Annotated in this window: 56 protein-coding genes (1 of these 56 cut by a window edge); 32 read left to right on the plus strand and 24 right to left on the minus strand. The window is 62.8% G+C overall.

What is annotated here, in order from left to right; genetic code table 11:
* Positions 1-760: 760 nt before the first annotated feature.
* Genes H1B27_RS31660 through H1B27_RS31685 form a run of 6 tightly spaced genes read right to left on the minus strand, consistent with a single transcriptional unit; the run spans position 761 to position 5888 of the window.
* The gene (locus H1B27_RS31660) at positions 761-1603 is read right to left on the minus strand and encodes a VOC family protein (RefSeq protein ID WP_197968737.1); all 843 of its coding nucleotides are present in this window, start codon (positions 1601-1603) and stop codon (positions 761-763) included.
* 25 nt (positions 1604-1628) lie between these two features.
* Positions 1629-2525, minus strand: coding sequence for a VOC family protein (locus H1B27_RS31665; protein WP_197968738.1), 897 nt, complete (start codon positions 2523-2525; stop codon positions 1629-1631).
* Complete coding sequence (locus H1B27_RS31670) at positions 2522-3265, minus strand: TetR/AcrR family transcriptional regulator (protein WP_197968739.1); 744 nt, start codon at positions 3263-3265, stop codon at positions 2522-2524. Before H1B27_RS31670 ends, H1B27_RS31665 begins: the two co-directional genes overlap by 4 nt.
* Positions 3266-3321: 56 nt before the next feature.
* A complete protein-coding gene (locus H1B27_RS31675) occupies positions 3322-4083 on the minus strand; it encodes an SDR family NAD(P)-dependent oxidoreductase (RefSeq protein ID WP_197968740.1) in 762 nt (253 codons plus the stop codon).
* 15 nt (positions 4084-4098) lie between these two features.
* Positions 4099-4584 (minus strand): aromatic-ring-hydroxylating dioxygenase subunit beta, encoded by a 486-nt coding sequence (locus tag H1B27_RS31680; protein ID WP_061879133.1) that lies wholly within the window; start codon positions 4582-4584, stop codon positions 4099-4101.
* An 11-nt stretch (positions 4585-4595) separates the two neighbouring features.
* Positions 4596-5888: an aromatic ring-hydroxylating oxygenase subunit alpha gene (locus H1B27_RS31685; RefSeq protein ID WP_197968741.1), complete on the minus strand. Its 1293-nt coding sequence runs from the start codon at positions 5886-5888 to the stop codon at positions 4596-4598.
* Positions 5889-6061: 173 nt separating this feature from the next.
* Here H1B27_RS31685 and H1B27_RS31690 point away from each other — a divergent pair, with 173 nt between their 5' ends.
* The 4 genes from H1B27_RS31690 to H1B27_RS31705 all read left to right on the plus strand — a co-directional run bounded on the left by H1B27_RS31690 (position 6062) and on the right by H1B27_RS31705 (position 9666).
* Positions 6062-7099 carry an amidohydrolase family protein gene (locus H1B27_RS31690; protein WP_197968742.1) on the plus strand — a complete coding sequence of 346 codons (1038 nt, stop codon included), beginning with the start codon at positions 6062-6064 and terminating at the stop codon, positions 7097-7099.
* Between the two features lie 73 nt (positions 7100-7172).
* Positions 7173-7574, plus strand: a complete 402-nt coding sequence (locus H1B27_RS31695; protein ID WP_197968743.1) for a hypothetical protein — start codon at positions 7173-7175, stop codon at positions 7572-7574.
* Positions 7575-7640: 66 nt separating this feature from the next.
* Positions 7641-8858, plus strand: coding sequence for an ABC transporter substrate-binding protein (locus H1B27_RS31700; protein WP_197968744.1), 1218 nt, complete (start codon positions 7641-7643; stop codon positions 8856-8858).
* 28 nt (positions 8859-8886) lie between these two features.
* On the plus strand, positions 8887-9666 hold the full coding sequence (locus H1B27_RS31705; protein ID WP_197968745.1) for an SDR family NAD(P)-dependent oxidoreductase: 780 nt from the start codon (positions 8887-8889) through the stop codon (positions 9664-9666).
* 408 nt (positions 9667-10074) lie between these two features.
* On the opposite strand, the gene H1B27_RS31710 is transcribed toward H1B27_RS31705, so the two are convergent.
* Positions 10075-10941, minus strand: a complete 867-nt coding sequence (locus tag H1B27_RS31710; protein ID WP_197968746.1) for a MaoC/PaaZ C-terminal domain-containing protein — start codon at positions 10939-10941, stop codon at positions 10075-10077.
* 338 nt (positions 10942-11279) lie between these two features.
* Here H1B27_RS31710 and H1B27_RS31715 point away from each other — a divergent pair, with 338 nt between their 5' ends.
* The 5 genes from H1B27_RS31715 to H1B27_RS31735 are packed head-to-tail and all read left to right on the plus strand — an operon-like array spanning position 11280 to position 15824.
* Positions 11280-12137: a branched-chain amino acid ABC transporter permease gene (locus tag H1B27_RS31715; RefSeq protein ID WP_061879125.1), complete on the plus strand. Its 858-nt coding sequence runs from the start codon at positions 11280-11282 to the stop codon at positions 12135-12137.
* 41 nt (positions 12138-12178) lie between these two features.
* Entirely contained in the window at positions 12179-13183 is a 1005-nt protein-coding gene (locus tag H1B27_RS31720) for a branched-chain amino acid ABC transporter permease (RefSeq protein ID WP_197968747.1), read from the plus strand.
* 2 nt (positions 13184-13185) lie between these two features.
* Complete coding sequence (locus H1B27_RS31725) at positions 13186-13884, plus strand: ABC transporter ATP-binding protein (RefSeq protein WP_197968787.1); 699 nt, start codon at positions 13186-13188, stop codon at positions 13882-13884.
* The gene (locus tag H1B27_RS31730; RefSeq protein WP_197968748.1) at positions 13881-14576 is read left to right on the plus strand and encodes an ABC transporter ATP-binding protein; all 696 of its coding nucleotides are present in this window, start codon (positions 13881-13883) and stop codon (positions 14574-14576) included. Before H1B27_RS31725 ends, H1B27_RS31730 begins: the two co-directional genes overlap by 4 nt.
* 36 nt (positions 14577-14612) lie before the next feature.
* On the plus strand, positions 14613-15824 hold the full coding sequence (locus H1B27_RS31735) for an ABC transporter substrate-binding protein (RefSeq protein ID WP_197968749.1): 1212 nt from the start codon (positions 14613-14615) through the stop codon (positions 15822-15824).
* 50 nt (positions 15825-15874) lie between these two features.
* Here the strand turns inward: H1B27_RS31735 and H1B27_RS31740 are convergent, their stop codons facing one another.
* Positions 15875-16894 carry a zinc-binding dehydrogenase gene (locus H1B27_RS31740; protein ID WP_197968750.1) on the minus strand — a complete coding sequence of 340 codons (1020 nt, stop codon included), beginning with the start codon at positions 16892-16894 and terminating at the stop codon, positions 15875-15877.
* Between the two features lie 209 nt (positions 16895-17103).
* Here H1B27_RS31740 and H1B27_RS31745 point away from each other — a divergent pair, with 209 nt between their 5' ends.
* From H1B27_RS31745 to H1B27_RS31790, 10 genes are all read left to right on the plus strand, one after another.
* Positions 17104-18756, plus strand: coding sequence for an AMP-binding protein (locus H1B27_RS31745; protein WP_197968751.1), 1653 nt, complete (start codon positions 17104-17106; stop codon positions 18754-18756).
* Entirely contained in the window at positions 18753-19514 is a 762-nt protein-coding gene (locus tag H1B27_RS31750; protein WP_197968752.1) for an SDR family NAD(P)-dependent oxidoreductase, read from the plus strand. Before H1B27_RS31745 ends, H1B27_RS31750 begins: the two co-directional genes overlap by 4 nt.
* A 10-nt stretch (positions 19515-19524) precedes the next feature.
* A complete protein-coding gene (locus H1B27_RS31755; protein ID WP_197968753.1) occupies positions 19525-20319 on the plus strand; it encodes an SDR family NAD(P)-dependent oxidoreductase in 795 nt (264 codons plus the stop codon).
* A 22-nt stretch (positions 20320-20341) separates the two neighbouring features.
* Complete coding sequence (locus H1B27_RS31760; protein WP_197968754.1) at positions 20342-21586, plus strand: acyl-CoA dehydrogenase family protein; 1245 nt, start codon at positions 20342-20344, stop codon at positions 21584-21586.
* Between the two features lie 5 nt (positions 21587-21591).
* Positions 21592-22641, plus strand: coding sequence for a phosphotransferase family protein (locus H1B27_RS31765; protein WP_197968755.1), 1050 nt, complete (start codon positions 21592-21594; stop codon positions 22639-22641).
* A gap of 10 nt (positions 22642-22651) precedes the next feature.
* Complete coding sequence (locus H1B27_RS31770) at positions 22652-23314, plus strand: nitroreductase (protein ID WP_197968756.1); 663 nt, start codon at positions 22652-22654, stop codon at positions 23312-23314.
* Positions 23289-24542 (plus strand): 3-hydroxyacyl-CoA dehydrogenase, encoded by a 1254-nt coding sequence (locus H1B27_RS31775; protein ID WP_197968757.1) that lies wholly within the window; start codon positions 23289-23291, stop codon positions 24540-24542. The genes H1B27_RS31770 and H1B27_RS31775 overlap by 26 nt, the downstream gene beginning before the upstream one ends.
* The gene (locus H1B27_RS31780) at positions 24539-25690 is read left to right on the plus strand and encodes a CaiB/BaiF CoA transferase family protein (RefSeq protein WP_311977307.1); all 1152 of its coding nucleotides are present in this window, start codon (positions 24539-24541) and stop codon (positions 25688-25690) included. The genes H1B27_RS31775 and H1B27_RS31780 overlap by 4 nt, the downstream gene beginning before the upstream one ends.
* Positions 25691-25825: 135 nt before the next feature.
* Entirely contained in the window at positions 25826-26422 is a 597-nt protein-coding gene (locus tag H1B27_RS31785) for a histidine phosphatase family protein (RefSeq protein ID WP_197968758.1), read from the plus strand.
* A 135-nt stretch (positions 26423-26557) separates the two neighbouring features.
* Positions 26558-27478 (plus strand): Bug family tripartite tricarboxylate transporter substrate binding protein, encoded by a 921-nt coding sequence (locus tag H1B27_RS31790; protein WP_197968759.1) that lies wholly within the window; start codon positions 26558-26560, stop codon positions 27476-27478.
* Between the two features lie 29 nt (positions 27479-27507).
* On the opposite strand, the gene H1B27_RS31795 is transcribed toward H1B27_RS31790, so the two are convergent.
* Positions 27508-28362: a MaoC/PaaZ C-terminal domain-containing protein gene (locus tag H1B27_RS31795; protein ID WP_197968760.1), complete on the minus strand. Its 855-nt coding sequence runs from the start codon at positions 28360-28362 to the stop codon at positions 27508-27510.
* Between the two features lie 225 nt (positions 28363-28587).
* Here H1B27_RS31795 and H1B27_RS31800 point away from each other — a divergent pair, with 225 nt between their 5' ends.
* On the plus strand, positions 28588-29769 hold the full coding sequence (locus H1B27_RS31800) for an ABC transporter substrate-binding protein (RefSeq protein ID WP_197968789.1): 1182 nt from the start codon (positions 28588-28590) through the stop codon (positions 29767-29769).
* Between the two features lie 23 nt (positions 29770-29792).
* Here the strand turns inward: H1B27_RS31800 and H1B27_RS31805 are convergent, their stop codons facing one another.
* From H1B27_RS31805 to H1B27_RS31820, 4 genes are all read right to left on the minus strand, one after another.
* Entirely contained in the window at positions 29793-30185 is a 393-nt protein-coding gene (locus H1B27_RS31805; protein WP_376709012.1) for a MarR family winged helix-turn-helix transcriptional regulator, read from the minus strand.
* Between the two features lie 262 nt (positions 30186-30447).
* Positions 30448-31590, minus strand: coding sequence for an acyl-CoA dehydrogenase family protein (locus H1B27_RS31810; protein WP_197968762.1), 1143 nt, complete (start codon positions 31588-31590; stop codon positions 30448-30450).
* Between the two features lie 25 nt (positions 31591-31615).
* Positions 31616-32701 carry an acyl-CoA dehydrogenase family protein gene (locus H1B27_RS31815; RefSeq protein WP_197968763.1) on the minus strand — a complete coding sequence of 362 codons (1086 nt, stop codon included), beginning with the start codon at positions 32699-32701 and terminating at the stop codon, positions 31616-31618.
* A 10-nt stretch (positions 32702-32711) separates the two neighbouring features.
* On the minus strand, positions 32712-33326 hold the full coding sequence (locus tag H1B27_RS31820) for a histidine phosphatase family protein (protein WP_197968764.1): 615 nt from the start codon (positions 33324-33326) through the stop codon (positions 32712-32714).
* 290 nt (positions 33327-33616) lie between these two features.
* Here H1B27_RS31820 and H1B27_RS31825 point away from each other — a divergent pair, with 290 nt between their 5' ends.
* Together H1B27_RS31825 and H1B27_RS31830 are read left to right on the plus strand one after the other, a co-directional pair.
* The gene (locus H1B27_RS31825) at positions 33617-34807 is read left to right on the plus strand and encodes a CaiB/BaiF CoA transferase family protein (RefSeq protein ID WP_197968765.1); all 1191 of its coding nucleotides are present in this window, start codon (positions 33617-33619) and stop codon (positions 34805-34807) included.
* Positions 34808-34844: 37 nt separating this feature from the next.
* Positions 34845-35663 (plus strand): enoyl-CoA hydratase/isomerase family protein, encoded by an 819-nt coding sequence (locus H1B27_RS31830; RefSeq protein WP_197968766.1) that lies wholly within the window; start codon positions 34845-34847, stop codon positions 35661-35663.
* A gap of 75 nt (positions 35664-35738) precedes the next feature.
* Here the strand turns inward: H1B27_RS31830 and H1B27_RS31835 are convergent, their stop codons facing one another.
* From H1B27_RS31835 to H1B27_RS31870, 8 genes are all read right to left on the minus strand, one after another.
* Positions 35739-37046: an enoyl-CoA hydratase-related protein gene (locus H1B27_RS31835; protein WP_197968767.1), complete on the minus strand. Its 1308-nt coding sequence runs from the start codon at positions 37044-37046 to the stop codon at positions 35739-35741.
* A gap of 46 nt (positions 37047-37092) precedes the next feature.
* Positions 37093-38022 carry a 3,5-dioxohexanoate:acetyl-CoA acetone transferase gene (kce, locus tag H1B27_RS31840; protein WP_197968768.1) on the minus strand — a complete coding sequence of 310 codons (930 nt, stop codon included), beginning with the start codon at positions 38020-38022 and terminating at the stop codon, positions 37093-37095.
* A gap of 17 nt (positions 38023-38039) precedes the next feature.
* The gene (locus H1B27_RS41115) at positions 38040-39281 is read right to left on the minus strand and encodes an acetyl-CoA hydrolase/transferase family protein (protein WP_197968769.1); all 1242 of its coding nucleotides are present in this window, start codon (positions 39279-39281) and stop codon (positions 38040-38042) included.
* Positions 39282-39298: 17 nt separating this feature from the next.
* The gene (locus tag H1B27_RS31850; protein WP_197968770.1) at positions 39299-40093 is read right to left on the minus strand and encodes an enoyl-CoA hydratase-related protein; all 795 of its coding nucleotides are present in this window, start codon (positions 40091-40093) and stop codon (positions 39299-39301) included.
* 74 nt (positions 40094-40167) lie between these two features.
* A complete protein-coding gene (locus H1B27_RS31855; RefSeq protein ID WP_197968771.1) occupies positions 40168-40929 on the minus strand; it encodes an SDR family oxidoreductase in 762 nt (253 codons plus the stop codon).
* Positions 40930-40945: 16 nt separating this feature from the next.
* Entirely contained in the window at positions 40946-41434 is a 489-nt protein-coding gene (locus tag H1B27_RS31860) for a MarR family winged helix-turn-helix transcriptional regulator (RefSeq protein WP_197968772.1), read from the minus strand.
* 60 nt (positions 41435-41494) lie between these two features.
* On the minus strand, positions 41495-42667 hold the full coding sequence (locus H1B27_RS31865; RefSeq protein ID WP_061879097.1) for an acyl-CoA dehydrogenase family protein: 1173 nt from the start codon (positions 42665-42667) through the stop codon (positions 41495-41497).
* A gap of 30 nt (positions 42668-42697) precedes the next feature.
* On the minus strand, positions 42698-43588 hold the full coding sequence (locus H1B27_RS31870; RefSeq protein WP_197968773.1) for an SDR family oxidoreductase: 891 nt from the start codon (positions 43586-43588) through the stop codon (positions 42698-42700).
* A 288-nt stretch (positions 43589-43876) separates the two neighbouring features.
* Here H1B27_RS31870 and H1B27_RS31875 point away from each other — a divergent pair, with 288 nt between their 5' ends.
* The 7 genes from H1B27_RS31875 to H1B27_RS31905 are packed head-to-tail and all read left to right on the plus strand — an operon-like array spanning position 43877 to position 50793.
* Positions 43877-45148 carry a 3-oxoacyl-[acyl-carrier-protein] synthase III C-terminal domain-containing protein gene (locus H1B27_RS31875; RefSeq protein WP_197968774.1) on the plus strand — a complete coding sequence of 424 codons (1272 nt, stop codon included), beginning with the start codon at positions 43877-43879 and terminating at the stop codon, positions 45146-45148.
* A gap of 2 nt (positions 45149-45150) precedes the next feature.
* Positions 45151-46350, plus strand: coding sequence for an acetyl-CoA acetyltransferase (locus H1B27_RS31880; RefSeq protein ID WP_197968775.1), 1200 nt, complete (start codon positions 45151-45153; stop codon positions 46348-46350).
* Positions 46351-46362: 12 nt separating this feature from the next.
* Positions 46363-46818, plus strand: a complete 456-nt coding sequence (locus H1B27_RS31885; RefSeq protein WP_197968776.1) for a MaoC family dehydratase — start codon at positions 46363-46365, stop codon at positions 46816-46818.
* Between the two features lie 2 nt (positions 46819-46820).
* Positions 46821-47678, plus strand: a complete 858-nt coding sequence (locus H1B27_RS31890) for an HpcH/HpaI aldolase/citrate lyase family protein (RefSeq protein WP_210343568.1) — start codon at positions 46821-46823, stop codon at positions 47676-47678.
* A gap of 29 nt (positions 47679-47707) precedes the next feature.
* The gene (locus tag H1B27_RS31895; protein ID WP_197968778.1) at positions 47708-48886 is read left to right on the plus strand and encodes an acyl-CoA dehydrogenase family protein; all 1179 of its coding nucleotides are present in this window, start codon (positions 47708-47710) and stop codon (positions 48884-48886) included.
* Between the two features lie 10 nt (positions 48887-48896).
* On the plus strand, positions 48897-49808 hold the full coding sequence (locus tag H1B27_RS31900) for an SDR family NAD(P)-dependent oxidoreductase (RefSeq protein ID WP_197968779.1): 912 nt from the start codon (positions 48897-48899) through the stop codon (positions 49806-49808).
* Positions 49809-49842: 34 nt separating this feature from the next.
* Complete coding sequence (locus tag H1B27_RS31905) at positions 49843-50793, plus strand: NAD(P)H-dependent flavin oxidoreductase (RefSeq protein ID WP_311977315.1); 951 nt, start codon at positions 49843-49845, stop codon at positions 50791-50793.
* A 97-nt stretch (positions 50794-50890) separates the two neighbouring features.
* Here H1B27_RS31905 and H1B27_RS31910 read toward each other — a convergent pair whose 3' ends face one another.
* From H1B27_RS31910 to H1B27_RS31920, 3 genes are read right to left on the minus strand one after another with little or no spacing between them, the layout of a single operon-like run.
* Positions 50891-52006, minus strand: a complete 1116-nt coding sequence (locus tag H1B27_RS31910; protein ID WP_197968780.1) for an Rv3169 family protein — start codon at positions 52004-52006, stop codon at positions 50891-50893.
* A gap of 14 nt (positions 52007-52020) precedes the next feature.
* Entirely contained in the window at positions 52021-52506 is a 486-nt protein-coding gene (locus H1B27_RS31915) for a hypothetical protein (protein WP_197968781.1), read from the minus strand.
* Positions 52503-53603: a phosphotransferase family protein gene (locus H1B27_RS31920; protein WP_197968782.1), complete on the minus strand. Its 1101-nt coding sequence runs from the start codon at positions 53601-53603 to the stop codon at positions 52503-52505. The genes H1B27_RS31915 and H1B27_RS31920 overlap by 4 nt, the downstream gene beginning before the upstream one ends.
* Before the next feature lie 237 nt (positions 53604-53840).
* On the opposite strand from H1B27_RS31920, the gene H1B27_RS31925 reads away from it, so the two are divergent.
* The 3 genes from H1B27_RS31925 to H1B27_RS31935 all read left to right on the plus strand — a co-directional run.
* Positions 53841-54629 carry an enoyl-CoA hydratase/isomerase family protein gene (locus tag H1B27_RS31925; RefSeq protein WP_197968783.1) on the plus strand — a complete coding sequence of 263 codons (789 nt, stop codon included), beginning with the start codon at positions 53841-53843 and terminating at the stop codon, positions 54627-54629.
* A 48-nt stretch (positions 54630-54677) separates the two neighbouring features.
* A complete protein-coding gene (locus H1B27_RS31930) occupies positions 54678-55835 on the plus strand; it encodes an acyl-CoA dehydrogenase family protein (protein WP_197968784.1) in 1158 nt (385 codons plus the stop codon).
* Between the two features lie 63 nt (positions 55836-55898).
* Positions 55899-56278 carry the 5' end (the start) of an NADP-dependent oxidoreductase gene (locus H1B27_RS31935; RefSeq protein WP_197968785.1) on the plus strand. It continues 643 nt past the right edge of the window, so only the first 380 of its 1023 coding nucleotides appear in the window; it begins with the start codon at positions 55899-55901; its stop codon lies off the right edge, out of view.

The raw sequence follows: 56278 nt of genomic DNA on the forward strand, positions 1-56278 counted from the left end.
GTCGATCCAGTCCCAATCGACCTTGCCGGCAAGCTGAACCAGCTCGTGCTTCATATTGATGATCTGGTCCAGCCTGGCCCGGAACAGATCGCCCGATTCCGTCGTCCTGTGCTTCTTCGGTCGCATCGCCACCTCCGATGCGACGACGGAATCATGACTGGCGATTCGACGGAATCCTGAAAATGAAATTGCAAGGTTCCGATGCCCCAAGCATCAAAACCCTGCAATCGCAAAACAGCCCACAAAGACAAATGCGATTCTAGCTCAATCGCTTAGCCGCTCTTCACGGACGACTAGCTATCCTTCTTCCGCTGAGTGACTAGATATCGCAGCAGCCGCTGCATGCCGAGACCGGCAAGTACGGGGAGCGCCACGAAATCTGGCAGCAGACAAAGTGCGCAGAGCCACGGGTTCACTTGCTTGCGCGGTCGGACGTCAGGCCATTGACGATGAGCGGTGATGAAACAATTTGATCGTCGGTGAGCAACTTCGGTACGTCCCGTACTCGTGGTTCAGGGCTGAGCATAACTTTAACTTACCACGGGTCTTTCTAACAGCGGTTCACGTCTTCACGATCCAATGCTCGGATGGCCTTCAGAGACGATCAACCAAAATGCTGACGGTGACTGCTGTTGGCCCATCGCTGCCCAGCGGAATGCTCCGTGGGGCGTCGGCTCTCGGGTGCAGAGCGGAAACTGATTTCAGCGGTCTGGACCGCCGATTTAGCGAGGACAAACGGAGGACACGGCGGCGCGTCCACTCACCAGTTGCGCTTGGAACCCCACATGCAGAGGCTCGACGGCTCGAAACCGAACTGGCGCGGCCGGTGAGTGTCCTCGTCTTCGATCTCGTCTACGCCGATCGAATATTCGAACACCATGCCATCCGGGCCACGGAAATAGAGGAAGCGCGCGCCTGATGTCGGATGACGGCCGGGCCCGAACACGATCGGCACACGCTTCTCCGACAGATGATAGTAGGAGCGCAGCACGTCGTCATTGCTCTCGACCTGATGATTGACGTGGTGCACGCCCGCTTTCGGTCCCGGTGCCAGGGCGATGGTGTGATGGATGGCGTTGACCCGCATAAGCGCGACGTCGCCGATGCGGTCACTGACGCGTGCGTTGCAAACTTGGGTCCAGAACCGCTCGTCCCGCGCGGGATCGCTCGTGAACAGGCCGACATGGCTGAAGCCGGTGATGCCGGCGTCGCGGGATCCGAAATAGCGCTTGCCGCTGCGTTCCGGCCGTACCACCAGCTCGATGTGGTTGCCGCTCGGGTCCTTGAAGCCGATGAATGCCTTGACCTTGCGCGACGCGCATTCGCCCGCCGTTCCCGCATGCACGGGGTGACCCAACTGGTCCAGCGTCGCCGCCGCCGCATCGAGCTGGGCCTCGTCATCGACTTCGAACCCGACGGTCTGCTCGGCCGGATCGCCCTCGAAATAGCACAGCGTATGAGCACGGTCGTCCGAGCGAAGGTAGAGCGCCTTCCCCGATTGTTCACCGACCTGCAGGCCAAGACACTTGGTCGCGAAACTTTCGGCGTCCTCGAGGTTCGACGTCCCGAAGCGGACGTATGAGAGATCCTTGAGCTCGATCATGTGTTTTTCCTCGGTGGACGTCAGCTCAACCGGCTTGCGCCGGCCGCAATTCCGCGATGTCGATGCACCGGCTGCCCCATTCGCAGAGCGAGGACGCTTCAGGCGTAAACTGCCGCGGACGATGATCGGGCTGCAAATCCCCGAGGCCGTAGCCATAGCAGAAAATGTAGCCTTCCGGCCCGGCAAACCGGACGAACATCTGCCGCGAGGCCGGCTCGCGTCCCGGGCCGTGCACGATCCTGATCTGCCGCTCCTCGACGAAGTAGTTGTTTCGCATAAGGGCATCCATGCTCTCGACCGCGTAGCAGACGTAGACGAGCCCGGCTCGGTCCGATGGGTAGAGCGCCACGCGATGATGCATTTGATCGATCCCGAGGTAGGCGATCTCGCCGACCCTGTCGGTAATCCTGGCACCGAGAATGGCGGTCCACAAATCAAGATCGTCCTGCATCGCGCGGCTGCGCAGACCGACCCCCTGCAAACCCGTGACGCCGGCGTCGCGGCTCGGAAAATAGCGGCGGCCGCTCAGAGCGGGCCGCAGCACCAGATCAATCTCGTTGCCGCTGGCGTCCTCGACAATCAGTGCGCGGCGGACGAAGCGCTGGGCGCACTCATCCTTCGATGCCTCGCGCGCGGACAAGCCGCGGCTCGCCAGCGCCTGCGCGATGCGGTCGAGCTCGCGATCGTCCGCGATCTCGATGCCGATGCTCGGCTTCTCGGCGCCGCCGGCCAGACAAAGCGTGTAGTAGCGCTGGTCGGAGCGATAGAGGAAGGGCTCCAGATCGCTCCTGACGTGCTGCAGACCGAGAATCTCGGTGGCGAAGGCCGCCGCCGGCTCCGGGGCCTGCATCGCGAGCCGGACGTAGCAGAGCTGGATCGCGGGGCCGCGTGGTGATGCAGGCGGCTGCTTCGTCGCCGTCATTTCTGTTTCCCCGATCGCTTGGACTTCAAGGCCGCGATGTGCTGGCCGACGATCATGCGCCAGGCGCCCATCAGTCGCGTGAACTGCTCGGGATCGTTCTCGATCAGCGTTCGCACCGCAAATCCGCGGACCACGCTCAACGTCAGCGCGAGAATGTCGCTGGCCGACTGTTTGGGCAGACCCGATGCAATCAGCGTATCCAGCCAGGCGGCCTCGATCGAGAAGCGGATCTGGCGCGTGAACTGCGAGGTCTCGTGCCTGAGCCGGCGCGTGCTCTCGTCGCTCATGGCGAGCGCGAGCCCAATGAAGAAGTGATCCCCGAAGAAATAGTCCTTGGCGTCGTCCATGATATCGCCGATCAGATCGCCGCTGCTGCGGGCCAACCGGGCGCGGCGCGTGCTCTGCGCGAAGGTCATTTCATTGACGTAGGCCATGAGCTCCACCACGAGGGCGTGCTTGCTCGGGAAATGGTGGAGCAGGGCCCCGCGGGAGACCCCGGCCAGCTTGGCGACTTCGATGGTCCGCAAGCCGCCGAATCCATCCTTCCGGATCAGCTTTGCTGCGGCCTCGAGCAGGAGCTTGCGCGTGGTCTCGCTGCGCTCAGCCTGGGTCCGACGTGGGGCATAGGTCGGTTCGGCCGAGCTGTCGCGGCGCGAGCGGAGCTTCTGGCGCGGGGCGGGCGCCTTCAGTATTCGGGCGCCGGACTGGTCGGCCGGTTTGGGATCCTTGGTATTCGACATGGGCACTCTCTTCGGGATCGGAGACGTCTTCGCCAGCGAGCCGGCGACCACTTCCGTCACAGCATCGTGCTGCCGCCATTCACGCTGATAACTTGGCCGGTGACGAACGACGCCTCCTTCGAGGCGAGGTAGCATACCATCGACGCGATCTCGTCCATATCGCCGGCCCGGCCCATCGGGACGACATCGACAAATCGTTGCAGCGCCTGCGCCGACATCAGCGTGGCCTTCTGCACTTGCGGCGTATTGACGATGCAGGGTGCGACTACGTTGAAGGTGATGCCGTCCTTGGCGAACTCGCGGGCGAGGCCCGTCGCGATAGCATGCACGCCTCCCTTGGCGGCATTGTAGGCGGCGTGGTCCCACAGGCCGTTGCGGACCGAGTCGGCGCCGATATTGACCACCCGGCCATACCCCTTCTCCTTCATGACGGGAACGGCGTGCCACGTGCACCACACCGTCGTCCACAGATTGCGGTCGATGGTCGTGCGTAGGGTGTCCGGCGTATGTTCGAGGAAAGGCTTGATGATGCCGCCGCCGGCATTGTTCACGAGCACGTCAAGCGTTCCATGGGTGTCAACTGCCGTGCGGATGAGGGCGCCGGCGATCTCCTCCTTCGAGAGGTCGCCGGCCTTGATCGTCGGCTTCTCATGCCCGCTTGACGCGATATCCCGCGCCACTGTGTCGAGCTGCTTGTCGTCGACGTCCGACAGGACAAGGCGAGCGCCGCCTTCGGCAAAATGCCTGGCTATGACGGCGCCAATTCCGCTGGCGGCGCCGGTGACGACGACCACCTGGTTGGTAAAACGAGCGTTCATCCACTGTCCGTCAGGTCAGAGCACGATGCTGATGCGGCCTGAGGGGCGCAGCCCCTCGCTGCCGAGCAGGCAGCGCTTCTCCCGGATCTTGAGGCCCTCGCCATCGGTCGCAAGCTTGTAGTTGCTGGTCCCGAAATAAAGATCAGTGGTGCCGTCCTTGGTTCGCAGCGTCTGGAACACGCAGCTCACGTCGATCTCGCGCTCGGTCCGGCCACGGATGCGGACATTGCCGACGATCCGGCTTGTCCTTGAATGCGGGAATTCGGCGTGAGCGGTTCGCTTCATCAGCCGCTTGACCCGCTCGCCAAGCCGGACGCGGTCGTCGGCGATATAGAACAGGCTGGTGTCCGGCGATGCGTCGGGCGCGAGGTCGGTGCAGGGCACCTCGTATTTGGCGTCCTCCGTGAACAGCGTCAGCCATTCAGGCAGTCGCCATTGATCGAGCAGGTCGGCTTCGGCGAACAGAAAGTCCTCGACGTCCGAACGGTTGACCGCGTTCATGCTCCGCCTCCTCAAGCCGCAACGTCTTTGATGTTCGGGACCGGCCCCGGAAACATCAGGCGATTCCACTGCGTCCAGAACGCGCGCATCTGCAGCTCGTCGTTGTGCGATGGGTTCTCCTTGCCCATGCCCTTCGAGATGTCGTTCCACAGCGCTTCTTTCGAGTTCTTGAAACCGCGCTGGCAATGCTCGAGGGCTTCAGCGTCGTCCGGCGTCGCGAAACCGCCGGGTCCCAGGAATTCGAGGAAATTGTTGAGGCGGTATTTGCGCGCCCATGTGGTCTCGTCGTTCGGCGCGAGCGCCCAAGCGTTGATCACCATGTAGTCTGGGGCCATCGGGAAATAGGTCCTCACCGTGAGGGCCATGATGTCGTTGACGACGAGGTTGGGGAAAATGAACAGGTTGCGGTTTTTCAGGGCGATGCGGTCGGCGCGGTCCTTGCCGTGCTGCGCCACCAGCTTGTCGTACAGCCGGGCAATTTCGGCCTTGCCGGGCTCGCCCCATCCGGGGATCCATTGTGCGACGGGACGGCCCCACGGCGCGCCATATTCCAGCACCGCATGTCCGCCGCCGAGATCGTATCCAAAGCCGCCGCCGGTGCCCGAGCTCATATTGTCAGTGGTGTTCATCAGGATGTCGAAATAGCTCGCATGCGTCGTGACCGCGTGGTAGCCGTCGATACTGTTCTCGGTCAGCAGCTTCCAGTTGGCGCGGATCGAGTATTCCTGGCTGCCGGCCACGATCGACATGCCCGCGTCGGTCTGACCGCAGATGACGTCGAGATACTCCTTGGCGTTGCCGAGATATTGCTCGAGCGACACGATATTCGGGTCGAAGGACACGAAGTTGAAGTCGCGATAGCTCTCGTAGCGCGGCACCGGCTGCATGTTCGAGGTGCTGCGAGACTTGAAGTCGTCGGGATAGGATTCCTCGCCCGGCTGGCCCCGCAACTTGCCGTCAGCGCTGAAAGTCCAGCCATGGTAGAAGCACTGGAACGACTTGGCGTTGCCCTTCCGCTCGCGGCAGACCTGGGCGCCGCGATGCGGGCAGGTGTTCATCAGGGCGCGAAGCCGGCCCTTCACGTCGCGCGTGAACAGGATGTTGCGGCCCGCCACGGTGCGGGTGATGAAGTCGCCTGGCTTCGGCAATTCCGAGGAGTGGCCGAGATAAAGCCAGCATCGGTCGAAGATCCTCGCCTTCTCCGCCTCGAATATGTCGTGATCGACGAAATTGCGGCGGGCGACCTTGAAGATTCTCTGGGCGGGATCCACTAGCAAGGCCGGCTCGGCACTGTTCGCATCCATGGCGTTTCCCTTCGATGTCAGGGGGCCACCCTGGAGGTGGTCCCCGACGCTTTAAACGCGTCTTGACTCAAGATTAGAAACAATCAATCCTGTTTGTAAAGTAAAAACACGATCGCTCTGAGCGCGGGCAGCCGCGGACCCATCGGTGCGGCGAAGCAGCAGGGAGAAACGCGGTGGGCGCCGTGATCGATGTTCACACCCACGTCGTGCCTTCGCGACTTCTGGCGGATTCCGCCCGCGACGCGCGCTGGCCGAGCATTCAATTCACCGGCGGCGACCAGGCCGCTGTGATGATCGCCGGCAAGGTCTTCCGCAAAATCGATGCGCGCTCCTGGGACGTCGAGCGGCGGCTGTCGGACATGGCCGACGAAGGCATCGACATGCAGGTGCTCTCGCCGATGCCGGAGTTGCTGTCGCATTGGCTGCCGCCGCAAGACGCGGAATACCTCGCCGACATCATGAACGCGCAGATCGCCGGAATGATCTCGCGCGAACCGCGCAATTTCGCCGGCATCGGAATGGTCTGTGCGCAGGACGTTCCACGCGCCGTTCGCCAGCTTACCACGCTCAAGGCGCTAGGGTTTGCCGGTTTCGAAATCGGAACGCACATCGACGGCGTCGCGTTGGGAAGTAAAGCGCTGTTGCCACTCTATGAGGCCGCGGAAGCGATGGATCTCACCATCTTCGTCCATCCGCTGCATCCCGTCGGCGTCGAGAGGATAGGGGCCGGTCCGGAGTTCGGTGCGGTGGCGATATTCCCGCTCGAAACCGCGCTTGCCTCGGTGTCTTTGCTGGCGGCAGGCATTCTAGAGCGGTTTCCACGCCTGAGGGTCTTGCTCAGTCACGGCGGCGGGGCGCTGTCCTGGATACTGCCGCGCCTCGATGTCGGCTGGTCGCTGGGTCTCAAGGGCCAGATGCAGCAGGCGCCCTCGAAGATCGCCAGAAGATTCTGGTACGACACCATTCTCTACGACGCCGCGTCTTTGTCGTTCCTGGCCGAAACCGTCGGAAGCGATCGCATCGTTGTCGGGTCCGATTACCCGTTCACAATCATGCAGCGACAGCCCGGCGCGTTCGCCCATCGCGTGCTGGACCCGGCCGCCCTGACGGAAAATGCCTTCGGCGTTCTCGGCAAGGTCTACGACGTGAAGGGATTTTCGGGCGAGGCCGACGCAGAGACCGGATCACTACGGGCACACTCCCATGACTGAATGCAGATCGCTCCCTCAGATGTGTCTGCTCGGCCCGGTGCCGCCCCGGACGCCGGGCCGGAGCGATGCCCAAGTGCCGTCGGATCTAAGCCGGGGCGCGAGCCGGTACGGCCGGATCCCCTTCGTCTATTTCTATCATGAGGACGTGCAGGACGATGCAGCGTTCGGCCTGCTGGACATCGAGATCGCGATCCAGCGCCGCGCGCCCGGGTCGTTCCAATTCGAGATCTATTGCATCGGCGACGGCTATCAGAGTGGGCAAGGATCGAGCGATCCGCAGCCGCTCGCGATCGAATTCCGCGCCGGCGATCGCACCCTCGCCAGGATCGAATGGTCGTATCCGGCCGTTCTCAACGGCCACATGGACGCGCTCAGCTTTTCGACGGCCGTCGAGATGAGCGACGCGGACTTTGAAGAGATCGATAATGTGGTGCTTCCGTCCGTCCGTGCCGAGGTGACAATATTCCTCGAATAGCACGGTCGGGCTGATGACAAAAACAAAAGAGAGCGCGTCGAGGGGTCGCAACATTGTGGGGAGAACATGACGTTCCAGTTCACACGCCGTCGCGCGCTCGCGCTCACCGGGTCCGCCATTGCCGCGCCGTTCCTGTGGCGGCAGGCGCGAGCCGCCTACGACGAGGGCGTTACCGACACCGAGATCAAGCTTGGAACGACGGCGGCGTATAGCGGGCCGGTTTCGGCGATCGCCTCTTATGGCGAGGCGCAAGTGGCCTATTTCAAGATGATCAATGATCGCGGCGGCATCAACGGCCGCAAGATCAATTTGATCTCGCTCGACAACGCATTCTCTCCGCCGAAGACGATCGAGCAAACGCGAAGACTGGTCGAGTCTGACGGCGTCTTCGCGATTGCGGGAGCTTTGGGCACACCGACCAACGCTGCCGTTCAGAAGTACCTCAATTCCAAGAAGGTCCCGAACCTGTTCCTCACCTCGGGATCGGAGCGGTTCAATGACCCCGCGAACTTCCCGTGGATCGTTCCGCTGTACCCCTCTTATGTCGCACAGGGGATGATCTACGGGCGCTTTCTGCTGGAAAACAAACCGAACGCGAAGATCGGCGTGCTGTTCGAGAACGACGACCTCGGTCGGGATTATCTGCGCGGCTTGAAGCAGGGCCTCGGCAGCAAAGCTCAGACGATGATCGTTGCTGAGAAATCCCACGAAGTCACCGATCCCACCATAGACAGCGCCGTCATCTCGATCCAGGCGGCCGGTGCGGATACGTTCATCCAGTTCACCAACCAACGTTATGCCGCGCAGGGAATCCGCAAGGTGGCGGTCTCCAACTGGAAGCCGCTTCAGATCATCGCCTCCAACGCAGCCAGCATCGCGCAGACGCTGGTGCCCGTCGGTCTCGAGAATTGCAAAGGTATCTATTCCGCGCGCTGGGAGAAGGCGCCCAGTGACGCGGCCTTCGCAAACGATGCAGGAGTCGAAGACTTCAAGAAATTCGTCGGCGAATACATGCCCAAATACAATCTGGAAGATCTCAATGCGGTCCCCGGTTACAATTGCGCCTGTGCGATCGCCGAGGTGCTGAAGCGTTGCGGCGATGAGCTGACGCGAGAGAATCTCTTGAAGCAAGCGACCTCGCTGAAGGATCTTTCGCTGCCTTTGCTTCTGAACGGAATCAAGCTCTCGAACTCGTCGACGGACTACGCCGCCTTTCACGCCATGGAACTGATCCAGTTCGACGGCGAGAAATTCGTCGGTCAGGGCGATGTCATCCAGATCTAGATCAACCTGCAAAAGTGGCGAGCTGACAATGGACCTCGGAATTCGTGGACGCACCGCGCTGGTCTGCGCGGCGAGTAAGGGGTTGGGACGGGCTTGTGCCGAGGCGCTTGCCGCCGAGGGGGTCAACTTGGTGCTGACGGCGCGGCGCTCTGACCTGCTTGAGCAAGTCGCGGCCTCCATCCGTCAGAAGTTTTCCGTGACGGTAGCCGCCGCCTCCGGTGACATCACCACGGAGGCCGGACGCGCGGCGGCACTGTCGGCGTGCCCCAGGCCGGATATCCTCGTCAACAATGCCGGCGGCCCGCCGGTGGGCGACTGGCACAGCTTCGAGCGGGAGCAATGGCTGGCGGCGGCCGACAGCAACATGGTCGCGGCGATCATGATGATCCGTGCCGTGATCGACGGGATGGCCGAACGTAAGTTCGGCAGGATCATCAACATCACCTCGGCCATGGTAAAGCAGCCGCACGCAGCTCTGAGTCTATCCGTCGCGGCGCGGATCGGGCTGACCGGGTTCACCAAGGCGATCGCAGCCCAGTACGTCGGCGCGAATGTGACGATCAATAGTCTCCTGCCCGAGCAGTTCGAAACCGACCGGCTCCGCTCCAACATCCAGAAGCTGACCGCAAAGAGCGGCCGGACCCTGGACGAAGAGGTCGCCGCGTCCGCCGCCAGCAGCCCGGCGAAGCGCATGGGGCGTGTCGAAGAGTTTGGCGCCGTCTGTGCATTCTATTGCAGCGCCCATGCAGGCTACCTGACTGGCCAGAACGTCATGCTGGACGGTGGGCGTTATCCCGCCGTTTTCTAGAATCGCGCTGAGCACGACGCCGGACGTTCACGCGCCGCACGAATCCCTGCCGCTTGCGAAGTTCAAAGGAAAGTCCTGGAAATTGCTGGACGGGACGGGAATGTCGGCCAGCGCGAGTGGATCGATGGCCGAGACGCGGGTTGCGCCGATCCAGACGGCGTGCCCTCCATCGCTCATTGGCCTCGCTGCCGGTCATCTGGCGCGCGATCGTCACGAAGCGGTCGACGACCAGATTGTGCGGTTCGCTCCGCCAGACCAGGGAAAACGGAACGGTCAGCGCTGGCGACGCGATGGGGCGAGCGGCAACGCCGTTCGGAACGAGGCCCGCCAAGGATACCGGCCATCACGAGCAAGCCCCAGCCATGCCAAACTTGGCGGATAGCCTGGCCATATCCTGGCGAAGGCTCGTTACCCATCAGAAATTTCGCAGCGGCCGCGGTCGAGCACGAGGGTTTGCCGCTCGACCGCCCATGCGCGAAAGCGTATCCCCTCGGGTCTCCTGAACAGCTCAACCCGAATGGTGTCGCCGGGGAATGCCGGCGAGACGAAACGCACGGCCATCGTTCGCAGGCGGTGAGGCGCGTGCGGCAGGACGAGCTTGAGGATCGCGCGGCAGGCGATGCCCAGCGTGTTGAGGCCGTGGGCGATGGGACGGTCGAAGCCGGCGCTGCGCGCGAGTTTGGGATCGGCGTGAATCGGCATGTAGTCGTGGCTGGCGAGCCGGTACAGGAGCGCGGCCTGTCCCAACGTGGAATAGTCGAGCGCGTGATCCGGAGGATCCCGAGAGGAAAATGCGGACAAGGGGGCCGGTACGTCTCCGAAATTGCCGCAGCCACCGTCGTCCCGCAAGAAATTGGCGGCCGTCAGGCTCGCCAATGGCGTTTCGGTCGCGGCGTCCTCGATCTGCGTATCGAAATATAGCACCGCGCCACGGCCGGCACCCTTGTCGGCCACCGCTCTCACCCGATGCGAGGCCCTTATCGTTGCGCCAAGGGGAAGAGAGCGATGAAGTTCGAACCGTTGCTCGCCCTGGAGTACGCGGGGCCAGCTGATCTCCATTGCCGGTTCGGCGATCCAGAGGGGCGGCCAACCGAGGGTGACGCACATGCTCGGCACAGGTCGTTGATCGCGGCCTTCGTAGATGTAAGGCAGTTCCTCTTCGTCCGTCGGGTCCATTCCCATTCCCAGGCTCAGCGCATAAAGCGCGGCGGACCGCCAGTCGTAGGTTTGGAAGATAGGCGGGAAATGGCGCGCCTTGACGTTCTCGAGGTTCATCCTGTCGTCCTCTGCAAGGCTGGTGAAGCTAGGTGAGATTATTGGTTTATATGCGTACCGATTTGTCCTCCCCAGACTGTATTGTACTGCGACAAATCCTCAATGCATCGCAAAAACCGCCAAGAATGCGACAAAACATCGTTTGCGCGGAACGCCGAGATATAATAAAGAAGTGTACCAGTTTTGGGGCGACCCCTTCAGCTGGGAAATATAACGACGGTGCCGGTCCGTTTCGACAAGGCGCAAAGGGAGGCCAAATTGCAAGAGGAAGAACGCGCGCCTTCGGCGCGGTCATTGAGCATGTGCGACGGTGCCGCCCAGCGTTCTGAGGCTTCACTTTGATCGCGCTTCTCATCGCCAATTCCTTGGCGCTCGCCTCTCTCCTGATCATGCTCGCGAGCGGTCTGGCATTGATCTATGGGTTGCGTGACGTCATCAACTTCGGACATGGCGCGCTCTATATGTTGGGTGCGTACCTTGGCTACACTGTCGCCAAGGTGACGGGGTTCTGGCTCGCGCTGCTGATCGTTCCGATCCTGCTGGCCCTCGTCGGGATCGTTCTCGAATTTCTGGTATTGCGGCCGCTCAAGAGCCGTTCACACATCGAAGTCGCGCTCGTGACGCTCGGTCTCGGTATCATTCTCGGTCAGATCATTATCTTCATCTATGGCGGCGAGGCGCGCAGCATTGATGCGCCGGCGATCCTGTCGGGATCAGTCACAGTGTTGGGCCTGTCCTATCCCGTGTACCGCGTGTTCCTGATTCTAATGGGGCTAGGGTCCTGCGTGTCGCTGGCTGTTTGGCTGAGATTCACGTCGTCGGGTCTGTTTGTCCGGGCCGTCAGCCAGGATCCTGGCGTCGCTCGCATGATGGGGATCAATTCCGATCAGCTGAGCTTGCTCGTCACCAGCCTCAGTGCGGCCTTCGCTGGAATCGCCGGCGTGTTGGCCGGTCCGTATCTGTCGATCGATCCGGGCATGGACATCGTCATGATCGTCGATTGCCTCATCATCGTGGTGATTGGCGGCACCGGCAGCATCGCGGGAGCGATCATTGCCGCTCTGCTGTTCGGCTTCGTCCAGGTTGCGGGCTCGGTATTTCTGCCGAATGTGGCAGCGCTGGTGCCCTATGTGCTGCTCATGATCGTGCTGCTGATCGCGCCCGGCGGGATCGGTCGGGGAAGGGTGTTGAATTGACCAGCGGAACCCCTGTTCAGAAGAATCTGCGTGAGGTCACGATGTTGGGGCACGCGAGTTCGTCCTTTCGTGTGCCAGCTGCGATCGTTGCAGGCGCGATCCTGTTCGGCCTGGGAGGCGTGTTGCCGGGATATCTCGCGAGCGATTTCACGCTCAAGCTGGCCAATGAAGGCCTGCTTTTGGGCTTGCTCGCATTGAGTGTCGCCTTCCTGATGAGCGAGGCCGGTCTCGTAGCGCTCGGTGCGGCCAGCATTTACGGCGGCAGCGGATATCTGTTCGCGATCGCGATGAGCGAATGGGGCATGAGCCCGGGCGCTGCGATCGTCTTCGCTTTTCTAGCGGTGGTCGCATATGGGGCTGTGCTTGGCGCATTGATCGTCCGCACCAATCCGCTCGCCTTCATGATGTTGACGCTGGCTGCCGGCGAAATGATCAGGCATGTCGTGATGCTGGAAGCCGTGCACGATTATACCGGCGGCGCCGACGGCCTCGTCGTCAGCTTCAAGGGGGCGATTCTGGGCATGCAAGCGGCCGACTTCGCCAATCCGCAGCATTTCTGGCCGATCGGCTGGACCGCAGTGTGGTTGATAGGAGTGACGCTCTGGAGCGTCTCGCGGTCGAGGCTCGGCGCGACGCTGCGCGCGGTCCGTCAGAACGAGGAGCGCATGCGCTTCTCCGGGTTCAACACCTATGTCCCGCGAGTCGTTGCCTACATCCTGGTCAACGCCGTCGCTGCGGTTTCCGGCCTGCTTCACGTCCTGAACGCCGGCTTCGTGTCGCCGGAAAGCCTTGGTCTCGGGGTGAGCACGAATGCGCTGGTCGCCGCGCTCATGGGCGGCACCGCCGGCTCGGTCGGGCCCTTGGCCGGCGGCTTGATCTTTGCGTTCGCGCAGGATGAGTTCGGAGCGCGGGGCGCGACGCAGTTGCTGACCGGTGCAGCGATCGTGCTCTTCATCGTGGTGTTTCCGCGCGGAGTCGTCGGCGGTCTCGTTGCGGCCGTGCGACGCGTCTTGCCGGGCATCGATCGTCCGCGAGGGAAGACCTGAACATGCTGAAGATCGAGGGACTATCGGTCAACTATGGCTCGCTTCGAGCGCTTGCAGACGTCGATCTCGACGTGCATGACCAAGGCGTCCTGCATGGGATCATCGGCCCGAACGGAGCGGGCAAGTCCACCTTGCTCGACGCCGCCTGCGGCCGGCGGCGTCCCACCGCCGGCTTGGTTCGCTATCGGGGAGAGGACATTACAAAGCGGTCGGTGGCCTGGCGGCGACGCAATGGCATGTCGCGCTCGTTCCAGCGCACGAGCATCTTTCCCGACCTGACCGTCCGAGAGCAGCTCGAGCTGGTCGCCGCGCATCTCGGTGACGACCGGCTGGACGACATCATCCGCCTCATGGATCTAGGGTCCTATCTCGATCAGCAGGCCGGCCGGATCGCATACGGCGTGCAGCGCAGGGTCGACGTCGCCTTGGCGCTCCTCGGTCGGCCCAACATCCTTCTCATGGACGAGCCGGGCGCGGGCTTGTCGGCGGTCGAAACCTTACGGCTGTTCGAGCATCTTCGCGAGCTCGTCAGCGAACAGAAGATTGTCGCCGTGGTCGTCGAGCATGATGTGGAAGCCGTGTTTGCCTGCTGTGGCATGGTCACGGTGCTCGACCTCGGACGGCATTTGGCCACCGGGACGCCCGCCGAGATCCGCAAGGATAGCCGAGTGATCGCTGCATATCTCGGGAGCGCGGCATGAGCCTGCTCCGGATCGAAGCGTTGTTCGCCGGCTACGGTGCATCGACGGTGCTGCACGGTGCCGACCTGACGATCGAAGCCGGGGAGTCGGTGGCGGTTGTGGGCCGCAACGGCGCCGGAAAATCCACTCTGTTGCTCTCCCTGTTTCGGGAAACGAACGTCACCGGCGGCGCGATCTGGGTCGGCGACACTCGCATCGAGCGCATGCCAGGGTATACGGCCGCCAAGCTGGGCATCTCGATCGCGCCCCAGGGACGCCGGCTCCTGCCGAATCTGACCGTCAGGGAAAATCTGCTTCTCGGCAAGGCGACTGGACGGGCCGGGCCATGGGATCTGCGCAGCATTTTCAAGCTGTTTCCGGTTCTGGAGGAACGGGCCGGTCAGATGGGAACGATGCTCAGCGGCGGTCAGCAGCAGATGCTGGCGATCGGCCGTGCATTGATGGCCAACCCGAACCTGCTTCTGCTCGACGAGCCATCGGAGGGGCTTTCACCGGTGCTCGTCGACGGCTTGGTCGATACCTTGATCGACATCCGCAAGGCCGGCACGGGCGTTCTTGTGGTCGAACAGCATTTGAGTCTCGTGAAACGGGCAGCCGAGCGCTTCGTGATCCTCTCCAAGGGAGAGGTTGTTGGCGCGGGACCGATCGAGCTGATCGGCGCCGCCGAAAACCAGGCGCTCATGGCCTTGTAAGGCGAGCAATCAATCGTCAAAAGAGGAGGGAAACATATGGGAAGTTTCGGTCAATCTGTCCTGCGGTTTATCCAACTGGCGACGCTCGGTGCCACCTTGGGTCTGGTCGCCGGGGCGGCATCGGCGCAAGAGTCCGTGAAGGTCGGCGTCCTCTTGATCGACAGCGGTCCACTAGCTGGCCTTAAGGAAAGCCAGACCAACGCCGTCAACCTCGCGATCGAGCATGTCAACGCGGCGGGCGGCGTCATGGGAAAGAAGCTCGAGGCTGATTTCATCACCTATCCCGGCACGCCCGATACAGCGGTCGACGGCGCGACGAGAGCGATCCAGAAGAACGGAGCCGTTTTCATCACCGGCATGGACACCTCGGCCGTTTCGCCGGCGCTTGCTGCCAAGCTGCCGGCGCTGAAAGCATTGATGCTGGAGGTGTTCGCCCAGGCGGATGGCCTCACGGGGAAGGGCTGCTCGACGAACCTGTTCCGCGTCAATGTGAGCGACTCCATCATCATGGGAGCGGTCAAGGACTTCCTGAAGACGCAGGGCGTCAAGAAATGGGACATTCTTGCGGTTGACTACGCAGCCGGACGCGACGCCGCGGACAAGTTCAAGACGCTGGTCGCCGGCCTCGGCGGTTCGGTCGGAAAAGTCCTGTTCGCGCCGTCCGGAACGGCCGACTTCGGCGCGAAGATCTCGGAGTTGGGCAACGATCCAGCGGAAGGGCTCTTCGTCACCATATTCGGAAGCGATGCGATCAACCTTGCGAAGCAGCAGCAACAGTTCGGCCTGTTCAAGAAGTACAAGATGGTGCTCGGCAACTCGTTCGTGATTCCGCAGGTGCTTCCTGCGATGGGTGAATCCGTGCTGGGCGTCTATCAGCCGCTCGGCTTCGTGCCGGGTTTTCCCGGCGCGAAGGCAGAAGCGTTCGTCAAGGCCTGGAAGGAGAAGTACAACGGCCAATTGCCTCCCTATACCGCTGCCGACCAATACGCTGCGATCGAGCTGATGGCTGCCTCCCTCAACAAGGCGAAGTCAACCGATGTCAATGCCTTGCGCTCCGCGCTCGAAGGCCTGAAGGCCACGACAGTTCTGGGTGATGTCGAAATCCGGGCAGGAGACCATCAAACCATACGTCCGATGGCCATCAATCAGATCGTCGCCGGTTCGGACGGCAAGCCTACCTATGAGATCAAGAAGATCGAGGCGGGCTCCGATATCATCCCGGCGGTCGATCCCGCCTGCAAGATGTGAAAGGCAACGGAAAGCCCGCGGTGTGCAGCCGCGGGCTTTCACCAATGGTTTCAAGTCTGGAGCGCGATCTTTCCAAACTGAGAACCGGCCGCAAGGCGAGCACAGGCGGAACGGATGTCAGCCATCTTGAACGTCTCATCGGCGGCAGGCTTGATCAGGCCGCGGTTGAAGACGTCGAGCAGCTGACGAAACTCGCCGACGCTGCCGCCCGTCGAGCCATACACCTCAAGCTGCCGAATGAAGAGGCGCTGCAGATCCGCGGAGGGATTTGAGCCGCTCGTCGCTCCGCAGGTAACGATCCTGCCTCCCCGCCGAAGCGACTTCAGAGACTCGCCCCAGCTCGACTTCCCGACGGAATCGATGACCATATCAACGCCGCCGCCGCTGAGTTCCAGGATGGAGCTGGAAACCGGATCCCTGGTGTAGTTGACCCCGCCCGATGCACCCAGGGAGATCGCGCGTGCGATTTTCGCGTCGCTCGACGACGTCACGTAGACGCGAGCCCCCACGAGAAGGGCGAGTTGAAGGCAGGCGACCGCGACCCCTCCGCCGATGCCGACAATGAGAACGCTTTCGCCTGGCTGCAGCGCGCGCTTGCCGAAGATCATGCGCCATGCCGTCAAATGGCCAACCATCAACGACCCGGCCGAAGTGAGGTCCGCTTCGTCCGGGAGTTCAAAAAAGCACCGGTTGGGCATGGCAACATACTCGGCGAAACCGCCATGACGATGCTCTCCCATCAATCGGGCGCTGACGCAGAGCGGCTGGTCGCCGGCCTCGCAGTACCGGCATTTGCCGCAGAAGGCGACGGAGTAGAGGATCGCCTTTGCGCCCCTGCGCAATCCGCTGCCGGGCTCGGTCTCGACGATTTCGCCTGCGGCCTCTACGCCGAGGACCTGCGGGAGCGTATGCGTAATGCCAGCGCCGTTGTCCCGCATATAGAGATCTACGCGGTTCAGCGACGACGCGGCAATCCTCAGGACGGACTCGCCTGGCTTGGGAGTAGGGTCGGGAAAGTCGCGCCAACTCAGGCCGTCTGCTCCGCGTTGATCTAGAACTGCTGCCTTCATTCGCGTCTTCCCTGTCCCGTGTTCGAAATCTTCTTTCGCATTAGGATGCTGGTGTACCAGAAATGAAAGCAGGAAAGTGACTGGATCGCAATAATGACGATCACCGCGCGGAAAAATCGCACTTGCGGCCCGGAGAAAAAATAGTAAACTAGCACATCAAATAAACCGCATAGTCGCGGGGGCCTCAGTTTGGCTTAGGGGAGGATAGCATGGGGTTCGATGCAGCGAAGCACGCGCAGTCGATGCGATCGCAGGGCTTCTGGATTGACAAGAATTTCGACGAGTTTCTCCAGGCCAGCGTGACCTCGACGCCGGACAAGCTTGCGCTGCTGGCTTACCGGGCGGATCGTCCCAATGAGCCGGTCCGGCTTTCTTATCATGAGTTGGCGGACCGGATCGCGCGCGCGGCGGCTTCGCTGAAGCGGCTTGGGATTGGACGGGGCGACGTGGTCTCCGTGCAACTGCCAAACTGGTGGGAGTCCGCCGTCATCGCGCTGGCTGCGTTTCGGGTCGGCGCTGTCGTCAACCCCCTGATGCCGATCTTTCGCGAGCATGAACTCAACTACATGCTGGGATTTGCCGAGACCAAGCTGCTGGTCGTCCCCAAGTCGTTCCGGGGCTTCGATCATGAGGAAATGGCGCAGGCCCTGAAGGCGGCGCAGCCGAAGCTCGAGCATGTGATCGTCGTCGACGGGATGGGAGCCAATAGCTTCCGTCAAGCGCTACTCGCATCGGATGACCGCCTCGAAGCGCCTCCTCCAGGTGAAGTCGGCGCGCTTCCGCCCGATCAGATGGCGGTCCTGATGTTCACGTCGGGAACGACAGGATCTCCCAAAGGCGTGATGCACTGCTTGAACACGCTCCTGGCATGCAACATCGCCCTCGCGGGACGTTTTGGTCTTGGCAGCGACGATACCATGCTCGTGTGCTCGCCCCTCGGGCACATGACGGGTTTTGCGGCGGGGATGTTGCTTGGTCTGAAGATCGGTGCGTCCGTGATCTTCCAGGATGTCTGGGAACCGTCACGCGGTGTGTCGATCATGTCGGAGAACGGCGTTACCTATTCGGCGGGTGCCGCTACGTTCCTGGCCGACATGTGTGAGGCGGTCGCGGCAGGGGCGCCAAAACCGGAGAAGCTACGCAAATTCCTTTGTGCCGGCGCGCCCATTCCTCCTGCCTTGATCGATCGCGTCTATCGCGAGCTCAATCTGAAGGTCTGTTCGCTCTGGGGGATGACGGAATCACTGTCGAGCACGCTGACAGAGCCGGAGCGCGCACTCGAGAAATCCTCCAAGACCGATGGTCGTCCCTTGGATGGTGTCGAGGTGAAAGTCCTGCGGCCGGATGGCTCCCCCGCTCCGGTCGGAGAGACGGGGGCGCTCAAGGTCCGCGGTGCCCAGATGTGCCTCGGCTACTACAAGCGCGAGGATCTCAATCCCTTCGATGCGGAAGGCTGGTTCGACACCGGTGATTTGGCTTTCATGGACGAGGAAGGCTACATCCGCATCAACGGCCGCTCCAAGGATATCATTATCCGTGGTGGCGAGAACGTGCCAGTCCTCGAAATCGAGAACCTTTTGTTCAAACATCCATCGGTTTTATCTGCCTCGATCGTCGGATATCCGGACGAGCGGCTGGGAGAAAAGGCCTGTGCGTTCGTGGTCCTGCGGCCGGGGCAGACGCTCGATCTTCCCGGTCTTCAGACCTACATGGCCGCAAACAAGGTCGCGAAACAGTACTGGCCCGAGCGGATCATTTTCATCGACGATCTGCCGCGCACGCCCGCCGGCAAGGTTCAGAAGTTCCTGCTGAAGGAGAAGGCGAAGGAGGTCGTCAGCGATGCTCAGAAGGCGAGCGCATGAGCGGGCGCTTCTCGGGCCGCGTCTGCGTCGTGACCGGGGCGGCACGGGGCATCGGGTTGGCCATTACCGAGCGCCTTGGAAGCGAGGGAGCGCACCTCGCCTGCGTCGATGTCAGCGCGCACAGGTTGGGACCCGCGGTCGAGGAGCTGCAGGCCAAGGGCTTCCAAGCCCGGGCCTACACGGCCGATGTCGGAAAGCGCACCGAGGTTCATTCCGCGTTCGAGGCGATCCAGCGGGATTTTGCATCGCCGATTGCGTCGCTGATCAACAACGCTGTATTCGCCAGGTTTCAGCCGCTCGATCAAATCGATGCCGAGACGGCCGAGAAAATGCTCGGGGTCGGCCTGCTTGGCCTGATCTGGACCACGCAGGCAGCTGTCCCACAAATGGTGCAGCGGGGCGGAGGATCGATCGTCAATCTGAGCTCGATCGCAGCCGAACATCCGACCAAGGATGCCATCGCCTATGCCGCGGTGAAAGCCGGGGTGGTCGGGCTGACGCGAGCGTCGGCTGTCGAGCTCTGCGCGCACAACATCCGCGTCAATGCGATCGCGCCCGGAATGATCGGGACCCCTGCCTCGATCGCTCAATACGACGACACCACGATCGCCAAGAGGCGTGTCGAGATGCCGATGGGCCGCTTCGGCGAGCCGGAGGAGATCGCGGCTCTGGCCGCTTTTCTCGCCAGCGACGAGGCGAGTTACGTCCAGGGAGCGTCGGTCACGGCCGACGGCGGATGGACTGTTCCCAGCAGATAGGAGCGCCACGATGAAGCGGCTGGAGGGCAAACGTGCGGTGGTCACCGGGGGCGGCAGCGGTATCGGGCGCGCCAGCGCCATTCGCTTCGCGCACGAGGGCGCCTCGGTTCTGGTCGTCGGGCGGGCCAACAATGCGGAAGAGACCGCGGCCTTCATCAATGCAAATGGCGGAAAGGCAGCGGCGATGATCACGGACGCTTCGGTCGAGGCGAATGTCGAAGCCATCGTGTCGCGGTGCGTTTCTGATCTCGGCGGACTTGAGGTCTTCTTCGCCAACATCGGCGTGACCGGAACAAACACGCCGCTGCTCGAGCAGACCACGGAGGAATGGAGCGAAGTCTACCGGATCAACACGATCAGTTGTTTCCTGGCGATCAAGTACGCGGGCAGGCACATGGCGGCGCAGGGCTATGGATCGATCATCCTGACGTCGTCGGCGGCCTCTCTGCGGGCAAATGCCGGCGCGATCTCCTACAGCGCAAGCAAGGCGGCCGTGAACAATCTCGCGCAGACCGCCGCCAACGCCCTTGCCGGGACGGGCGTGCGCGTGAATGCCGTACTGCCCGGACTCGTGGAGACCAAACTGACCAGCAAGGTCTTCGAAGATGCGCGGTCGCGCGGCATCGAGGGCAAGCTCGGCCACGTCACGCCGCTGAAGCGCCCCGGGCGCGCGGAGGAGATCGCGGCCGCGGCCGCATTCCTGGCGAGCGACGACTCATCCTATGTCGACGGCCAGTTGCTGTCGGTCGACGGCGGCGTCAGCAGCACACATCCATACGGGCGGATAGCACTCCCGAACAAATAACAAAAAGGAAGGAAGCAGAGCCGTGGATTTCGAATTGCCGCAGGAGATTACCGACAAGCTCGCGGAGCTTGATGCGTTCATCGAGGCCGAGATCAAGCCGCTTGAGCGCGAGAACATGCAGTTCTTCGACCATCGCCGCGAGAATGCGCGGACCGATTGGGACCACGATGGCCGCCCCCGCGCCGAGTGGCGCGCGCTGATCAGCGAGATGGAACGCAGAGCGGACAAGGCAGGGCATCTGCGCTACGGGCTGCCCAAATCCTGCGGCGGTCAGGCCGCTTCCAACCTGGCGATCGCCGCCATTCGCGAGCACCTCGCGGCGCGCGGGCTCGGACTGCACAACGATCTGCAGGACGAATCCTCGATCGTAGGCAACTTTCCGATCATCCCCGCGCTCGCCGATTACGGCAGCGAGGAGCAGAAGACCTATATCGAAGGGATCATCACCGGCAAGAAGCATCTGTCCTTCGGCCTAACCGAGCCCGGACACGGCAGCGACGCGACCTGGCTGGAAACCAATGCTGTGAAAGACGGTGCGCACTGGGTCATCAACGGGCGCAAGCGGTGGAATAGCCAAGTTGCAAGAGCCCACGCCAATCTGATCTTCGCGCGAACGTCGGGAAAGCCGGGCGATGCCAAGGGTATCACCGCGTTCGTCGTCCCGACCGACGCGCCTGGCCACAATGTCCTCTACAATCATTGGACGTTCAATATGCCGAGCGATCACGCGGAGACCGAGCTGAAGGACGTACGCGTGCCCGACAGCGCCATCCTTCACAAGGAGGGCGAAGGGCTCGTCGTCGCTCAGCGCTTCGTGCACGAGAACAGGATTCGTCAGGCAGCCGCCAGCGCCGGCGCTGCGCGCTACTGCATCCAGGAAACAGTCAAATACGCCAACAAGAGAGAAGCCTTCGGTGAGCCCCTCGCCAAGAAGCAGGCGATTCAATTCCCGCTCGTTGAGCTGTGGGCGGAATACCAGATGCTGCGGAACTTCATCTTCCGCACGGCCTGGCAAATGGACAGGCAGAATCCGCTGCAGATTAGCGACATGGTTTCGATCTGCAATTTCCGCGCAAATCGCCTGTGCTGCGAGGCGGCGGACCGTGCCATGCAGGTCCATGGCGGCATGGGGTACAGCCGGGCCCTGCCGTTCGAGCACATCTACCGTCACCATCGTCGCTACCGGATCACGGAGGGGACCGAAGAGGTTCAGATGCGGCGCGTGGCCCAATACTTATTCGGCTTCAGCGGCAAGCGCGCGAGCTGACCGGCATGAGCGGCACAGCGGCAGATCGCAATGTCGATTTCGATATCGCTCGCCTGGAGGATTACCTGAAGTCCTGGCTCGGCGGCGCCGCTCGCACGAAAGTCGAGCGGACGAGCGGCGGCATGTCGAATCCGACCTATTTCGTCACGCGGGGCGACTGGCGCGGGGTGCTGAGGAAGCAGCCGGGGAGCGTCCTCATGCCCTCGGCGCACGCCATCGACCGTGAATATCGGGTGCTCACCGCGTTGCAGGGCAGTGACGTGAAGACGCCCAGGCCGTACCGTTACTGCGAGGATCGCGAGATCCTCGGTACGCCCTTCTATCTGATGGAGTGGCTGGATGGGCGCGTCTTTCAGGAGTTTGCCCTGAACGGGCTGACTCCGGCCGAACGTACCGAATGTTATCGCTCGATGTGCGCGACGCTGGCCGCGATCCATCGTCTCGATTATCAGAAGCTCGGGCTTGGCGATTTCGGACGGCCAGGAAACTACTTTGCTCGCCAGTTCACGCGTTGGTCGTCGCAATGGCAGCAGTTCCGGCGCGGTGACGACGATAATCCGGACCTGGACAAGATCGTCGGTTGGCTGGGAGAGCGCGTTCCGGAGAGCCAGACACTTGCGCTATGCCACGGCGACTTCCGCATCGCCAATGTGATGCTCGACGCAAAGGAGCCGCGCGTCATCGGCGTCCTTGACTGGGAGCTGTCGACGCTGGGTCATCCCCTGGTCGATCTGGCATTCAACAGTCAGGCCTATCAGATGGCGCCCGACGAGAACGGCGGCCTGCTCGGCCTTCCCCTGGAGGAACTGGGGATTCCTCCCGAGCAAGACTATCTCGAGCGCTATTATGAATTGTCGGGCGCACGCGAACGGTTGGGACGGTTTCATCAGGTGTTCGCTATGTTTCGCGGAGCCGTCGGGAGCGCCGGCGTCGCCATACGCGGTGATCAGGGCAACAACGTCTTGCCTGACGCAGCGCGGATTGGACGCAAGCTTGCGCGTGCCTATGCCAAGCGAGGGGTGGACTTGATCGCGGAGGGCGGCGACCGTGAGTGAGCAAGGCGCCATGAGCGTTGAGGAAGCGATCCGGACGAGGCGCTCGGTCCGGGGATTTCTCCAGCGCGAGGTTTCCGACGATGTCCTCCGCAAGATTTTTGCGGTGGCGCAGTGGTCGCCGTCCAACTGCAATGTTCAGCCCTGGTCGCCCCACGTCGTCTCGGGGCAAACGTTGAAGCGGCTGCGTGAGGCGCTGACGTCGGCAGGGATGCGCGACGAGCCGATCAAGCCGGACTGGCCTGCCGACGGCGTGTTCACCGGCATCTATCGCGAGCGTCAGGTCGATGCGGCGAGGACGTTGTACGGGGCCATGGGCATCGAGCGTCATGACGCGGTCGGCCGGAAGATGGCTTATATGCGTAACCACGCCTTCTTCGACGCGCCCCATGCGGTGTTCATCTTCATGTCCGAACCGTTCGATACGCGTGAGGCGACCGATATCGGCATGTACGCGCAGAGCGTGATGCTTCTGCTGACGGCGTACGGAATTGCGTCCTGCGCGCAAGGGGCTCTCGGCCTGTTTCCGGATGTGGTTCGCGACCATCTCGGTGTGCCCTCGAACTTGAAATTGCTCTTTGGAATATCGTTCGGATACGAAGACCCAGACGTGAAAGCGAACACGGCTCGTGTCGGCCGCGCAGAGATCAATGATGTGGTCCAATTCCATCGCTGATGCGGCAAACCCGGTTGGGATCGTCGGAGCCGGCCTCATGGGGGGCGGCATCGCTCAAGCCGTAGCGGCAGCCGGGCGGCAAGTCGTCCTTTGCGCGAGGAATACAGACCGGGCGTCGGACACGACAGCACGCATCCGAACGTCGGTCGAGCGTCAGGTCCGCCGGGGCCGGATGTCGGAGGACAAAAGCCGTCGGATACTGGACCTGATCTCAATCAGGCCCTTCACGCCGCAAGAGTTGGGTCGATGCGGCCTTGTCATTGAGAGCGTGGCAGAAGACCGGTCCACGAAAGCGGGCGTGCTGCAGCAGATCGAGCAGGCGATCACAACCGACACGGTCGTAGCGACCAACACGTCGGGGCTAGCGGTGTCGGGTCTTGCGACGGCGCTGCGCCGTCCGGAGCGGTTCCTGGGATTGCACTTCTTTTCCCCCGCCGAACGCATGCCCTTGGTTGAGGTTGTCCGGGGGAGGCGAACTTTGGAGCCTGCCTTGCAAGACGGTCTTGCCTTCGTGAAGGCGATCGGCAAGGTGCCGATCGTCGTCCGCGATGGTCCATCCTTCTTTGCAACGCGCGTCTTCGCCGCCTATCTTGACGAGGCCGTCTGCATGCTGCAGGAGGGCGTCGAAGCCGAGCGCATTGAAGCGGCTGCGATCGCCGCCGGTCGCGCGATCGGCCCGCTGGCAACTCTGGACGAGACCGGGATCGCGCTGAATTTGCAGCAAGCGAGGCAAGCCCGCACCGACGGCCAGCAAGCGCGCTTCTGTCGGCCTTTGGCAGAGCCCGTGCTCAAAGTGCTAGTCGAGAGCGGACGATGCGGTCGCGGTCGTGGCGGCGGTTTCTACGATTGGCCGGCAAGCGGCGAACGCAAGCTATGGGCCGGTCTCGTTTCGCTCTATCCGCGAGCAGACGGCCAGCCCGACACGCGAACTGTGAAACTGCGTCTGCTCGCCGCCGAAGCGCGCGAGGCCATGCGCTGCCTCGAGGAGGGGACCATCTCCAGCGCGGATGACGCCGATACAGCCTCTGTGCTCGGTCTCGGATTTCCAAAATCTTCGGGAGGGATTGCGAGCTGGATCGAGGCATTCGGCATCAACGAGTTCGTCGAACTATGCGCTCGGTTCGCGGCTGCCCATGGTGAGCGGTTTGCGCCGAGCCCGTGGTTGCGCGAGCTCGCGCGCGATGGCACCGGATTGTCGAAATATCGAAAGACGGAGAGTGAATCGTGACGGGACCGCTCGATGGTTTTCGTGTCGTTGAAATGGGAGGCATCGGCCCGGCGCCGTTCGCTTGCGCGCTGCTGGGAGATCTGGGGGCGGACGTGTTGCGGATCGATCGCATTCTCAAGCCGGGGAGCGAGCCGGAATTGCCGCCGCGGTTCGACTTCTACAATCGAAGCAAGCGCTCGATCGCGTTGGACGTAAAGAAGCCGGAGGCGGTCGCGACCATCCTCAAGTTGTTGGAGCAGGCAGACATCCTCGTAGAGGGCTTCCGGCCGGGTGTGATGGAACGACTGGGGCTGGGGCCAGCGGCATGCCATGCCGCCAATGCGTCGCTGATCTACGCACGCATGACGGGCTGGGGGCAGTCCGGACCGCTGGCGAAGGAGGCTGGGCACGATATCAATTACCTGGCGCTGACGGGCGCGCTGCACTGCCTCGGTGATGATGATCGGCCGCCGCCGCCGCCGCTCAACCTGGTGGCCGATCTGGGCGGAGGCGCTCTATATCTCGTCGTCGGCGTGCTGGCGGCGGCATGGGAAGCGAAGCGATCGGGGCGAGGACAAACGATCGACGTCGCCATGATCGATGGGGTCACCCATCTCATGTCGGCATTCCAGGCGTTTCGCCAACAGGGCACATGGTCGGAGAAACGTGCAGACAACATCGTGGATGGCGGGGCGCCGTTCTACCGTACCTACGAGACCAAAGACGGGAAGTACGTCGCGGTCGGGGCTATCGAACCGCACTTCTACGCCAATCTCATTGAGGTCATGGGTCTGGATCAGAGGCAGATGCCAGCGCAGAACGATCGATCGGCATGGCCCATGATGCGCAGCGTGTTTGCGCGCGTCTTCGCGTCGCGGACGAGGGATGAATGGGTCGCAGCAGCCACAGGACGTGACGCCTGCCTTTCTCCGGTACTGACCATCGACGAAGCGCCGTCGCATCCGCAGATGAAGACGCGCGACGTCTACGCCATGTTTGACGGTGTCCGCCATCCAAGTCCGGCGCCCCGGTTTTCGCGCACCGTATCCGAACTCGCGCGACCGGCACCGCGCCCCGGCGCGGATGGCCGCGCGGCCCTGGTGGACTGGGGGATTTCCCCCGGGGATCGTCAGGCTTTGGTGGCCGCCGGCGCGATGGCTGATCTCTGAACGATGCGAATTTTCGGAATCAAAGGTTCCGCTGGCAGGCCGGTATGCCTGCTCTCCCGTGACTTGGCCGCCGCTTGATTGCGGCGGCCGATTTTCGGAGCAAAACCTGCCGATGCGCTTCGAGCGGAGAACGAGATGGCTGAAAAGCTCCTTGGTGCGACCCGCCTCATTCTCGTCAGGCACGGCCAGCCGCACGAGGGAAATCCGCTGGATCCCGGCGATCCTCCCTTGACCGGCGAGGGGGCGTTGCAGGCGCGCCGTGTCGCCGAGATGCTCGCCGGCGAGGGTATCGATCGGATCGTGTCGAGCCCGCAGCGGCGGGCGCGTCTGACGGCGGAGCCGCTGGCGGCCCTGATCGATCTGCCGGTCGAAATTGTTGATGGGCTTGCCGAGGTCGACTTGCACACCGACCGCTACCGCTCGCCCGAGACCATCAAGCGCGAGTATCCGGATCGATGGACGGAGTTCCTGGCATCGCCCGCTGCGTTCTTCGGAAAGGATGAGGCCGAATTCAATGCCACGGTACTTCGCGCATGCGAGCAACTGCTGGCTTCGCGAGCGCGCGTCATCGCGGCCTTCAGCCACGGCACCCCGATCAAGGTTCTGGTGCAGCACGCCCTCAGGCTCGAAAGTCGAAGCAAGTTGCGGATCGGTCATTGTTCCCTAACGCGCATATCCGGCACGACGCTTGCCGATCTGGCGGTTGAATGCATCAACGACGAATATCGCTAGTGTGGCATCCGCTGGCCACGAGCCGTGCGGCGGAGCAATGTCGCCTGTGTTGAAGCTGTCCCCTCGGAGCCGTCTTTCATGACAATTCGCATGCTCGCAATTACCTGTCTTGCCTTAGCCGTGAGTTCCACGACGATGATTGCGCAAAGCGCCTGCGCGGAGACGTTTCCCTCGCGGCGCGTGACCTTGACGGTGCCGTTTCCGGCCGGCAGCGCGACCGACGGCGTGACTAGGCGCCTCGCCGAGAGCATCCAGAACCAGGCCGGCGTGACGGTCCTGGTGGAGAACAAGCCGGGCGCCGACGGCAATCTCGCCGCGTTGTCGGTGCTGAGGGCGGATGCGGACGGCTACAGCGTGTTTGTCACCACGAACTCGACCCATGCTGCCAACGTCAATCTGTTCAATGCGATGCCCTTTGACCCCAAGGCGGACTTTGCGCCGGTTGCGGGCGTCATGAGCATTCCATTGCTGCTCACCGTCAAGAACGACTTCCCGGCGCGAACCGTCGCAGAATTCGTCGCACTCGCAAAGATGCGCGCGCAGCCCTTGTCCTTCGGCAGCGGAAACACATCGAGCAGGGGCGCCGCCGAACTATTTCGCTATGACGTCGGCATCCAGATGCAGCACGTGCCCTATCGCGGCATGCCGCAAGCGCTGACGGATTTGCTGAGCGGTCAGATCGATTGTGTTTTCGCCGACCCAGCCAGTGCCCAAGGGCTGATTCAGGATCACCAGCTTCGGGTGCTCGCCGTCACCAGCGGGGAGAGGATTGCGAGCCTCCCGGATGCGCCCACGATGAAGGAAATCGGGCTGCAGAGATCGGAGCTAACCGCCTGGGTCGGCGTGTTCGTGCGGTCGGAGACGCCGCCTGATGTCGTCGATCGACTCAACCGTCTTGTGGTCGCGTTTCTGGAGCGCGCGGAGACACGCGCCTATCTGGAATCGGTTGGCGCCAAGCCGTTCATGACGACGCCGGCCGAACTCGGCGCGTTCGCCGACGCGGATACCAGGCGATGGGCGCAGATCGTGGAAATCGCGAAGATCGAAAAGAAATAATTTGGCGCGCGGCCGCGCGTGGAGCGGCCTCACATCGTCAAGCGAGCCGTGCCGCGATCGAGCACGACGAGGTTGCGCTCAACCGCAATCGAGCGAAAGCGGATTTCGTCGCCGGAGGGGAAAAACTCGGTGCGGATCGTCTCGCCCGGGAATACGGGGCGGCTGAAGCGAACTGAAAGCGATTGGAGCCGCTCCGGAGCGTTGCCGGCAAAAGCGGACAGGATGGCACGGGTCGCGACCCCGAATGTGCAGAGCCCGTGCAGGATGGGCCGTTCGAACCCTGCCTTGCGAGCAGCCTCCGGATCGGCGTGAATGGGGTTGTAGTCGCCACTGAGCCGGTAGATCAGCGCCGATTGCGGCAGCGTCGAAATTTCCAGTGTGAGCGCCGGCGGACTGCCCGGCAGCGGCCCGGCGGACTGGCCCGGGACGCCAAAGCCGCCGCAGCCGCCATCGCCGCGAAGGAACAGCACCGAGCGGACGGTTGCGAGGCGTGCTCCCGTCGCTGCGTCGCTCAGGGTTTTCACGAGGTGAAGAATGGCTCCTTTGTCCACGCCCTTGTCCTCGACCGCGGCAATTTGATAGTCGCCCTTGACGGAGCCTTCGGGCGGAATCGGGTGGTGAATCTCGAAAGTCTGCTCTCCGTGCAGCAGCCTGATCCAGTCGATGGCCAGTTCGGGCGCTGCGACCCAACGGCCAGGATGCGCAAGAACGCAGCAAATCGACGGGACGGCCACGAGCCTGTCTTCGAGCAGGAAACGCAATTGATCGGGATCGAGCGCATCGGAGCCGAAGCCGAGACCGAGTGCGTACAGGATCGTGTCGCGGCGGCTGAAGTCTTGGGAGACGGAGTTGAAGCGGAAATTGCGGACGGCTTCCAGGTTCACGTGATGCTCCGGATTGCGCAGGTTGGCAGTTGCTTCCAGGAAAGTCTCCTTATAGTACGATAGTGTACTAAATAAAACGACTGATGTCAGTGCGCTGCGGATGGGAGCAATGTCATGCGAGGTCTCGATCAACGGTCGGCGCCGGGCGCACGGTCATGGGACGCGACCGTCGGAACGAAAGCCCGAACCTTCGGACGAAATCTCCTGGCTGCCGTCTGCATCGCGATGGCTACGATCGTTTCCTGCGGGTGGGTCTTGGCTGCTGACAAGAGATACGGACCCGGCGTCAGCGACACCGAGATCAAGATCGGAAACACGTCGCCCTACAGTGGACCGGCGTCTGCCTTCAGCATGGTCGCCAAGACGGAGGCGGCCTATTTCAGGAAAATCAACGAGGAGGGTGGCATCAACGGCCGCAAGATCACGTTTTTGTCGTATGACGACGGCTACTCGCCGCCCAAGACCGTCGAGCAGACGCGCCGGCTGGTCGAGAGCGACGAGGTGCTGTTGGTGTTCAACGCCATGGGAACGGCAACGAACACCGCGGTCCAGAAGTACCTTAACGCGAAGAAAGTGCCGCAACTGTTCGTGTCGAGCGGAGCTGCGAAGTGGAACGATCCCAGGAATTTCCCGTGGACGATCGGATTCACGCCCAGCTACGAGACCGAGGCGGAATTCTACGCAAAGTATCTTCTGGAACATCGGCCCGAGGCAAGGATCGCGATCCTGTTTCAGAACGATGATCTCGGCAGGGACTACGTTCGGGGACTGAAGCGAGGGCTAGGCCTGAAAGCGCAATCGATGATCGTCACTGAAGAGCCGTTCGACGTATCGGAGCCGACCATTGACTCTCATCTCGTCAAGCTGAAGGCGACTGGCGCCGACGTGCTGCTCGACGTCGCAACGCCGAAGTTCGCCGCCCAAGTCCTCAAGCGGATGGCGGAAATCGGCTGGCGGCCGTTGCACATTCTGAGCTACGTATCGGCCTCAATCGGGAGCGTGATCAAGCCGGCGGGCATCGAAACCGCTCAGGGCGCGATTTCCGCGGCTTATTTCAAGGATCCGAACGACCCAGCGTGGAAAGCCGACGCCGGGTTTGTCACATTCAGTGAATTCGTGGACCAGTATCTTCCTGCCGCGGACCGCAGCGATACGTTAATTGTCAACGGCTACAATACGGCACAGGCACTGGTTCATGTGCTGAAGCAGTGCGGCGATGATCTCTCGCGAGAGAACGTCATGAGAGTTGCTGCAAATCTCAAGGATGTCGAGCTGGGGATGCTGTTGCCCGGAATTCGCCTGCATACGTCGCCGGACGACTTCGCTCCCATCAAGAACTGGCGGTTGATGCGGTTCGAAGGATCGACTTGGCATCTTCTCGATGCCGACAGTCATAAGCCACGCTAGGCCGGCGCCGGGCTCTGGGGAGACTAGGCGGCGCGCCGCCGCCGTCGCGGCTTCGGCTTGGTGACCGGCTCCTCCTTTGTTCCGTTGGACGCGTTGACGTCAGACAAGGCGAGCAGGTTGCGCTTCATGGCCAGCAGGGCGTGGGAGGCGGCTTCCAGTTCCTTGCGGTCGATGCCTTTGGCGATACTGGCGTTGAACTTGTCGGTCTCCTTGCGGATTCGTTCGAGGAAGCCCTTGGCTTGCTTGGTCACGAAGACGCGTTTGACACGCCGGTCGACCGGATCGGGGTGACGGACCACAAATCCTGAGGATTCCAAGCGGTCGATCAGGGCACCCACTGCAACCTTGCCGACATCGAGCTCGTTGGCCAACTGGACCTGGGGCAGGCCGTCCTTGCGGGAAATGAACGCCAGCACCCACCATTGCGAACGGGTAATGCCGAGCGGCGCAAGGGCGCGATCGAACATCATCCTCCTCAGTCGCGACACGTCATGAATGAGGTATCCGAGTCGCAGATCCCAGGCCGGCTGATCAACCATCCAGTGTCCCTCGGAGCAGGCCCGATGGGACCGCAGAGCTCATACCATACACTAGCGTATTTCAACGGGCGATCAAGAAACGGCCCCTCAGCCCTCCGGGGCCAAGCTGGAGGGTATATAGCGATGCGCACGCTGCCCTTTAGTTAAGCTCTTTGGGCGAATAGCCGAGGATATGGCGGGCAATGATTAGCCGCTGGATTTCCCCGGTCCCCTCGTAGATATCGAAGATCCGCGCATCGCGGAACAGCTTTTCCAGGGGACCGGCGGCGGAGAGACCCGCGGCGCCGAGGACGTCGATGCAGGCCTGGGTGACGCGGCGTGCCAACATCCCGCCCATGGCTTTGGCCATGGACGACTCGACCTTGCCCGGCCCCTCTCGCTGCTCGATCCACTTGGCACGGACCACGGTAAGCCAGGTTGCTTCCCATTCAGCCTCCAGAGACAGGAGGCGGGCGGCCGCCATCGGCTGCGTCGCCAGCCGCGCATTATAGTCGGGCTCGACGCCGGCGTTGCCAAGCTGGATCCAGGTGTAGTCGAGCGCCGCCCGCGAAACGCCCAGAGCGTAAGCCGCGACGACCGGACGGGATTCGCTAAACGATTGGAGCGTCTTCTTCAGGTCGCCGTCGACATGATTGAAGGCCGGAACCGAGCAATCGGCGAAGGAAAGCGCCGCAGTATCTTCCCAACGGATGCCCATCTTCCGGATCTGAGGACCGACGTTGAATCCCGGTGTACCCTTTTCGACGATGAAGGTGGACAGGCGCTGCGGCTGATCCGGATGCAGCACGCGCGCGAGGACGAGGACCGCGTCGCATCCTTCAGCGTAGGTAATGAAAATCTTCTCGCCGTTGATGATCCAGTTGCGGCTGACCGGATCGAACCGCGCCGTGGTCCTCACCGAAGCCGGATCGGAACCGCCAACCGGCTCGGTCAACCCGATCGCGATGGTTCGGTCGTGCCAACGGTCATATTGCTCGGCCGTTCCGGCGATCTTCAGCACGGTGTTACCGAGCGAATATCTGTGCTCGCGCAGCGGAACGCCACCATACCAATCTTCGAGGTACAGGAGCGCGTTGATGATCTTGTGCCCGCTGGTTTCCTGGACAAAGGCCTCGAGCAGAGCTCGCACGTCGGGGCATCCATCCGCTTCGGGGTAGGCGTGCGGCAGAAGGCTGTCCTCGGCGTCCTCGAAATCGCGGGCATATTTGGCCGCCAACTTTGCCTGACGACGTGCCTCTTCGATCAATTGGCGGTCGCGCTCGGTGAACTCAAAGCTGATCATGAGGGGTCTCTCCGAATTCCGCCAGTCATGCGCCGACCAGGCCATCGAGAACCGACAGGGAGCGGGCGTTGCGGTACCACATCTCCAGCGGAAGGTCGCGGACGAAGCCGTGGCCGCCGAACACCTGCACGCCCTCATCGGCGATGCGCATGGCGGCATCGCTCGCATAGAGCTGCGCCAGGCGTGCGCTGCGCGGCGCCTCGGGACTTCTATCCAGCTCGGCTGCCGCCTTCAGTCCCATCCAGCGCATCGCATCGATCGCGACATGCATGTCCGCCAGCTTGAATGCGATGGCCTGCTTGCGGGCGATGGCCTCGCCGTGGACGATGCGGGTCTTGCTGTAGGGAAGAGCGAAGTCGAACACAGCGCGTGACAGTCCTGAAAGCATCGCGCAGAGGGCGATCCGGGACGCGTCGCGGATACGCTGGACATTGGCGCTGGCAGTTTCGCCGAGACGCATGGATGCGGGAACCGTAACGCCGTTGAATGCGACCGATGCCCAATCGAGGCCGCGCAGCCCAAGCGTGCCATGGATTTTCGAGACGCGCACGCCGTCCGTATCGAGCGGGACAATGAGCGCCTCGTCGCGGCCATCGCACTTGACCAGCGTTAGCAGGTGAGTGCTGGGCTTTGCGAGCAGCACCATTGTCGCACCGCCTCGCAGCCGAAATCCATCGGCTACTCGCGTGACGCTGGCGTTTGCCGCCGTGTCATCGGCCAAGGGGCCGTCGAGCTCGACCACCGCAGCGAACCGCGGAACGTCAGAGACGAACGGCGGGAGCAATTCTGCGCGCTGCCGATCGGATCCTTGCTCGGCGACGGCCTTGGCGAAGCCGACGGACGCGGCGATGGCGGCCGCCACGGTTGCGTCTCCGGCCGCGAGTTCTTCGAGGACGAGCGCGTTCAGGACGGTCGGCTGCTCCATCGTCCGAAACGCGGGGTCGGCAACGGCCTGTACGATGCCCAGCGCCCAGGCCCCATTGAGTGCGGAGGAAGGAATTTGCGCGGCTTCATCCGCGGCGCGGGCAGCTGGCGCGAGCGTAGATCGCGCCAGGCCGGAGGCGGCCGAGCGGGCGATCTCCTGTTCCTCGCTCAATTCGAACGAAATCACCTGGAACTCCTCATGAGCCTGTTGATGCTATCGGCGTCGCGAGTGCGTGGTGAGCGCTCTCGTTGATGCTGATGATGCCAATGCCTCCGTCGCTGCGCAGGCGGAGGCGGGTGACCGAGCCGTAACCCGGAAGGAAATGCACGAAGCCGTTCAATGCGAGTGCCCGCGAGAGCACGACGTTGATGGGCATGCCGTGAGTGAAGATCGCAACCTTCTGTGTTGTGTGGCCTTCGGCGGCGATGGTCTTGAGGGCGCCGAGGACCTCGGCCTGGAAACGATTGGGATCTCCTCCGAGATAGCGGATCGGGTCTGTCAGGAAGCGCTTCCATTCTTCCTGCCCCAGACCGCGCAACGTTTCGGTGGAGCGATATCGCGCACCGAACCGGTCAGCCTCGGCCCAGCCGTCGACGACGTCGATTCGCCTGCCGATGCGTTGCGCCAGCGGCTCCGCCGTTTGCCGAGCACGCCGCAACGGGCTCGCGACGATGCGGTCGATGGTTTCTAAACTGAGAAGGTCGGCGATGGCGCCCGCTTGCCGCCGTCCGTCGTTGTTCAAGGGCGGATCGCCGGGGTTCGCGGAATCGTTCTCGTCCGGCCGGCCGTGGCGCACAAGAATGATTTTCATGGTCCGTCCCAGATGCGCTTCTCCGGCAGCAACCCGCGAGCGGCAGGTTGGACCGTCATTGTTTTAAAAGATGGTATAGTAGTGAACTAATCTGTCAAGCGAGTGGAGGGGCCGCCGCTGCTTCCGATGTCTCGTTCGCTTATCTTGCTGTTTTCAAGCGAGTTTGCAGGAGACTGAGCCCGCTACGGATCGCCGTGCGGCCATCGCATGCATGCGCTTCCTGATGTGTGATTTACAGATCAAGTACGCCAGCGTATCAATGGACGGCGCGGATCATTGAGGACATGTCCATGTCGAAGCCTCTCGCAGGGATCAAGGTGCTGGATTTCTCCAAGGTGCTGGCGGGCCCACTATGCAGCCAGTATCTCGGCGACCTTGGGGCGGATGTCATCAAGGTCGAAATGAAGGGGCAGGGCGACGAAACCCGGGGATGGCCCCCATTTCCTGCGCCAGGCTTCGGAACGGTGTTTCTCAGCGCGAACCGCAACAAGCGCAGCATCGCCATCGATCTCAAGACCGACCGCGGTCGGGAAATCGCGCATGAATTGGCGAGGAGGGCTGATGTGGCGATCGAGAGTTTCGGCTCGGGCGTTGCCGAACGTCTCGGAATCGACGCTGCGACACTGCGTCCGCTGAATGAGCGACTGATCCATTGCAGCATCTCGGGCTTCGGCCGAGATGGTCCTTTGAAGAATGCGCCCGGCTATGATGTGATCCTTCAGGCCTTTTGCGGCATCATGGCGATGACGGGCGACGAGGGCGGAGGATATATCCGCAGCCCAATCTCGCCGATTGACCAGATGACCGGTGTGCATGCATTCAGCGGGATTCTCGGGCTGCTCTATGCACGGGAGAAGACCGGGCAAGGCGGAACGGTTCAGGTGTCGCTGTTCGAGACCGCGATGGGGCTGCTTGGTTATAATCTGCAGACCTTTTGGGAGCGCGGGGTCCAGCCGGCAAAATGCGGTTCGAGCCACGAGTCGCTGTGTCCCTATCAGGCCTTCGAAACCGGCGACGGACCGATCATGATCGGCGTGGCGAACGACAATCTGTGGCGGAAGTTCTGCGGCGTTGTGGGGCTCACCGAGATCGTGAACGACCCGCGTTTCCGGACCAATGCCGATCGGGTTCAAAACAGGGCAGAGACGCTCCGCCTTGTGCAGAAGGCGCTGATGTCGCGCTCTGCCGCGGCGTGGAACGAGGTGCTGGCGGCGGCCGGCGTGCCCTGTTCGCCGATCAACTCGCTCGCCCAAGTGCTGAGCCATCCGCATACCGACGCCAGTGGGATCATCGTCGAATACGATCATGCCGCGGCCGGGCATCTGAAGGGCGTGGCACACCCTGTCCGTATCAACGGCCAGGCGCGGACGGCGGGAAAGCCGCCGCCTGAGCTCGGCCAGCATACGGACGAAGTGCTGTCCGAACTCGGCATGTCGTCGGAGCAGATCGAGTCGTTGAGCGGCGCCGGCATCATCGGATGAGGTATGCGCGTAGAAGGACGAGAGAGGGAGGATATCGATGAGCGAGCCAACGGCGAACAATTTCACCACGATCATGATCGAGGAGCGGCCCGGGATCGACATTGTGTCGTTGAACCGGCCGGATGCGCTGAATGCGGTGACGCCGGCGATGGCCGCGGAGCTAACCACCTATTTTTCTTCACTGCACGACAAGCTCAGGACACGTGTGGTGATCCTTCGTGCCAACGGCCGCGCATTTTGCGCCGGCGCGGAGCTTGGTTCAGAGGCCTTCGCCAAGCCCGGAGAGGGGCGGCCGCAGCGCCAGCTGCGAATGCAGCAGCAATACTCCGGCGTCATTCGGCTGATGAGGAGCTGTCCTCAGCCCATCGTCGCATTGGTTCAGGGGGCGGCGTGCGGAGCCGGCTTTTCCCTGGCGCTCGCCGCCGACGTGCGCTTTGCCTCCCCGCATGCACGGATGAATGCCGCCTATATTCGCGTCGGCGTCGGTGGCTGCGACATGGGATCGGGCTATCTGCTGCCGCGATTGATCGGATTGTCCGTGGCTTCGGAGCTGCTGCTGAGCGGCCGATTTATCGAGGCCGAAAGAGCCAAGGCGGTTGGATTGGTCAGCGACGTCGTGCCGGCCGATCAATTGCTGGCCACGGGCTTGGCCTATGCCGGCGACCTGCTGCGGACAGCGCCCATGGGCTTGCGCATGACAAAGCAGACGCTCAACGCGCTGATCGACGCGCCGGGCCTGGAGACCGCGCTCGCGATGGAGGACCGTCAGCAGGTCATGCTGCTCGAAACGGCCGACCACCGCGAAGCCGTGGCGGCGTTCCGGGAGAAGCGGGAGCCGAGCTATAGCGATCTCTAGGATGGGACGCGAGCTTCGTGCTTCGCGCCCGCTGGCAACGCTTGAGGCGTTGGATCAGCGGTCCTTGAGCGATCGTCAGGACGCGGATGCTTCGCGTTGGCCGAAAGCACAGGGGCCGCCCAGATAGGCGGGATAACCGAGCTCGCGTACGACGGCGTAGTCCGCCATGCGAAGCTGCTCAGCGGTCAAATCGAATGTCAGCGGGAGGACCGCCTGACTCAGGCGCTGCATCAGTGCCAGCGCGGGCTGGCGCCGAGGATCCGGATCCGATTGGTCCAGCCAATAGCCCGCGCCTGCACTGCGCCGAAGCGCCGGCACGCCCGGCAAACCGGGCCGCGTGAAACCGAGCGTCGCGAGGAGTTCGTCGCTCGGGCTTGCCTGCTCTAGCACCGATTTCGTCGTGGTGACGAAATCTGCGATGAAGGCAGGTCGTTCGCCGGACTTTGCTATCCGATCATGATCGGTTCGACCGAGGAAAAGGGTCTGGATCATGTTGCGAGCTTCGGCCCGTTGGATCAGATGGGAGAAAATCGCCATTTCGCTGCGAATGGCGCCATCAAAACATTGCGGCAGGCCGAACTCGACGCAATCGAGGATCGCAAGGGGCGCTGGATAGTGCCCGAGCGTTTCCGCAAGCACGCGCTCGCGGACGGGGCCGAGAAGCTTGCTCACCTCGAGCGGCGACGGATCCTTCCAATCCGCGCGATCCCACGGTTGCTGAGCGGTCGGCGTCGAGAGCAGCCAGGATTCCGCGGCCGCCACTTCCTCGCCAGGGGCGACGAGCGCGTCGACCAGCCCACCTTCCAGAGCTGCAGTGCCTGAGAGCCTTGCGCCCTCCAGAAGCACCGGGAGAGCGCGTTCAACGCCGATTAGCCGTGGCAGGCGCTGAGTACCGCCTCCGCCCGGCAACAGGCCGACCAGGGATTCAGGCAGGCCGAGCGCTGCTCGCGGATCGTTGGTCAGCACGCGGTAGTGCGTACCGAGCGCAAGTTCGCAGCCACCGCCGAAGGCGAGCCCCGCGATGGCGGACGCGACGGGCTTGCCACAGCTTTCCAAGGCGCGGATGGCCAGGCTCAGGCGGAAGAAATGATCGTAAGCGGCATTAAACCGAGCGTGAGCAGGCTTCGCCATGATCATGTCGTAGGCGACGCCGAGCTCGGTGAGATCGGCGCCGGCGCAGAATGCGCTGCTCTTGCCGGATCGAACGACGACGCCTCGTACGTCGCTCTGCGCGAGCCAGCGGGCGAATGCGCCGAGCTCGACGATGGCGGCTTCCGAAAACACGTTCATCGTGCGGCCGGGCGCGTCGAATATGAGGTGAGCGAGGCCGTTGTCTTTCAATTCGAGCCGGAACTGTTCGAACTTGGGCGGTGCCAGCGTCATGGAGTATTCCCTTGTCTTCTTGAGGGGAGCGAGGGGTACGGGGCGATCAAAATCCGACCCGGTCGCCACCCTTGAGCGAGAGGATCTCCCGAGCCTCGTCGGCGGTCGCCGCTTCCAGGCCAAGGCCTTCGATGATCTTGCGAACCTGGCGCACCTGCGCCGCATTCGAGGTCGCGAGCTGACCGGCGCCGACCCACAAGCTGTCTTCGAGGCCGACACGGACGTGCCCGCCCATGGACGCAGCCATGGCCGCGACGGGCATCTGATTGCGACCTGCGCCAAGCACGGACCAGCGATAGGAGTTTCCGAACAGACGGTCGGCCGTACGCTTCATGTGCATGACGTCGTCGGGATGCGCGCCGATGCCGCCGAGCAGGCCGAAGCAGGTCTGGATGAACAAGGGCGCCTGAACCAGACCCTCGGTGAAGAAGTAATGCAGATTGTAGAGATGGCTGGTGTCGTAGCACTCGAACTCGTAGCGCGCGCCGGTCGCGTTCAACGTTTCAAGCGCATAGCGAATGTCCTTGAAGCTGTTTCGGAAGACCAGATCGTGGGAGCCTTCAAGCATGGCCGGCTCCCAGTCGTGCTTGAACTCCTTGTAGCGCTTCAGCATCGGGAAGAGCCCGAAATTCATCGAGCCCATATTCAAAGAAGCAACCTCAGGCCGCCACTTGGCCGCGGGACGAACGCGTTCCTCGACGGTCATGTAGGGCGAGCCGCCCGTCGTGAGGTTCACGACCACGTTCGACGACTGCTTGATTACTCGCAGAAACGGCTCGAACGCTTCGGGGCTTTGATCTGGCCGGCCGTCCTCGGGATTGCGGGCATGCAGATGGACGATGGCGGCGCCGGCGTCGGCCGCCTCGAGGGCTGAGCTCGCGATCTGTTCTGCGGTCACCGGCAGATGCGGCGACATCGACGGCGTATGGATGGAGCCGGTGATGGCGCAACTGATGATGACTTTGTTCTTCGCCATGATGTGTATCCTCCCACTTAGAATCTGGACTCGAAGGCGGTCCAGCTGTTCGACAAAGTATTGCGATGATGTTCGGCGGCAATCCCGATGAGGGCTTCGGCCCGGTCGCGATGAGAGAGCCCGCGGAGGTCGGCCGCGCCGTTCTCGGTAACGATGATGTCGGTGTCCATGCGTCCGAGCGATACGGGGCCGGCGCCGCCGTTCGGTCCGACGATACGGCTGATGGTGCCACCAGCGGCAGTCGCAGGAAGTGCGATGATCCGCAGACCGCCGCCGCACCAGGCGCCGCGCGCGAAGTCCGAGGCGCCGCCCGGCCCCGAAATGAGGCCTTGAGTCGTCATCTCGGCATAGACCTGGCCGAACAGGTCGACCTCGATCGCGGAATTGACCGCCACGAACCGATCGATATCGGCGACGACCCTCGGACCATGGGTGTTCGAGACGGGCGTGAACGCGAAGGAGGAGCTTGAGACGGCGGAATAGAGCCGTTGAGAGCCGATGGCGACGCCACCGGTGACGGCACAGCCGGAGGCGAGGGCGCCTGCGTCGGCGAGATCGAGGACGGCATCTCCGATCAGTCCGGAATGGATTCTGATGTCGCGGTGGCGGGTCAAAGCGCGCAGGACGGCGGTCGGGATCTTTCCGAGTCCTGTCTGTACGGTCCCGCCGTTCGGAATGAACGCGACGACATGGCCAGCGATGGTTTGGGCGACCGAGTCAGGCGTTCCCTCGCTGAAGCCGAGCAGCCGCTGTTCTGCCTCGATCACCGCTGTCAGTTCAGAAAAGGGAATGCCTTGATGGCCTCGCGTTCTCGGCATTAAAGGATTGATGTGGGCGATCCGAACGGGAATGCGAGGCCAGATTTCGATAAGGAAATCCGCGATGGGACCGAAACTGCACATCCCGTTGTCATCGGGCGGAGCGACCATGAACAGCGCAGCGTCTATCTGCACTTTCCGCAAGCGCGCGAGGATGTCGCCATAGCAAAGAGGAAAGAACGACACCGCGTCGCCAGCGGCCCTGAGCTCGGGCGTCATGAAGAACGTCTCGACCCGGCAGCGCGGATTGGCGAGATATGTCCGAGTGTTCAAGCCGGGGACAAAGATGCCGGTGAACGTCATGGCACCGAGGGCCTCGCCGGCGCACATCACCGCGTCGGCGAGAAGCAGGGATTCTCCGGAACAGGCGACCGCCAGGGTGCGCCCGTCCGGAGGCAGGACGGAGGCGAGCGAAGCGGGCTCAATGCGACGAGGCGCCACGTTCGCTCTCCGGTCGATCACTTCGCGTATTTGTGGAAGTCGGGTTTGCGCTTCTCGTTGAAGGCGCGGACGCCTTCCTTCGATTCCTCGGTCTCGTAGAACAGCTTCACGGAGTAAAGTGAAGCCATGCTGATGCCGCGGATGTTCTCGCTGTCGGCATTGAACGACCGTTTGGCGAGAGCGAGCGCAGTGGGTGACCGCTCCGCAAGCGTGTCCGTCCAGACCTTGACCGCTGCGTCGAGTTCGGCCGCCGGCACGACCTTGTTGACCAGGCCCATCTCATAGGCTTGCTGCGCGCTATAGCGCTCGTTCAGATACCAGATCTCACGGGCGCGCTTGTCGCCGACGTGCCGGGCAAGCAGGGCGGTGCCCCAACCCGGATCGACCGATCCGACCTTTGGTCCGACCTGGCCAAATACGGCAGTGTCCGCCGCGATGGTGAGATCGCACAACGTCGCGAAGACGTTGCCGCCGCCGATGGCAAAGCCGTTCACCCGCGCGATTACCGGCTTCGGCACGTCGCGGATGATCGACTGGAATTCGTCGATGGGAAGACCGACGATGCCGCGGCCGTCATACTGCCCTTCATGCGCGCTTTGATCGCCACCGGTGCAGAAGGCCTTGTCGCCTGCGCCGGTCAGGACGATGCTCGATACGCCCTTGTCGTCGCCGGCAATCTGGAACGCGCGGATCAGCTCGTCGATCGTCTTGGCGCGGAAGGCGTTGTAGAGCTTGGGGCGATTGATGATGACCCAGGCGGCGCGGTCGCGCTTTTCGTAGATGATGTCTTCGAATGTCGGCAGATTGGTCATGGTTTCCTCTCTTGCGCGCACGAAAAGGCGCGCTGCTGGGTCGAAAGTCTTGATGGTGAGGACCGCGGTCGCGGTCAGATCATGTTCATGCCGCCGGCGACCGAGATGGTCTGTCCGGTCATGAAGCCAGCGTCGTCGGAGACGAGAAATGCGACGATACCTGCGTAATCCTCCGGCTCACCCATCCGCTTGAGCGGAATGCCGCGAACCATCGCGTCCTTCCACTTCACCGCCTGCTCGCCTTCGCCGAGAACGGCCGCCATCATCGGCGTGTTGGTCGGGCCGGGGCAAACCGCGTTGAGGAGGACGCCCTTGCTGGCGAGCTCGCGTGCAACCGATTTGGTGAAGCTGATCAGGCCACCTTTACAGGCCGAGTAGACGGCTTCGTTGCTGGTGCCGACGCGGGCCGCATCAGACGCGATGTTGATGATGCGCCCGGCGCGGCGTTCGACCATGAGCGGCGCAACGACGTGGTGGGTATTCAGCGGGCCAAGCATATTGATGCGAATGATCTTGTCCCAGAGCGCCTGGTCAGTCGCGAGGAAGGGCATCGGCTTGTCCCAGCCGGCGTTGTTGACGAGAGCCCAGATCGGACCGAGTTCGGCTTCGACCTTGCCCACGGCATTCTTGACCGCAGCGTAGTCGCCCACGTCGAGTTCGTAGGTCTTGATGGTGGTGCCCGCACCCGCCAGCTTGGCGGTCTCGGCGCCGGCTTCAGGCTTGAGATCGAAAATGGCGACCTTGCATCCTTCCTGCGCCAGGCGAAGGCTAAGCGCGCGGCCTATGCCTTGTCCGCCGCCCGTGACGATCGCTACCTTGTCCTTCAATCCACGCATCGCAAGTCTCCGTGTTTCATCCCATGAGGTCCAATTCGGTGCCTTCGGCCTCTTCGGCTTCACTGCCTAGCATCTCGAGCAGCGTATCCTTGAGCGTGCGCAGCGTATCCGCCGCCTGATTCAGTTGCTCCTCGGGTACCCGACTGAGAATTTCAAGCTCGACCGCCTCGACGTGTTCACGAATGGTGTTGACCATCTTTGCGCCGGCGCGGGTCAGATAGACGCGTCGGGCGCGCCCATCATTTCGGTCGGCGCGACGTTCGATAAAGCCAGCACCTTCCATGCGATCGAGCAGGCCGCCGATCGCCACTTTTGTCAGATCAAGGTCCGCTGCAAGGGCAGTTTGTGTCATACCGTCACGCCGCGAGAGGAAGGCGAGCACCCACCATTGAGAACGGGTGATGCCGAGTGGCTTCAGCGACCGGTCAACCACGACGCGGCGCAAGCGCGAGACATCGTGAATGAGGAAGCCGAATCGGAGACTTGAATTGAGATCTCTGGCCATCGAAGGTCCTTACGGATGCGACCGCCCTTGCGTCGAGTTCCCGGGCGCGCCATTCCGTCGTCACTCGCGCCGTGCCCTCGATTTCGGGCGGTCCTTGAACATTTCTCTCGCGATGATGGTCTTCATCACCTCGATCGAACCGCCGGCGATTTTGACGACGCGTGCGTCGGCATAAGCCCGGCAGATCGGATATTCCCACATATAGCCCCATCCGCCGAAAAGCTGCAGGCATTTGTCGACTGTCTCGCAGTGCAGCTCCGACGTCACCATCTTGGCCATGGCGGCATCGACGGCATCCAGCTTTCCGGAGATGAACAGGTCGATGCATCTGTCGGTGAACACCCTGGCCATGGTGGCCCGGGCTTTCAGGTCGGCGAGAACGAACTGGGTGTTTTGGAAATCGGCGATGGTCTGGCCGAATGCCTTGCGTTCGGTCGTGTAGTCGACCGTCCATCCGATCACGGTCTCGGTGACCGTCGCGGAGCGGATCGCCTGGGCGAGGCGTTCCTGCGCCAGCTTGGTCATCATGTGCTGAAAGCCGCGCCCCTCAGAGCCGAGCATGTTGGCGGGGGGCACCCGAACGTTGTCGAAGAACAGCTCCGACGTATCCTGCGCTTTCATGCCGAGCTTTTCGAGATTGCGTCCGCGCTGGAAGCCCTCGCGATTGGATTCCACGAGGAACAGCGTAATCCCATTCGCGCCGGCGGACGTATCCGTTTTGGTCGCCAGCACGATAACGTCGCAGAGCTGGCCGTTGGAAATAAAGACTTTCTGGCCGTTGATCACGTACTCGTTGCCGTCGCGTACGGCCTGGGTACGGACCGCCTTAAGATCGCTGCCAGCGTGCGGCTCGGTCATGCCCAATGAACCGATGGCTTCGCCTCGGACCATCTTGGGCAGCCAGTGGCGCTTCTGTTCGTCAGTGCCGAACGAGAGGATGTAGGTCGCGACGAGATCGGTATGGATGAGGAAGCCGGGACCGCTCGCCCCGACGCGCCACAATTCCTCGAACACGACAACGTCGAACAGGTAGTCGAGGCCGGCGCCGCCGAACTCTTCAGGCACCGTGCAGCAGAGGAGGCCGGCCGCGCCGGCCTTGAGCCAGAGGTCCCGGGGAACGATGCCGTCTTCCTCCCACTTGGCGTGGAACGGCACGATCTCCTTCTCGACGAAACGACGAACCGTCGCGCGCCAGATCTCATGTTCTTCGCGAAAAATGGAGCGCTCGATCATTGTTGCTCTGCCCGCCTGCCTGTCTCTGCCTTAGGCCCGTTGTGACTTGTCGCGCTCGGTCGACTTGACGATCGCATCACGCGCGGCCTTCCACTGCTCGTCGGTGAGCACCGACAGGTCGGCGAACGTCCCAGGTCCAGCGAGATGTTGACCGCCATCGATCGCGATCGTTTGCCCGGTCAGGTATTCGCAGGCGTCCGACATCAGAAAGATGATGAGGCTTTGCAGTTCGCGCATCTGGCCGAACCGGCGCATCGGAACGGTATCGGCACTGGTCGCGCTGGATTTGGTGTCAGGTAACGGATTGAGCTTTTCCCAGGCGCTCTCCGTGGGAAACGGTCCCGGCGCGGTGGCGTTGAGCCGGATGCCGTAAGGGCCCCATTCGACCGCAAGGGACATCGTCATCGCGTGCAACGCGGTTTTCGCCATGGCGGAGGGAACGACGAAGGCCGATCCGGTCCAGACCCAGGTTACGAGATTGCTGACCACGGAGCCTTTGAGGCCGCCTGCGATCCATCGCTTGCCGGCCGCCAAGGTGACGTGGAAGCTGCCATCCATGACGGTGGAGGTGACGGCGCGAAATCCGCGCGGGCTGAGTTCCTTGGTCGGTGCGATGAAATTGGCGGCAGCGTTGTTGAGGAGACCGGTGAGGGGGCCGACGCTCCAGATGGCCTCCATCATCTGGTCGACCTGGTCGGCATCGCGGATGTCGCAAACGTGCGTGTAAACCTTTGCCTTGTCCGACGACGCGATCTCGCGGGCCGCGGCTTCCAGCACCTGGGCGCGTCGCCCGCAGATGTGAACGGTGGCTCCCCGGTCCGCCAGCGCCTTGCTGATCTCCTTGCCGAGACCGCTGCCCCCGCCGGTAACCAGGATCGACTTCCCGGCCAACGCATCCGGCCGAAAGATATCTATGCTCATAATAGGGCAAAGCCTCCGTTTACGGCCTTTTCTGACGTCGGCCCGAAAAATTCGTAAACCTATTTACAAGATTGGGCATTGCTGTCAAGTTGCGCGCCTACAAACGAGGGACGGAAATTGCCCACTACGCCAAGTCAATCTCGGACTGGGCGCTTCGTTGCCGCAGTTGGAGTTTATGCCCCGCTGCTGCGGCTGGAGCGCGCCGCTGCCGGTAAAGCTCTCAAATTTTCGGGATTGGGCGGCAGGCCGTCCGGTCGGCGTGCCGTTGCCGGGTGGGACGAAGACGCGTTGACGCTCGCCGTCGAGGCGGCGCGTGGATTGCCGCGGCCTCAGGCCGTGATTTTCGCATCGACCTCCGCGCCGTTTATCGAGCGGTCGCAAGCGACATTGCTCGTCGACGCTCTCGCGCTGGATCCAGCCGTACGCACGGGCGACGTGGCCGGCTCGCGCCGATGTGCGGTTTCGGCGCTTCGCGATGCCTTGCTGGGGAACGGCGATACGCTCATCGCAGCTGGGGAGAAGCGGCCGGCGACCGCTGGCAGTTCCCAGCACCTATCCGACGGCGATGGCGGCGCGGCTGCGTTCGTTTCCGACCGCGGCGCCGCCGAGCTGCTCGGTTACGCGAGCCTGTCGCATGACCTCGTTGATATCTACGCGTCCCGCGAACGTCCGCAATCGTACGCGTATGAGGAGCGATTCGTCCGCGACACTGCAATCGGGAAAGTGATCGCGCCGACGATCAGGGCTGCCTGCGCCGCGGCGGGGGTCGCGCCGTCGGAGATCGCGCGCGCAGCGGTGCACGAGCCGCTCGCGGGATGCTGGCGCGAGATTTCGCGGTTGACGGGGGTGACTGCTCCGAATGTCGCGGCTGATCTGGCGCAAGCCGTGGGTGATCTCGGAGCGGCGCACGCGCTGTTCGCGTTTGCCGTGGCTTGCGCGGGCGCGCGCGAGGGAGATCTCGTCCTGCTGGCCGGGTTCGGCAGCGGCTGTGATGCGATGGTGTTCCGCCTTACGGGCGAGATGCCAGGCGCGCGCGAAGCGGCGGCGCAGCTGAGCAAAGGGGTGGCATTCGACGACTACATGCGCTTCCTCAGCCTGACGGGAGCCGTCCAGCTCGATTGGGGCGTAAGATCCGAATTGGAGCAGAAGGCCCAGGCGACGGTGCTCGAGCGCTACGGCCGCGACATGATCGGCTTCGTCGGCGGCCGCGACGCCGAGGGCAATATCCAGTTTCCGAAGAGCCGCGTTCCGGTACGGCCGGACGCTGCGGCTCCCGAACAGTTCGAGGACGTTCGACTGGCGGACTGTACTGCCAGGATCGTCTCGGTGACCGCTGACCGGCTCAACTTCACGCCTGATCCACCATTCTGGTTCGGGCTGGTGCAGTTCGACAACGGCGCGCGCGTGATGATGGAGTTCACGGACGGGGACGGTCGTGGATTTTCGGTCGGAGACGCGGTGCGGCCGCTGTTGCGCATCAAGTCGCGCGACGCCCGGCGCGGTTTCAGGACCTACTTCTGGAAGGCGGCTCCCGCGGACCGTCCCAGCATCGAGAGGTAGACATGGCTACAGGCATCAAGGACAAGGTCGCCGTCATCGGCATGGGCTGCACGTCGTTCGGGGAGCACTGGAATAAGGGCCCCGAGGACCTGATGGTCGACGCTTTTGTCGAGGCGATTGCCGACGCCGGCATCGAGAAGAGCCAGATCGAGGCTGCCTGGATGGGCAACGCTCTCGATGACATCAACGTCGGCAACAGCGCCTTGCCGCTCGCGCACGCGCTTCGCCTGCGCGGCATACCCGTGTCGCGCGTGGAGAACATGTGTGCCACGGGCTCGGAAGCATTGCGCGCGGCAAGCTATGCCGTTGCCGCCGGCGCGGTCGACATCGCGCTTGCGGTCGGGGTCGAGAAGCTCAAGGACACGGGCTATGGCGGGCTGCCGCTCCGGACCAAAGGCCTCGCCAACGATCTGTGGATGCCCTACGGCTCGGCGCCAGGATCATTCGCGCAGTTGGCCGGTGCCTATGCGGCGCGTCACGGTATCGACAAATCCGATCTGAAGCGGGCGATGGCTCATGTCAGCTGGAAGAGCCACCAGAACGCGGCCCTGAACCCGAAAGCGCATCTGCGCAAGGCGGTCGACGTGGAGACCATCCTCAAGGCGCCGATGATCGCGGATCCGCTGGGTCTGTTCGATTGCTGCGGTGTGTCGGACGGCGCAGCCTGCGCCATCGTGACGACGCCTGACATCGCGAAAGGGCTGGGCATCGCCAATCCCGTCACCGTCAAGGCGATCCAATTGTGCGCCAGCCATGGCTGGGAGCTGCAGTATGGTGAATGGGACGGAAGCTATGTCGCAAACACGCGGCAGGCTGCGAAGCGCGCTTATGCCGAAGCGGGTGTCGAAGCGCCGCGCCGCGATCTTTCGGTCACCGAGGTGCATGACTGCTTCTCGATCACCGAGCTCGTCACGATGGAGGATCTGAATCTCTCCGACGAGGGGCGGGCGCCATTCGACATTCTGGATGGTCGTTTCGATCGCGCGGGTGCGCAGCCCTGTCAGATTGACGGGGGGCTCAAGTGCTTCGGTCATCCTGTCGGCGCCTCGGGGCTCCGAATGGCTTACGAAGTCTACACCCAATTGCTTGGGCGTGCCGGAGATCGGCAGCGCGGCACAGTCGATCTCGGATTGGTGCACAATCTCGGAGGGGCTCCGTTCAACAGCATCGCGGCGGTCTCGATTCTCGGGCGCCTGCATTAGGAGGAACCGCAAGTGGCGGGGAAATATTTCGAGCAGTTCGAAATCGGCCAGAAGTTCGTTCATGAGGTGCGGCGTACGGTTACCGATATGGACAACATCCTGTTCTCGACGTTGACGCACAATCCTGCGGCGATCCACATCGACCACGAGTACGCGAAAACCACCGAATTCGGACGTCCACTGATCAATTCGATCTTCACCCTGGGGCTGATCGTCGGCCTGTCGGTGCAGGAGACGACGCTGGGAACGACGGTCGGCAATCTTGGCTGGGAGGAAGTCGCCTTTCCGAAACCTGTCTTTGCCGGCGACACCATCCGCGCGGAGACGACGGTGGTCGCCCTGCGCGACAGCAAATCGAGGCCTCAGCAGGGCATCGTGACCTTCGAACATCGCGGCTATAACCAGCGGAACGAACTCATTGCGACCTGCAAGCGTGCCGCGCTCATGTTGCGAGTGCCCCGACCATGAGGCTGCGCTCACTCTTGTTCGTACCCGGCGATTCCGAACGCAAATTTGCGCGCGGGCGGGAGTCAGGCGCTGACGCCCTGATCCTCGATCTCGAGGACTCCGTGGCGCCTCCCCAGAAGGCAGCGGCTCGAGGTCATGTGGGCCAGCTTCTCGAAGGCCAGGCGTCCCGTGACTGGGCGTTCTTCGTACGCGTCAACGCGCTCGATACCGGCTTGACGCTCGACGACATGGCCGCGGTGGTCAAACCCGGGCTGGACGGGCTGCTGATCCCAAAGGCCAACGGTGCCGCGGACATCGAGCGCATCGCTTATTACCTCGATGCCCTCGAAGTGCGGTCCGGCATGGAGCGCGGTTCGGTGCGGGTTGCCGTGGTTTGTACCGAGACCCCGCGGGCAATGTTTGCGCTGGGCTCCTACGCGCCAGCACACCCGCGGCTCGCGGCGCTGACTTGGGGCGCAGAAGATCTGTCTGCGGTGATCGGTGGGACCGACAACAAGGAAAGCGACGGGAGCTGGACCTGGCCGTACCAGGTGGCAAGGACGCAATGCCTGTTCGCCGCGGCCGCAGCGGAGGTCGCGCCGATCGATACGCTCTTTGCGGACTTCAGGGATTCGGAAGGGCTCGAGCGCGATTGCCGTCGCTCGCGACGAGACGGCTTCGTCGGGCGCGTGGCGATCCACCCGGACCAAGTTGGCGTGATCAACCGGTGTTTTGCGCCATCTGAGGCCGAGATTGCGCAGGCGCGCAAGATCGTCGCCGCATTCGAGGCCAATCCGGGGGCCGGGACGCTCGGGATCGACGGCAAGATGTACGACATCCCCCATCTGAAGGCCGCGCGAAAGACGCTGGCTTCTCTCTAGGTTCAGCCGTTTGCGAAGAGCATATGCCCATGACGGAAGTGAGACCCTTACCGACGGACGACGAACGAAATGCGATCCGCGAGGGCGTGCGCGCGGTCGTCACCCGGTTCGATGACGAGTACTGGCTCGCACGCGACGAGGACGGCAAGTTCCCGCATGAATTCCATCGCGCCATGGCCGAGGCCGGTTGGCTGGGCATTACGATGCCCGAGGAGTACGGCGGATCCGGGCTTGGTGTCACTGAAGCCGCCATCATGATGCATGAGGTGGCGAGCCATGGCGGCGGGATGGCGGCCGCCTCGACCGTTCACATCAACCTCTTCGGCCCGCATCCGATCGTGGTGAAAGGCACGCCCGAGCAGAAGGCGCGGTGGGTGCCGCAGCTGATCGCCGGCAAGGACCAGTGCTGCTTCGGCTTTACCGAGCCGGACGCGGGGTTGAACACGACGCGGATCAAGACTTTCGCCGAGAAGGTCAAGGGCGGCTACATCGTGCGTGGCCAGAAGGTTTGGACGTCGACGGCACAGGTCGCCAACAAGATCATGTTGCTGACGCGCACCACGAAATACGAGGATTGCGCGCGGCCGACCGACGGGATCACGATCTTCTACACGGATCTGGATCGCAGCAAGATCGATGTCCAGCGCATTCCGAAGATGGCGCGCAAAGCGGTGGATTCGAATGCGATCTTCATCGACGGGTTGTTCATTCCCGAAGAGGACAGGATCGGCGAGGAAGGCAAGGGCTTCTCGTACATTCTTCATAGCCTCAATCCGGAACGCGTGCTGATCGCCTCCGAAGCCATCGGAATCGGACAGGATGCATTGCGCAGGGCGACCCGCTATGCCCAGGAGCGCGTCGTGTTCGACCGGCCGATCGGGCAGAACCAGAGCATCCAGCATCCGCTGGCCGAGAATTGGATGTATCTCCAGTCCGCGTGGCTGATGGCGGTCAAGGCGGCTGAGCTTTACGACCAGGGACTGCCGTGCGGAGCCGAAGCAAATTCGGCGAAGTTCCTCGGCGCCCGCGCCGGGCATGACGCTGCCTGGCAGGCGGTCATGACCCATGGCGGCTTCGGCTATGCCAAGGAATATCACGTCGAGCGGCTCTATCGCGAGGTCTCGCTCACGCGGCTCGCGCCGATCACCGAACAGCTCATCCTCTCGTTCGTGGCCGAGAAGGTTCTTGGCCTGCCAAAAAGCTATTGAGGCGCACACTATGGGTATTATGGACGGAAAGGTCGCACTGGTCACGGGCGCGGGCCGTGGGGTCGGACGAGGCATCGCGTTGGCGTTCGCCAAGGCGGGGGCGGCCGTGGTGGTCAACGATCTCGGGGTCAATCTTGCAGGCGAGGCCGGCGAGAGCACGCCGGCCAAGGAGGTGGCTGACGAGATCAATGCGGCCGGGGGCCGGGCCGTCGCCAACACGGACAGCGTCACAAGTGCGAAGGGCGCTCAATCCATGGTGCAGATGGCGATCGACACGTTCGGCCGGATCGATGCTGTCGTGAACAATGCCGGGAATCTGCGCGATGGACTGTTTCACAAGATGACGGAGGAGGAGTTCGAATCCGTCATCAGCGTTCATCTGCGGGGCAGCTTCCACGTCAGTCGCGCCGCGGCGCCGTTCTTCAAGACCCAGGCTTCAGGTGCTTACGTTCACATGACGTCGACATCCGGGCTGGTCGGCAATTTCGGGCAAGCCAACTACGCGGCGGCCAAGCTGGGCATCGTCGGCCTGTCGAAATCAATTGCTCTCGACATGCAGCGCTTCAACGTCCGTTCGAATGCCGTCGCGCCATTCGCATGGACCCGCATGATCGATTCCATTCCAACCAATACGCCGGAGCAGCAACGGCGCGTCGACGGCCTGAAGAAGCTGGTGCCGGAGAAGATCGCGCCGTTCGTGGTCGCGCTCGCAAGCGATGCGGCGGCACATGTCACCGGACAGATCTTCGGGGTCAGGAACAACGAGATCTACCTGTTCTCGCAGCCGCGTCCCGTCCGCACCGCGCACACGGCAGAGGGGTGGACGCCGGAGACGGTGATCGACCGCGTGTTTCCGATGTTTGCGAACGATCTCTATCCGCTGCATCGCTCGGCCGACATCTTCACCTGGGATCCCGTCTGATGAACGTGGAAGCTCGCGCGCGGGAGAAAGCAGCGTGAAGTCCAATCGGGATATTGCAAAGCGGTTGCGCAGCGGCCTGAAGATCCCTGTCATGGCTGCACCGATGTTCATCGCGTCAACCCCCGATCTTGTGATCGCGCAATGTCGTTCCGGCATCATCGGCTCCATCCCGGCGCTGAATGCGCGCACCAGCGCAGAGCTTGACAATGACCTGACACGGATCGAGCAGGGGCTGGAAGGATGTCAGATTCCCTATGCGGTCAATCTGGTGGCGCACAAGTCGAATGACAGACTCGACGCCGATCTGGAGCTGACGATCAAGCATCGGGTGCCGATCGTGGTTCTGGCGCTGGCGGCAAGCGCGAAGATCGTGGATGCCATTCACGGCTACGGCGGCATCGTGCTCAACGATGTGATCAATGATCGCCAGGCGCGCAAATGTGCAGATATCGGGGTTGATGGCATCATCGCCGTCGCGACCGGCGCCGGCGGTCACACCGGCAATGTGTCTCCATTTGCGCTGATGGCGGAGATCCGCGAATGGTGGCACGGGCTCTTGATCCTCTCGGGCTGTATCGCCACGGGAAGCGCCATATTGGCAGCTGAGGCGCTCGGGGCGGATCTGGCCTATGTCGGTTCGCCCTTCCTGGCCTCGACCGAGGCCAATACGCAGCCGGCTTTCAAGCAGATGATCGTGGATTGCGCGGCCAAGGATGTCGTGATCGCCAATTGCTTCACGGGGGCCAATGCGTCCTTCTTGCTGCCCTCCGTGACAGCCAACGGATTGGACCCGGCATCGTTGTGGCGCCCGGATCGCGGGGCAGTTGACATCTCGGGCGGCGGATCCGATCGGAAAGCCTGGCGCGATATCTGGAGCGCTGGGCAGGGCATTGGCGCGGTCAAACGGGTCGAACCTGCTGCCGACTTCATTGCATGGCTGGCCGACGATTACGCTCGGGCGCGGCGCGCGATTGCCGCAGTGTAGCGCTCTGCGCTGCTCCTGGGGGCCCCGGAATGGAAGACGGCAGAGCGGGGAGCCGCTTTGCCTGATCCTTTGATTGCGGCCGGCTGGTTCGCGCCGATCAGATCGGCGGATGCTGCTGCACCTGGGCGTATTTCTCGTAGCCCTTGCCAACGCCGTACTCGATGATGCCGTATCCGACCTCGTCGCCATCGACGACCTCGATCACGTGGTCGGCAAGCGTGCGTACCAGCTGACGCGTGTCCGGGTCAGCGAGGGTCCAGACATCGTGCTCCGAGTAGAATTTGCCCTTGTCGTCGCCGTGGAACCAGCCGCGCAGGCCGCCGTACAAGCCCCCCTTGAGGAAGTAGCGTGCCGGCAACGTGCGGACCTCCACCTTCCGGTGCGTTCCATCCGAGAACACGGCGTCGAACACGGCGCGCTCGACCGTTTGGCCGTGAGGATCGTTGGCCCAGACGACATCGTGAGCGATTCCAGCCAATTTCCGCGTCGTCCTCGACCGCTCGCCGATGGTCGTCACCTCCTCGCCGGAGATGTAGATGAGGTCGCCGGGGGCACGCTCTTTGAAGAACAGGTGCAGGCCGCGGTTGGCGAATTGCGCCGTCGTCCAGCAGTAGAAGAAAGGCGGATAGAACGTGACGGGCGGGCTCGTCTCGTCGGTGCGCATCTCGCCGCGAATTCCCCAGGAATGATCACGTTGACCGAGCCAGTGCGCGGCCTCGATGTCACGGCGCTTGCCGTCGACCGCGATCCAGCCGCGGTAGGCGCCGAGCTGTTGGGCGCGCGCCATGTGCTCCGTAACCCGGCCATTACGACGGCGGAAATGCTCTTCCTCCTCGTGTGGGTTCATGGTGGCAATGAACTCGATGTCGAACGCGAGGCTGGACTCGTTCGGCTCGAGCAGCAGGCGATGACGCCGCAGCCCTTCGAGGATTTGGATGTGAAGGGGGCCGATCGAGGTGGTGAGCGGATTCGGCCGCATCCTGCGGGAGACCCTGAAGTTGTGCTGCCGCCCGTCGACGGTAACGCCGGCGAAGCCATCCATCACGTTGCGGTTCGGGTGCCAGCCGAGCCCGACGTCGAAGATGAAATCGCCGTCCGGCTTCGGGTGACCAGTGTACCAGTAGCGCTCCATCCAGCTCGGATCGCTGTTCATGACGTGGTCGAACGTCGTGGGAAGCTGGTGCCCGATAAAGTCGTCTTGAGCTGATAGCATGCGGGTGTTCCTCTTCAGTCTTCGCGGCCCCGCGAAATCTCGGTAAACATCGGTTTGGCGCTGGTTTCGATGTCCCACTTGAGCTGGCGGTTGAGATAGTTGTCCAAGATGGTCTCCACTTGAGCCACCACGCCGGCGGGGAGGCTGTCGCGGCGTTCGGCCAGCCAGTCGATCATGTGGCAGAGCTGCTCATCACCGGCGTTGCGCCTGGCTTCCAGTGCGCCTTCATCTGGCAGATCGGGGATATTCGTGACACCGGGCAAAGGCGCGCCGGGTAATTCGCCCGCCATGGCCTGAAGTTCCTTGCTGGCCTTGCTGAACGCGATCAGCTGCTCCTGGAAGAAGCGGTTCGACCAGCTGGCGCGGCGCTGGATGCTGTTGAGCATGTAGATGATGCCGATAGCCTGGCCGCGCGCGAACTCCCCTTCGAGGTTGGGAAGGACTTCACGCCGCAAGGTGGCGATCATCCCGTCGATCAGCCTGGGAAGCGAGTTGTTCACGAGCTGCGCTCCATGATCTTGGCGATCTGGCGAAATACTGGGCCGATTTGCGTCGCCATCGCGGGCATCCGCATGTCGTTGAACAGGCCATCCTCGAAGCACCGCGCCGCCGCCATGTGGGTGAGGGCGAGCTTGAGCAGCGAGAACACGATATAGAAGTGAAGCGCCGCGCGGTCGATCTTGTAGCCCACTTTGTCCTGGTAGCGCGTCAGGAAGGCGTCCTCGTCGGCGAGGGCGCAGACCATGCGGGTGCCGCCGCGATATTGCGGCAAAAACGCCCAGCCAAGGTCCTCGGTCGGGTCCCCGAGATGGACCAGTTCCCAATCGAGAATGGCGGAAATCCGCTGATCCTGTTCCAGGAAGTTTCCCAGCCGATAGTCCCCATGGACGAGGGTGACGCGGGGAGCCCGCGGCTTGTTGCGGCGCAGCCAAGCGAAGGTTCGATGTGCCATTGGGTGCGCGCGCAGGGCCCAGCGCTGGAACCGCTCCCACCAGAAGTCCAGTTGACGATCGGCGGCGTTGTCCACGGTAATGCTAGGGTCCCACTGCTCCAGCTCGGTGCGCCTCCAATCGAAATTGTGGAGCGCGGCGAGGGAATCGATGAAGTCCGCTGCGAGGCTCTCGCGACGGGCATCATTCATGGCGCCATCGCCACCGCCCCAGGGGAGCGGCGTATCGCCGGCGACGCGCTCACAGAAGAAGAACGGAGCGCCCAGGATCGAATGATCATCGCTGGCCGCGAACGCCCGGGGCACGGGCACGCCGCTGCCCTCCAGCGCGGATAACGATTGGAATTCCGGCATCGCGCTGTAAGGCGCGAAAAGGCCGTAGGGAGGACCGATGCGCAGGATCATGTCGTCGGCGCGCGGATGCCCGCGCAGCTTGACGCCGTAGGTGATCCACGAAAAGCCGGCGGGAAATTTCTGAAGCCGCTCGATGACGATGGGACGCCCCGCGTCCTTGCTAAGAAAATCGCCGATCGCAGCCTGCAGGGCCAATGGATCCTCGAACGGCGCGAGACCACGTTGTGTTGTCTGCGCCGAGCGTCCCGCCGGACGTTGAATATCTTCCTGCTGCCGCGTCACGGCCTGGTCCATGCTCCCTCAAAGGTCCGGGATGAAAGACGACCGGTACGCCGTCTGCCGAGGCTTATGATAAACTAGCACACCAAATTGTCCAGCCGGACATCGGGTCGCAATGTTCGCCGGTTGCGGCGAATTTTTGCACAGTCGCTCCAATGGCTTTGCGCGGCGAAAAAAGAGCTTGGCACGATGCGCGAGAAAAAGGTAATGTAGTTTACCAACAAGCAAGATATCGGACATCGGGAGGCAGCGATGAAGCTCAGCGCATTTGAGTTCGCAATCAAGGACGGCGTTGCGCATATTACCTTGAATCAACCCGATCGCGGCAACCCGCTGGACGGACAGTTCGCCGAGGACTTGAACAGGCTTGCGACGGAATGCACGGTCAATCCGGACGTCAGGTCCGTGCTCATCGATGCCAAGGGCCGCTTTTTCAGCGTGGGAGGCGATCTCAACTCGCTGGCGCGCGACCGGCGTGATCTGGCGAATTTCGTGTCGACTGCGACGGCCGACCTGCACATGGCGATTTCGCGCTTTGCGCGGATGAACGCACCTGTTGTGATGGCAGTCCATGCCCTGGCCGCGGGCGGAGCTGTGGCGCTTGTCGCAGGCGCGGATTTCGTGCTGGCATCGCCGGCGGCGAAGTTCTACGCGGCCTTCGCTGGGATCGGCATCGTGAGCGACAGCGGCGGCTCATATTATCTTCCGCGGCGCATGGGCAGCCGGAGGGCGTCGCAATTCCTGATGCTGAACGAGACGCTCTCGGCCGACGAAGCCGCCGCGGCGGGATTGATCAACCGGGTCGTTGCCGCGGAGTCGCTTAATGACGAGGCGTGGGCGCTGGCCAGGTTATTGGCGGCCGGCCCGACGCTGGCCTATGGCGAGATCAAGAATCTTCTGATCAGCAGCGAGACCGAGGGCTTGGAAGGACAGCTCGAGAACGAGGCGAGGGCCATGGCGCGCATTACTCGGACCGAGGATGCGTGGAATGCCATGCAGGCGGTTCTCGGCAAGAGGAAGCCGACTTTCGAGGCGCGTTAGAGCAATTTCTATCGAAGTCTGTTGAGTTGACCGGAAGGACCAGATCGAATGCTGCTCAATGAAGATCAACTGGCAATTCGCGACCTGGCACGCCGTTTCGCGCGGCAGCGGCTTGCTCCGAGCTATCAGGCCCGCGAACGAGCGGCAGTCATGGATCGCGATCTCGTCAGGGAGCTGGGTGACCTCGGTCTGCTGGGAGTGGATTTGCCGGAAGAGTTCGGCGGTCTGGCGGCACCGGGCGTTACCGCGGGCGTGATCGCCGAGGAACTGGCCTATGGCGATTTCAACATCAGCACCGTGCAGGTCAATGTCTCGCTGCTGGGTGCCATCCTCGCCAACAGCGGTTCCCCGGATCTCGTGCAGGAATGGCTGCCACGCATGATCAGCGGCGAAAAGCTGCTCGGCATTTGCGTCACTGAGCCCGGCGGCGGGTCGGACGCGGGCAATATGAAATTGCGCTGCCGCCGCGAAGGCAATCACTACGTCCTGAACGGTGAAAAGACCTCGATCACCTTCGCCGATTGCGCCGACGCCTTCATCGTCTTCGCGCGCACCGGCACGGCCGAAAGCGGCGCCGGCGGCATCACGGCTATGGTCGTTTCGGCGGACAGCCCGGGTCTGTCGCGTACGCGGTTCAACGACGTCGGAAGCCGGATCATCGGCCGCGGGTCGGTGTTCTTCGACAATGTCCGTGTCCCCGTGGCCAACCGTCTCGGCGCGGAGGACCAGGGCTTCACGCATGTGATGCGCGGGTTCGACTACAGTCGCGCGCTGATCGCGCTGGAATGCATCGGCTGCGCGCAGGCATCCCTCGACGAAGCCTGGGAGTACACGAAGACGCGCAACGCCTTCAACGCGCCGATCGCCCAGTACCAGGGCGTGACGTTTCCGCTCGTCGAATATGAAAGCCAGTTGGCCGCGATCCGGCAATTGTCCTATCACGCGATCGCGCTGCGCGATGCCGGGCAGCCTCACACCGCGGAGGCGGCGATGGTGAAATGGATGGGCCCGAAGACCGCTTTCGACACCATCCATCAGTGCCTGCTGACCTTCGGCCACTACGGCTGGACGCTGGAATCACCGCATCAGCAACGCATGCGCGACGTGATGGGGCTGGAGATCGGGGACGGCACCGCGGGCATCATGAAGCTGATTGTCGCCCGGGAACGCATCGGCCGCGCCGCCGTGCAATACGCCAAGCGATAACGCCGATAAAACGGGTCTTGGAGGCAGAGCCTTCCCGGGCCCGATGTCCGGGAGGTAGGCGAGATGACGCGGACCGTGAACCTGCAGATGCGGCTCGTTACCCGTCCGAGGGGAGTGCCGCAGCTGGCGGACTTCGCGCCGGTGCGCGCACCGGTCAGGCGCCCCGGGGACGGCGAGATCCTCGTGTGCAACCATTATCTGTCGGTTGATCCGGCGCAGCGCGGATGGGCCAATGATGAAGGCAACTACAGCGCACCTGTGCCGCTCGATACGCCGATGCGCGCGCTCGCGGTCGGCGAGGTCGTCGAGAGCCGCAGTCCCGGCATCGGAGAGGGCGACTTCCTGTACGGATGGTTCGGGTGGCAGTCACATTGCACGACGACGCCCGATGCGATCCTGCGGCGGGTGACGCCGTCGGCGCTGCCGCTCAGTGCAAATCTCAG

The organism is Bradyrhizobium diversitatis, assembly GCF_016031635.1.
GTDB lineage: Bacteria > Pseudomonadota > Alphaproteobacteria > Rhizobiales > Xanthobacteraceae > Bradyrhizobium > Bradyrhizobium diversitatis.

Excerpts from the sequence above, each read along its gene's own strand:
- H1B27_RS31660 (WP_197968737.1), bottom strand. The coding sequence starts at position 1,603 with ATGATCGAGCTCAAGGATCTCTCATACGTCCGCTTCGGGACGTCGAAC.
- H1B27_RS31665 (WP_197968738.1), bottom strand. The coding sequence starts at position 2,525 with ATGACGGCGACGAAGCAGCCGCCTGCATCACCACGCGGCCCCGCGATC.
- H1B27_RS31670 (WP_197968739.1), bottom strand. The coding sequence starts at position 3,265 with ATGTCGAATACCAAGGATCCCAAACCGGCCGACCAGTCCGGCGCCCGA.
- H1B27_RS31675 (WP_197968740.1), bottom strand. The coding sequence starts at position 4,083 with ATGAACGCTCGTTTTACCAACCAGGTGGTCGTCGTCACCGGCGCCGCC.
- H1B27_RS31680 (WP_061879133.1), bottom strand. The coding sequence starts at position 4,584 with ATGAACGCGGTCAACCGTTCGGACGTCGAGGACTTTCTGTTCGCCGAA.
- H1B27_RS31685 (WP_197968741.1), bottom strand. The coding sequence starts at position 5,888 with ATGGATGCGAACAGTGCCGAGCCGGCCTTGCTAGTGGATCCCGCCCAG.
- H1B27_RS31700 (WP_197968744.1), top strand. The coding sequence starts at position 7,641 with ATGACGTTCCAGTTCACACGCCGTCGCGCGCTCGCGCTCACCGGGTCC.
- H1B27_RS31705 (WP_197968745.1), top strand. The coding sequence starts at position 8,887 with ATGGACCTCGGAATTCGTGGACGCACCGCGCTGGTCTGCGCGGCGAGT.
- H1B27_RS31710 (WP_197968746.1), bottom strand. The coding sequence starts at position 10,941 with ATGAACCTCGAGAACGTCAAGGCGCGCCATTTCCCGCCTATCTTCCAA.
- H1B27_RS31720 (WP_197968747.1), top strand. The coding sequence starts at position 12,179 with ATGTTGGGGCACGCGAGTTCGTCCTTTCGTGTGCCAGCTGCGATCGTT.
- H1B27_RS31725 (WP_197968787.1), top strand. The coding sequence starts at position 13,186 with ATGCTGAAGATCGAGGGACTATCGGTCAACTATGGCTCGCTTCGAGCG.
- H1B27_RS31730 (WP_197968748.1), top strand. The coding sequence starts at position 13,881 with ATGAGCCTGCTCCGGATCGAAGCGTTGTTCGCCGGCTACGGTGCATCG.
- H1B27_RS31735 (WP_197968749.1), top strand. The coding sequence starts at position 14,613 with ATGGGAAGTTTCGGTCAATCTGTCCTGCGGTTTATCCAACTGGCGACG.
- H1B27_RS31740 (WP_197968750.1), bottom strand. The coding sequence starts at position 16,894 with ATGAAGGCAGCAGTTCTAGATCAACGCGGAGCAGACGGCCTGAGTTGG.
- H1B27_RS31745 (WP_197968751.1), top strand. The coding sequence starts at position 17,104 with ATGGGGTTCGATGCAGCGAAGCACGCGCAGTCGATGCGATCGCAGGGC.
- H1B27_RS31750 (WP_197968752.1), top strand. The coding sequence starts at position 18,753 with ATGAGCGGGCGCTTCTCGGGCCGCGTCTGCGTCGTGACCGGGGCGGCA.
- H1B27_RS31755 (WP_197968753.1), top strand. The coding sequence starts at position 19,525 with ATGAAGCGGCTGGAGGGCAAACGTGCGGTGGTCACCGGGGGCGGCAGC.
- H1B27_RS31765 (WP_197968755.1), top strand. The coding sequence starts at position 21,592 with ATGAGCGGCACAGCGGCAGATCGCAATGTCGATTTCGATATCGCTCGC.
- H1B27_RS31770 (WP_197968756.1), top strand. The coding sequence starts at position 22,652 with ATGAGCGTTGAGGAAGCGATCCGGACGAGGCGCTCGGTCCGGGGATTT.
- H1B27_RS31775 (WP_197968757.1), top strand. The coding sequence starts at position 23,289 with ATGATGTGGTCCAATTCCATCGCTGATGCGGCAAACCCGGTTGGGATC.
- H1B27_RS31785 (WP_197968758.1), top strand. The coding sequence starts at position 25,826 with ATGGCTGAAAAGCTCCTTGGTGCGACCCGCCTCATTCTCGTCAGGCAC.
- H1B27_RS31790 (WP_197968759.1), top strand. The coding sequence starts at position 26,558 with ATGATTGCGCAAAGCGCCTGCGCGGAGACGTTTCCCTCGCGGCGCGTG.
- H1B27_RS31800 (WP_197968789.1), top strand. The coding sequence starts at position 28,588 with ATGGCTACGATCGTTTCCTGCGGGTGGGTCTTGGCTGCTGACAAGAGA.
- H1B27_RS31810 (WP_197968762.1), bottom strand. The coding sequence starts at position 31,590 with ATGATCAGCTTTGAGTTCACCGAGCGCGACCGCCAATTGATCGAAGAG.
- H1B27_RS31820 (WP_197968764.1), bottom strand. The coding sequence starts at position 33,326 with ATGAAAATCATTCTTGTGCGCCACGGCCGGCCGGACGAGAACGATTCC.
- H1B27_RS31825 (WP_197968765.1), top strand. The coding sequence starts at position 33,617 with ATGTCGAAGCCTCTCGCAGGGATCAAGGTGCTGGATTTCTCCAAGGTG.
- H1B27_RS31830 (WP_197968766.1), top strand. The coding sequence starts at position 34,845 with ATGAGCGAGCCAACGGCGAACAATTTCACCACGATCATGATCGAGGAG.
- H1B27_RS31835 (WP_197968767.1), bottom strand. The coding sequence starts at position 37,046 with ATGACGCTGGCACCGCCCAAGTTCGAACAGTTCCGGCTCGAATTGAAA.
- kce (WP_197968768.1), bottom strand. The coding sequence starts at position 38,022 with ATGGCGAAGAACAAAGTCATCATCAGTTGCGCCATCACCGGCTCCATC.
- H1B27_RS31850 (WP_197968770.1), bottom strand. The coding sequence starts at position 40,093 with ATGACCAATCTGCCGACATTCGAAGACATCATCTACGAAAAGCGCGAC.
- H1B27_RS31855 (WP_197968771.1), bottom strand. The coding sequence starts at position 40,929 with ATGCGTGGATTGAAGGACAAGGTAGCGATCGTCACGGGCGGCGGACAA.
- H1B27_RS31860 (WP_197968772.1), bottom strand. The coding sequence starts at position 41,434 with ATGGCCAGAGATCTCAATTCAAGTCTCCGATTCGGCTTCCTCATTCAC.
- H1B27_RS31865 (WP_061879097.1), bottom strand. The coding sequence starts at position 42,667 with ATGATCGAGCGCTCCATTTTTCGCGAAGAACATGAGATCTGGCGCGCG.
- H1B27_RS31870 (WP_197968773.1), bottom strand. The coding sequence starts at position 43,588 with ATGAGCATAGATATCTTTCGGCCGGATGCGTTGGCCGGGAAGTCGATC.
- H1B27_RS31880 (WP_197968775.1), top strand. The coding sequence starts at position 45,151 with ATGGCTACAGGCATCAAGGACAAGGTCGCCGTCATCGGCATGGGCTGC.
- H1B27_RS31895 (WP_197968778.1), top strand. The coding sequence starts at position 47,708 with ATGACGGAAGTGAGACCCTTACCGACGGACGACGAACGAAATGCGATC.
- H1B27_RS31900 (WP_197968779.1), top strand. The coding sequence starts at position 48,897 with ATGGGTATTATGGACGGAAAGGTCGCACTGGTCACGGGCGCGGGCCGT.
- H1B27_RS31910 (WP_197968780.1), bottom strand. The coding sequence starts at position 52,006 with ATGCTATCAGCTCAAGACGACTTTATCGGGCACCAGCTTCCCACGACG.
- H1B27_RS31920 (WP_197968782.1), bottom strand. The coding sequence starts at position 53,603 with ATGGACCAGGCCGTGACGCGGCAGCAGGAAGATATTCAACGTCCGGCG.
- H1B27_RS31925 (WP_197968783.1), top strand. The coding sequence starts at position 53,841 with ATGAAGCTCAGCGCATTTGAGTTCGCAATCAAGGACGGCGTTGCGCAT.
- H1B27_RS31930 (WP_197968784.1), top strand. The coding sequence starts at position 54,678 with ATGCTGCTCAATGAAGATCAACTGGCAATTCGCGACCTGGCACGCCGT.